Annotated in this window: 58 protein-coding genes (1 of these 58 running past the window's edge); 17 read left to right on the top strand and 41 right to left on the bottom strand. The window is 38.8% G+C overall.

Translation table 11 applies throughout. The features are described 5' to 3' along the window. The 3 genes in view from pdxA to P8610_RS16710 are tightly spaced (at most 30 nt apart) and all read right to left on the bottom strand, a layout consistent with a single transcriptional unit that may run on beyond the window. Positions 1–171: the beginning of a 4-hydroxythreonine-4-phosphate dehydrogenase PdxA gene (gene pdxA, locus P8610_RS16720; RefSeq protein ID WP_394605371.1), read on the bottom strand. 864 nt of this gene lie to the left of the window's left edge; 171 of the gene's 1,035 nt are visible here — the first part of the coding sequence; its start codon is at positions 169–171; its stop codon lies off the left edge, out of view. A gap of 30 nt (positions 172–201) precedes the next feature. Continuing rightward, positions 202–1,509 (bottom strand): four-carbon acid sugar kinase family protein, encoded by a 1,308-nt coding sequence (locus P8610_RS16715; protein ID WP_394605369.1) that lies wholly within the window; start codon positions 1,507–1,509, stop codon positions 202–204. Continuing rightward, positions 1,506–2,276, bottom strand: coding sequence for a DeoR/GlpR family DNA-binding transcription regulator (locus P8610_RS16710; RefSeq protein WP_394605368.1), 771 nt, complete (start codon positions 2,274–2,276; stop codon positions 1,506–1,508). Before P8610_RS16710 ends, P8610_RS16715 begins: the two co-directional genes overlap by 4 nt. Before the next feature lie 487 nt (positions 2,277–2,763). Here P8610_RS16710 and P8610_RS16705 point away from each other — a divergent pair, with 487 nt between their 5' ends. Beyond that, a complete protein-coding gene (locus tag P8610_RS16705) occupies positions 2,764–3,894 on the top strand; it encodes a SpoIIE family protein phosphatase (RefSeq protein WP_394605367.1) in 1,131 nt (376 codons plus the stop codon). Positions 3,895–3,935: 41 nt separating this feature from the next. On the opposite strand, the gene P8610_RS16700 is transcribed toward P8610_RS16705, so the two are convergent. The 12 genes from P8610_RS16700 to P8610_RS16645 form a co-directional block, all read right to left on the bottom strand. After that, positions 3,936–4,790 (bottom strand): CheR family methyltransferase, encoded by an 855-nt coding sequence (locus tag P8610_RS16700; protein WP_394605366.1) that lies wholly within the window; start codon positions 4,788–4,790, stop codon positions 3,936–3,938. A 13-nt stretch (positions 4,791–4,803) separates the two neighbouring features. Continuing rightward, on the bottom strand, positions 4,804–7,560 hold the full coding sequence (locus tag P8610_RS16695; RefSeq protein WP_394605365.1) for a response regulator: 2,757 nt from the start codon (positions 7,558–7,560) through the stop codon (positions 4,804–4,806). Positions 7,561–8,097: 537 nt separating this feature from the next. Continuing rightward, a complete protein-coding gene (gucD, locus tag P8610_RS16690; protein ID WP_394605363.1) occupies positions 8,098–9,561 on the bottom strand; it encodes an alpha-ketoglutaric semialdehyde dehydrogenase GucD in 1,464 nt (487 codons plus the stop codon). 105 nt (positions 9,562–9,666) lie between these two features. After that, a complete protein-coding gene (locus P8610_RS16685; protein ID WP_394605362.1) occupies positions 9,667–10,332 on the bottom strand; it encodes a GntR family transcriptional regulator in 666 nt (221 codons plus the stop codon). A 99-nt stretch (positions 10,333–10,431) separates the two neighbouring features. Next, a complete protein-coding gene (locus P8610_RS16680) occupies positions 10,432–11,706 on the bottom strand; it encodes a TRAP transporter large permease (RefSeq protein WP_394605361.1) in 1,275 nt (424 codons plus the stop codon). 4 nt (positions 11,707–11,710) lie between these two features. Next, complete coding sequence (locus P8610_RS16675; protein WP_394605359.1) at positions 11,711–12,265, bottom strand: TRAP transporter small permease; 555 nt, start codon at positions 12,263–12,265, stop codon at positions 11,711–11,713. Between the two features lie 42 nt (positions 12,266–12,307). After that, positions 12,308–13,315, bottom strand: coding sequence for a TRAP transporter substrate-binding protein (locus P8610_RS16670; protein WP_394605358.1), 1,008 nt, complete (start codon positions 13,313–13,315; stop codon positions 12,308–12,310). A 72-nt stretch (positions 13,316–13,387) separates the two neighbouring features. Further along, positions 13,388–13,906, bottom strand: a complete 519-nt coding sequence (locus P8610_RS16665; protein ID WP_394605356.1) for a gamma carbonic anhydrase family protein — start codon at positions 13,904–13,906, stop codon at positions 13,388–13,390. A 42-nt stretch (positions 13,907–13,948) separates the two neighbouring features. After that, positions 13,949–15,115 carry an iron-containing alcohol dehydrogenase gene (locus tag P8610_RS16660; RefSeq protein WP_394605354.1) on the bottom strand — a complete coding sequence of 389 codons (1,167 nt, stop codon included), beginning with the start codon at positions 15,113–15,115 and terminating at the stop codon, positions 13,949–13,951. A 13-nt stretch (positions 15,116–15,128) separates the two neighbouring features. Next, positions 15,129–15,905 carry an enoyl-CoA hydratase/isomerase family protein gene (locus tag P8610_RS16655; RefSeq protein ID WP_394605352.1) on the bottom strand — a complete coding sequence of 259 codons (777 nt, stop codon included), beginning with the start codon at positions 15,903–15,905 and terminating at the stop codon, positions 15,129–15,131. A 12-nt stretch (positions 15,906–15,917) separates the two neighbouring features. Continuing rightward, the gene (locus tag P8610_RS16650) at positions 15,918–17,129 is read right to left on the bottom strand and encodes a CaiB/BaiF CoA transferase family protein (protein ID WP_394605351.1); all 1,212 of its coding nucleotides are present in this window, start codon (positions 17,127–17,129) and stop codon (positions 15,918–15,920) included. 361 nt (positions 17,130–17,490) lie between these two features. Further along, on the bottom strand, positions 17,491–18,258 hold the full coding sequence (locus P8610_RS16645; protein WP_394605350.1) for a LamB/YcsF family protein: 768 nt from the start codon (positions 18,256–18,258) through the stop codon (positions 17,491–17,493). Positions 18,259–18,346: 88 nt separating this feature from the next. Here P8610_RS16645 and P8610_RS16640 point away from each other — a divergent pair, with 88 nt between their 5' ends. Next, positions 18,347–18,721 carry a hypothetical protein gene (locus P8610_RS16640; protein WP_394605349.1) on the top strand — a complete coding sequence of 125 codons (375 nt, stop codon included), beginning with the start codon at positions 18,347–18,349 and terminating at the stop codon, positions 18,719–18,721. Between the two features lie 115 nt (positions 18,722–18,836). Here P8610_RS16640 and P8610_RS16635 read toward each other — a convergent pair whose 3' ends face one another. Then, complete coding sequence (locus tag P8610_RS16635) at positions 18,837–19,979, bottom strand: glycerate kinase (RefSeq protein WP_394605348.1); 1,143 nt, start codon at positions 19,977–19,979, stop codon at positions 18,837–18,839. 238 nt (positions 19,980–20,217) lie between these two features. Between P8610_RS16635 and pssA the strand changes: the two genes are divergently transcribed. The 3 genes from pssA to P8610_RS16620 all read left to right on the top strand — a co-directional run bounded on the left by pssA (position 20,218) and on the right by P8610_RS16620 (position 21,746). Further along, positions 20,218–20,943, top strand: coding sequence for a CDP-diacylglycerol--serine O-phosphatidyltransferase (pssA, locus tag P8610_RS16630; RefSeq protein ID WP_394605347.1), 726 nt, complete (start codon positions 20,218–20,220; stop codon positions 20,941–20,943). 75 nt (positions 20,944–21,018) lie between these two features. Further along, complete coding sequence (locus P8610_RS16625; protein WP_394605346.1) at positions 21,019–21,294, top strand: hypothetical protein; 276 nt, start codon at positions 21,019–21,021, stop codon at positions 21,292–21,294. Positions 21,295–21,392: 98 nt separating this feature from the next. Then, positions 21,393–21,746, top strand: a complete 354-nt coding sequence (locus P8610_RS16620) for a hypothetical protein (protein ID WP_394605345.1) — start codon at positions 21,393–21,395, stop codon at positions 21,744–21,746. A 152-nt stretch (positions 21,747–21,898) separates the two neighbouring features. On the opposite strand, the gene P8610_RS16615 is transcribed toward P8610_RS16620, so the two are convergent. Next, positions 21,899–22,270, bottom strand: coding sequence for a hypothetical protein (locus tag P8610_RS16615; protein WP_394605344.1), 372 nt, complete (start codon positions 22,268–22,270; stop codon positions 21,899–21,901). A 494-nt stretch (positions 22,271–22,764) separates the two neighbouring features. Between P8610_RS16615 and P8610_RS16610 the strand changes: the two genes are divergently transcribed. Continuing rightward, a complete protein-coding gene (locus tag P8610_RS16610) occupies positions 22,765–24,042 on the top strand; it encodes a tetratricopeptide repeat protein (RefSeq protein ID WP_394605343.1) in 1,278 nt (425 codons plus the stop codon). A 59-nt stretch (positions 24,043–24,101) separates the two neighbouring features. On the opposite strand, the gene P8610_RS16605 is transcribed toward P8610_RS16610, so the two are convergent. Then, the gene (locus tag P8610_RS16605; protein ID WP_394605342.1) at positions 24,102–24,239 is read right to left on the bottom strand and encodes a hypothetical protein; all 138 of its coding nucleotides are present in this window, start codon (positions 24,237–24,239) and stop codon (positions 24,102–24,104) included. Positions 24,240–24,484: 245 nt separating this feature from the next. On the opposite strand from P8610_RS16605, the gene P8610_RS16600 reads away from it, so the two are divergent. From P8610_RS16600 to P8610_RS16590, 3 genes are read left to right on the top strand one after another with little or no spacing between them, the layout of a single operon-like run. After that, the gene (locus P8610_RS16600) at positions 24,485–25,888 is read left to right on the top strand and encodes a spore germination protein (protein ID WP_394605341.1); all 1,404 of its coding nucleotides are present in this window, start codon (positions 24,485–24,487) and stop codon (positions 25,886–25,888) included. Further along, the gene (locus P8610_RS16595; RefSeq protein WP_394605340.1) at positions 25,875–26,936 is read left to right on the top strand and encodes a GerAB/ArcD/ProY family transporter; all 1,062 of its coding nucleotides are present in this window, start codon (positions 25,875–25,877) and stop codon (positions 26,934–26,936) included. The genes P8610_RS16600 and P8610_RS16595 overlap by 14 nt, the downstream gene beginning before the upstream one ends. Continuing rightward, positions 26,933–28,051: a Ger(x)C family spore germination protein gene (locus P8610_RS16590; RefSeq protein ID WP_394605338.1), complete on the top strand. Its 1,119-nt coding sequence runs from the start codon at positions 26,933–26,935 to the stop codon at positions 28,049–28,051. The genes P8610_RS16595 and P8610_RS16590 overlap by 4 nt, the downstream gene beginning before the upstream one ends. Before the next feature lie 109 nt (positions 28,052–28,160). Here P8610_RS16590 and P8610_RS16585 read toward each other — a convergent pair whose 3' ends face one another. The 6 genes from P8610_RS16585 to P8610_RS16560 all read right to left on the bottom strand — a co-directional run bounded on the left by P8610_RS16585 (position 28,161) and on the right by P8610_RS16560 (position 34,579). Continuing rightward, positions 28,161–28,454, bottom strand: coding sequence for a ferredoxin family protein (locus P8610_RS16585; RefSeq protein ID WP_082820778.1), 294 nt, complete (start codon positions 28,452–28,454; stop codon positions 28,161–28,163). Continuing rightward, positions 28,455–29,750 (bottom strand): FAD-dependent oxidoreductase, encoded by a 1,296-nt coding sequence (locus P8610_RS16580; protein ID WP_394605337.1) that lies wholly within the window; start codon positions 29,748–29,750, stop codon positions 28,455–28,457. Next, on the bottom strand, positions 29,743–30,768 hold the full coding sequence (locus tag P8610_RS16575) for an electron transfer flavoprotein subunit alpha/FixB family protein (RefSeq protein WP_394605336.1): 1,026 nt from the start codon (positions 30,766–30,768) through the stop codon (positions 29,743–29,745). Before P8610_RS16575 ends, P8610_RS16580 begins: the two co-directional genes overlap by 8 nt. Beyond that, the gene (locus tag P8610_RS16570) at positions 30,758–31,597 is read right to left on the bottom strand and encodes an electron transfer flavoprotein subunit beta/FixA family protein (RefSeq protein WP_394605335.1); all 840 of its coding nucleotides are present in this window, start codon (positions 31,595–31,597) and stop codon (positions 30,758–30,760) included. Before P8610_RS16570 ends, P8610_RS16575 begins: the two co-directional genes overlap by 11 nt. A 443-nt stretch (positions 31,598–32,040) precedes the next feature. Next, entirely contained in the window at positions 32,041–33,093 is a 1,053-nt protein-coding gene (locus tag P8610_RS16565; protein ID WP_394605334.1) for a hypothetical protein, read from the bottom strand. Between the two features lie 577 nt (positions 33,094–33,670). Continuing rightward, positions 33,671–34,579 carry a tetratricopeptide repeat protein gene (locus P8610_RS16560; protein WP_394605333.1) on the bottom strand — a complete coding sequence of 303 codons (909 nt, stop codon included), beginning with the start codon at positions 34,577–34,579 and terminating at the stop codon, positions 33,671–33,673. A 495-nt stretch (positions 34,580–35,074) separates the two neighbouring features. On the opposite strand from P8610_RS16560, the gene P8610_RS16555 reads away from it, so the two are divergent. Then, complete coding sequence (locus P8610_RS16555; RefSeq protein WP_394605332.1) at positions 35,075–37,048, top strand: M6 family metalloprotease domain-containing protein; 1,974 nt, start codon at positions 35,075–35,077, stop codon at positions 37,046–37,048. A 43-nt stretch (positions 37,049–37,091) separates the two neighbouring features. Here the strand turns inward: P8610_RS16555 and P8610_RS16550 are convergent, their stop codons facing one another. Next, positions 37,092–37,439: a hypothetical protein gene (locus P8610_RS16550; RefSeq protein WP_394605331.1), complete on the bottom strand. Its 348-nt coding sequence runs from the start codon at positions 37,437–37,439 to the stop codon at positions 37,092–37,094. Between the two features lie 343 nt (positions 37,440–37,782). On the opposite strand from P8610_RS16550, the gene P8610_RS16545 reads away from it, so the two are divergent. Together P8610_RS16545 and deoD are read left to right on the top strand one after the other, a co-directional pair. Further along, positions 37,783–38,952 (top strand): MFS transporter, encoded by a 1,170-nt coding sequence (locus tag P8610_RS16545; RefSeq protein WP_394605329.1) that lies wholly within the window; start codon positions 37,783–37,785, stop codon positions 38,950–38,952. Positions 38,953–39,042: 90 nt separating this feature from the next. Then, complete coding sequence (gene deoD / locus P8610_RS16540) at positions 39,043–39,756, top strand: purine-nucleoside phosphorylase (RefSeq protein ID WP_394605328.1); 714 nt, start codon at positions 39,043–39,045, stop codon at positions 39,754–39,756. Positions 39,757–39,811: 55 nt separating this feature from the next. Here deoD and P8610_RS16535 read toward each other — a convergent pair whose 3' ends face one another. The 11 genes from P8610_RS16535 to P8610_RS16485 all read right to left on the bottom strand — a co-directional run bounded on the left by P8610_RS16535 (position 39,812) and on the right by P8610_RS16485 (position 47,991). Beyond that, the gene (locus P8610_RS16535; protein ID WP_394605326.1) at positions 39,812–40,633 is read right to left on the bottom strand and encodes a hypothetical protein; all 822 of its coding nucleotides are present in this window, start codon (positions 40,631–40,633) and stop codon (positions 39,812–39,814) included. After that, positions 40,623–41,186 carry a sigma-70 family RNA polymerase sigma factor gene (locus P8610_RS16530; RefSeq protein ID WP_394605325.1) on the bottom strand — a complete coding sequence of 188 codons (564 nt, stop codon included), beginning with the start codon at positions 41,184–41,186 and terminating at the stop codon, positions 40,623–40,625. The genes P8610_RS16535 and P8610_RS16530 overlap by 11 nt, the downstream gene beginning before the upstream one ends. A gap of 122 nt (positions 41,187–41,308) precedes the next feature. Then, the gene (locus P8610_RS16525) at positions 41,309–42,067 is read right to left on the bottom strand and encodes a TrmB family transcriptional regulator (RefSeq protein ID WP_394605323.1); all 759 of its coding nucleotides are present in this window, start codon (positions 42,065–42,067) and stop codon (positions 41,309–41,311) included. 578 nt (positions 42,068–42,645) lie between these two features. Continuing rightward, a complete protein-coding gene (locus P8610_RS16520) occupies positions 42,646–43,422 on the bottom strand; it encodes a hypothetical protein (protein ID WP_394605321.1) in 777 nt (258 codons plus the stop codon). A 292-nt stretch (positions 43,423–43,714) separates the two neighbouring features. Further along, on the bottom strand, positions 43,715–44,347 hold the full coding sequence (locus P8610_RS16515; RefSeq protein WP_394605319.1) for a hypothetical protein: 633 nt from the start codon (positions 44,345–44,347) through the stop codon (positions 43,715–43,717). After that, on the bottom strand, positions 44,334–44,969 hold the full coding sequence (locus tag P8610_RS16510) for an ABC transporter ATP-binding protein (RefSeq protein WP_394605317.1): 636 nt from the start codon (positions 44,967–44,969) through the stop codon (positions 44,334–44,336). Before P8610_RS16510 ends, P8610_RS16515 begins: the two co-directional genes overlap by 14 nt. A gap of 12 nt (positions 44,970–44,981) precedes the next feature. Further along, positions 44,982–45,710, bottom strand: a complete 729-nt coding sequence (locus P8610_RS16505; protein ID WP_394605316.1) for a DUF2705 family protein — start codon at positions 45,708–45,710, stop codon at positions 44,982–44,984. Between the two features lies 1 nt (position 45,711). After that, a complete protein-coding gene (locus P8610_RS16500; protein ID WP_394605314.1) occupies positions 45,712–46,413 on the bottom strand; it encodes a WxPxxD family membrane protein in 702 nt (233 codons plus the stop codon). Beyond that, entirely contained in the window at positions 46,406–47,164 is a 759-nt protein-coding gene (locus P8610_RS16495; RefSeq protein WP_394605312.1) for a hypothetical protein, read from the bottom strand. The genes P8610_RS16500 and P8610_RS16495 overlap by 8 nt, the downstream gene beginning before the upstream one ends. A 149-nt stretch (positions 47,165–47,313) precedes the next feature. Next, complete coding sequence (locus P8610_RS16490; RefSeq protein ID WP_394605311.1) at positions 47,314–47,739, bottom strand: DUF2712 domain-containing protein; 426 nt, start codon at positions 47,737–47,739, stop codon at positions 47,314–47,316. A gap of 96 nt (positions 47,740–47,835) precedes the next feature. Next, positions 47,836–47,991, bottom strand: coding sequence for a hypothetical protein (locus tag P8610_RS16485; RefSeq protein WP_394605310.1), 156 nt, complete (start codon positions 47,989–47,991; stop codon positions 47,836–47,838). A gap of 190 nt (positions 47,992–48,181) precedes the next feature. On the opposite strand from P8610_RS16485, the gene P8610_RS16480 reads away from it, so the two are divergent. The 3 genes from P8610_RS16480 (at position 48,182) to P8610_RS16470 (ending at position 50,497) form a co-directional block, all read left to right on the top strand. Beyond that, positions 48,182–49,084 carry a helix-turn-helix domain-containing protein gene (locus P8610_RS16480; RefSeq protein WP_394605309.1) on the top strand — a complete coding sequence of 301 codons (903 nt, stop codon included), beginning with the start codon at positions 48,182–48,184 and terminating at the stop codon, positions 49,082–49,084. A gap of 336 nt (positions 49,085–49,420) precedes the next feature. Further along, positions 49,421–49,915, top strand: a complete 495-nt coding sequence (locus P8610_RS16475) for a hypothetical protein (RefSeq protein ID WP_394605308.1) — start codon at positions 49,421–49,423, stop codon at positions 49,913–49,915. A gap of 108 nt (positions 49,916–50,023) precedes the next feature. Beyond that, positions 50,024–50,497, top strand: coding sequence for a hypothetical protein (locus P8610_RS16470; RefSeq protein ID WP_394605307.1), 474 nt, complete (start codon positions 50,024–50,026; stop codon positions 50,495–50,497). Between the two features lie 579 nt (positions 50,498–51,076). On the opposite strand, the gene P8610_RS16465 is transcribed toward P8610_RS16470, so the two are convergent. From P8610_RS16465 to P8610_RS16450, 4 genes are all read right to left on the bottom strand, one after another. After that, on the bottom strand, positions 51,077–52,237 hold the full coding sequence (locus P8610_RS16465; protein ID WP_394605306.1) for an O-antigen ligase family protein: 1,161 nt from the start codon (positions 52,235–52,237) through the stop codon (positions 51,077–51,079). A gap of 161 nt (positions 52,238–52,398) precedes the next feature. Then, a complete protein-coding gene (locus P8610_RS16460) occupies positions 52,399–52,578 on the bottom strand; it encodes a hypothetical protein (protein WP_394605305.1) in 180 nt (59 codons plus the stop codon). A gap of 207 nt (positions 52,579–52,785) precedes the next feature. Further along, complete coding sequence (locus tag P8610_RS16455; RefSeq protein ID WP_394605304.1) at positions 52,786–53,736, bottom strand: hypothetical protein; 951 nt, start codon at positions 53,734–53,736, stop codon at positions 52,786–52,788. An 88-nt stretch (positions 53,737–53,824) separates the two neighbouring features. Further along, positions 53,825–54,013 (bottom strand): hypothetical protein, encoded by a 189-nt coding sequence (locus P8610_RS16450; RefSeq protein ID WP_394605303.1) that lies wholly within the window; start codon positions 54,011–54,013, stop codon positions 53,825–53,827. Between the two features lie 289 nt (positions 54,014–54,302). Between P8610_RS16450 and P8610_RS16445 the strand changes: the two genes are divergently transcribed. Both P8610_RS16445 and P8610_RS16440 read left to right on the top strand, forming a co-directional pair. Beyond that, on the top strand, positions 54,303–55,994 hold the full coding sequence (locus P8610_RS16445; protein WP_394605302.1) for a bifunctional metallophosphatase/5'-nucleotidase: 1,692 nt from the start codon (positions 54,303–54,305) through the stop codon (positions 55,992–55,994). Between the two features lie 278 nt (positions 55,995–56,272). Continuing rightward, a complete protein-coding gene (locus P8610_RS16440; RefSeq protein WP_394605301.1) occupies positions 56,273–56,401 on the top strand; it encodes a hypothetical protein in 129 nt (42 codons plus the stop codon). Positions 56,402–57,008: 607 nt separating this feature from the next. On the opposite strand, the gene P8610_RS16435 is transcribed toward P8610_RS16440, so the two are convergent. After that, on the bottom strand, positions 57,009–57,671 hold a 663-nt coding region (locus tag P8610_RS16435; RefSeq protein ID WP_394605299.1), incomplete at its 5' end, for a hypothetical protein.

The raw sequence follows: 57,671 nt of genomic DNA, 5'->3' as shown, positions 1-57,671 counted from the left end.
TGCTTTTTGGAGTACAGCAGCATCCCCAATAACGAGTGGTTTACATACGTCGTAAATTTCTTTTTTAGCAAGAGATTTCATTGTGATCTCTGGTCCAATACCTGCTGGATCACCCATTGGAATAGCTATAATGGCTCTTTCAGTAGTTGTTGTTTTCGTTGCTGTTGTCATGTTTTTTCCTCCTTAGGAATCTATAAAATTTTATTGGACTTGTTTGCTGGAAGTTTGATTCGCTAAAAGATGTTTTACAATTGTATGAATCGCTTTTTTGTCGCCCACCATACCGCCTTTAGTAGCGAGTGGTATGCCATCAAAGTATCCTCCGATGAACTGACCGTATGCTACAAGAGGAAGCACCTCGTCTTTCAGCTTGATACCTTCAGCTCTTCCTACTGAACACAGAGACGCTGTAACATCGCCTCCACTGGAGAAGCAGCCGCCGATCTCATAGTTGGTAGACTGAATCACAATTCGTGTAATTTTTCCTAACCCATCCGCGATTCTTTTCGCTAATTGATCTTGGCTGACGCCTTGCTCTTCCGCTAAACGTTTCAGATCTAATTGCTTGGATGATGGAGAATTCGTGGTGATAATCAGGATATCTTGCTCATGTATCTCTTCTAAAGCCTCGTTCACCACACGCTCGACCTCTGCTTCCCAGCTGTCTGATAGACTTGCTAATTTTTCCGCATTCACATAGACCGGATTAGCATTCGTTTTATCGATGAGGTATGTCAATTGTTGAGCGCTTAAGGAAGTCACACTGCCAACTGTGACGATAATCTTTTTACTTTGTGTGTGCTGGCTAGAATACGCTTTTGCATAAAGAGCGGTTAGTGGACCAGGATCAACAGGAACAAGTTTGTAGTCCTCAATCAGTGCCATTGCATGAGCTATGTCTTCAATTTCTTCATCTGTCACTGCATCGAGCACCAGAATGCGATTGCCTGCCTTTATACTTTTCTTTAAATCTTGTAAAATAGCATCTTTTCCTTGCAGTACGGTTTCGAGACCGATGTGAGCAACAGCGTGTACACTTTGTTTTCTTATAATAGAAGGAACGTACGATTCAGTCAGTGGAGTAACCGGGTCTTTCGCTACATCTGTGGCTTGAACCGGCACACCGTTTACGAGTAAGTAGCCGCCTGATGTGATGCGGCCTGATTCTGGAAACGATGCTACAACTACCGCAATCGACTGTTCTCCTAGTCCATGTAGAACATTATCAATCTCAATGCCGATGTTTCCTCTTACCGTACTGTCTATTCGCTTGCAGATTACGTCTGCTCCCCAACGCTGAAGATTGTTTAATGCTGTTTTGATTCTCATTTCGGAAACATCTTTTCGTGCATACCTGCTATCTGTGTCGATACAAACTGCATTGTAGCTTCCTGAAGCAGGCTCCTGATCGTAATAGACCATCGTCGCTGCTTCAAATCCCTGTTTTATGAGCTTTACTCCAGTTGCATTGGCACCTGTTAGATCATCCGCAATGACGCCAACTTTCATTTCTGCTCACCACCTTCAACGGTTACTACATCCAAGTATTCATTCAGTTTTTCTTCAGTTTCTTCTGAAATACCGCGATCCGTAATTAACCCGTGTATTTGTGTGAGATCGCATACTTTCGTAAGTGACTTTTGGTCAAACTTGCTGGAGTCAGCTACTAGCCATGTTTTTTCCGACGCTTCAATCATGAGCTTTTTTATGGAAGCCTTTTCAAAAGTTGGTGCTGTAACACCCGCTTTAAAATCAATGGCATGAGCTCCTAGGAAAAATACATCAACATGAATGTTTCTTAACATCAGTTCGGTTAAGGGACCGAATAAAGTACCAACATTATTTTGAAGTTCTCCGCCAGTAACGATCACTTTCACGTCGGTATCAGTAAGCTCGGCTGCGATCTTAATGTCATTCGTAACAACGGTGATCGTCTTTTTATCTTTTAGTAGTTTCGCAATCTCTAGTGTTGTCGTCCCTGAATCTAAAAGAATCGTTGCGTGTTCTTGAATGAACTCCACGGCTTTTTTTGCAATCATCTTCTTGCGGTCATTGAACTTGCCTTCCTTTGTTCGGAATGAAGATTCAACAACTAGTGGTTTGTTTAGAATTGCACCGCCATGCGTTCTAATAATTTGATTGTTCTCTTCGAGGTAAGCAAGATCACGGCGAATCGTCATTGCTGAAACATTTAATTCACTTACCAATTGTTCAATATCTATTTTTCCGTTTGTATTTAACTGTTTAAGAATTTGTTCTCTACGTTCTTTAGGCATCATTTTCATCACCTTTGTTATTTTCGAACACTTTATAATTTATATAATGTTCTAAGTAAACATAAATGTCAATGATTTTTGTTTAAAATGAACATTTATGTTTTTGGATATTAATGGATTATTGATTAATTGGTGTCGTAGTGTGTCGAAAATCGGATGAATTTTTTTATACACGTAATTATTTGGTCTATATACGTAATTAATGAGGTTATCTCCGGATATAATTTGGATTACCTCGTAATTATTTTTTGTGTCTGCTTGAAGTGATCAGAATGAATAAATGTCTTTGACAAAACACACCTCAACTAATATACACAACATATAAATCTAGCATTCAAACCATTTTCCTCTCAACCATATATCGTTTTTTAACTTAAAGTACCTAATAATAGTCTCTGTTAACATTTACTTGTATACTAGATTTAAAGAAATTGAATGATCCTAGAAAAACACACAATAAATGGTACATAAGGGGAAGAATTTTAAAATGTCCATTCTGATCGTTGATGACAATACAGTAAATCTATTTGTAATACAAAAAATATTAAAAAATGCAGGATACGAAGACTGTACCTCTCTTTCATCCGCTCAACAGCTGTTTGATTATCTTGAGCAAAACGAAAGTCAGCTTAATAAAAAATCAGTCGACCTCATTCTTCTTGATATCATGATGCCTGAGATTGACGGGATCGAGGCGTGCCATCGCCTACAGCAGGACGAACGCTTTAAAGATATTCCGATCATCTTCATCACGGCTCTTGAAGACTCTAGCAAACTGGCGGAAGCCCTAGATTGCGGCGGAATGGATTATGTAACAAAGCCGATCAATAAAATTGAACTGCTTGCAAGAATTCGAGTGGCACTTCGTTTAAAATACGAAAAGGATTGGCATGCCGAGCAGGAGCAAAAGATTCAAAATGAGCTCGATCTTGCCATGCAAGTTCAAAAAGGACTGTTAAATCCACCTATAAAAGAGGACAACATCACGATTAATGTGTCTCACCTTCCTTCCTTTAAGCTCGCTGGGGATATGTATTATTGGCACAAGTTTGATGACCACCGTTATGGCATCATTCTTCTCGACATGATGGGCCACGGCATTTCATCCTCTCTTGTTTGTATGTTCATCTCTTCGGTTATGAGGGATACGATTAAAGAACTGAGAGATCCCGAACTCGTTATCAAGGAACTGAACCGTTATATGGCGCTTCTTCACAATCCGAAGAACGATTACAACTACTATTTCACCGGCATCTATCTTTTGATCGATACAGAGAAAAAGACTGTTGAATATGTGAATGCCGGACATCCTGAAGGATATGCACTTGTTGACCACTCACTTCGTCCTATTGAACGGTGCTGCTATGCCGTTGGTTTTTTTGAACAGATCGAGGTTAAAAAGTCAGTAATTCAGTATGAAGACAACATTCAGATCCTGCTCTTTACGGACGGCGTGCTAGAAGCTGGGGATGATGAAGAGTTGATGCTAGAGAAGTTGAAATACGTGGCATCGGAAAAATGGAGCAACATCCGCTCGCCAATCCACCTCGTGATACCAGAAGAACAGCAAACCGAACAAAGCGATGATATGTGTATTATGATGATACAAGCGAACTAAAAAAGCAGGAAGAAGAGGTCTCATACCCCTTCATCCTGCTTTTATTTTTTACGGTAAATCTTCGCTTGTTCTGCAAAATCAGCATATTTATCCGCACAGTCCGCAAACTGTATGGATTCCTTATCGCCGAGGCCAAGGAACCCATTAGGACTAAGACTGTCATAAAACAGTTCATGAACTTGGTTTTGCAGAGCCGCTGTAAAGTAAATCAGTACGTTGCGGCAAAGAATAACATGAAACTCGTTAAAAGAATGATCTGTCACGAGGTTATGCTGAGCAAAGCTGATCTGTTTTAATAACGACGGGTTCAGATAAGCGAAGTGACCGTCCGTCGTGTAATACTCAGAAAAGGCTCGCGTGCCTCCAGCAGCCATATAATTCTTCGTGTACGTTTTCATTTTACTAAGCGGTAGAATACCTGAACGCGCCTTGTTCAGCACAGGTTCGTTCATATCGGTCGCGTATAATTTTGTCTTATGACTAAGTCCTTCTTCTTCCATTAGAATGGCCATTGAATATACTTCTTCTCCAGTTGCGCATCCTGCGTGCCAAATTCGAATTTCGGGGAGCTCCCGCAACTGCGGAACCACCTTTTCCCGAAACGCTCTAAAAAACTCTGGATTGCGGAACATCTCGGTTACGTTAATGGATAAATCATTAAGCAGCTTCGTCATAAAAGATGAATCATGCAGCACTTTTTCCAATACGCCTGTTATTGTTGGGATCTGCTCGATCTGCATGCGATTTTGAACGCGCCGATGGATCGAGGACCGCATATACTGGCGAAAATCAAAACCAGATATGCGGTACAACCCTTCTAGCAACAAATCCATCTCAATCGTTTCCGTAATATTCATTTCCTGACTGTCATCGTTGTTCCAAATGAAATCTTTCATCGAAGGTCTATCCTCACTTTGTCATCCAAACATGCATTACAGAGAAGAGCTGTTCAAGTTTCAATGGCTTGCTGATATAATCAGACGCCCCTGCTTCAAGACACTTTTCACGGTCGTTCTTCATCGCTTTTGCCGTCAACGCGATAATCGGAAGGTCACTATACTCACCCGTTCCGCGTATGCGCTGCATCGTTTCATACCCATCCATCTCAGGCATCATAATGTCCATCAGAATGAGGTCGATCTTTTTGTTAGCATCTAACACATCAAGGCACTCCATCCCGTTGTTCGCGATCAGGATGTTCATCCCTTTTTGTTCAAGAGCCGTTTTTAATGCAAAAATATTTCGGTTATCGTCATCTGTGATGAGCACCGTTTTACCATAAAATACGTTCTCTTCATCAACCGCGATTGATGGTTGCTCTGCTTCAGGTTCAGCAGTCACAATTTTTGCGGTGATTGGTGCTTCTGCAACAACGCTAGTTTGGCTGGATTGCTCGAGTGCTGTTGCCACCTCGGCTGACGCGCCAAGGAACGTTTGAACCGAAACGGTTTCATCCGAAATACTCGGAATCAGAAGTTTAAACGTACTTCCTTTTCCTTCTTCACTTTGAAGTTGAAGTCTGCCTCCTAAAAGTTTCGCAAACTCACTGCTGATCGACAGCCCAAGACCAGTGCCTCCGTATTTGCGAATTGTCGCACCGTCACCTTGCTGGAACGCTTGGAATATCAGTTCATGCTTCTCTTTCGGGATACCGATTCCCGTGTCTTTTATCGCGACTTCTAACCAATAATCAACACCGTTATAAATTACGTCTGTCTGCACTTTTTTCACGCTGACCGAAACTGAACCTTTTTCCGTAAACTTAAACGCATTCGATAACAGATTTTTCACAATCTGCTGGAATCGTTTTTCGTCTGTCTGCAGAATGGTCGGTACGTCTGGTGCCACATTTATCGTGAAATTTAAGCCCTTTTGATCAGCGATATGCGTAAAGTTTCTCTCCAGGTTGGATGGGAGCTCACTTAGATTCACTTCACTCAACATGATCTCCAGTTTTCCTGCTTCCACTTTGGAAAGATCTAAAATGTCGTTGATGAGATTCAACAGATCCTGACCTGATGAATGAATCACTTTTGCAAACTCTAATTCTTCATCTGAAAGTGATTTACTGCTGTTTTCAGCAAGCATCTCCGATAAGATCAGGATGCTGTTCAGTGGTGTTCGCAGCTCATGAGACATGTTTGCCAAGAACTCCGATTTGTACTTCGAGCCGGTTTCCAGCTGTGATGCCTTCTCTTCCAGTTCTTTCTTCGCAATCTCAAGAGCCTTTGATTTTTCTTCAGCGTCTTGCGAACGGGATTCCAGCTGTTCGTTGATCATCTGCAGTTCTTCTGATTGCATCTGCAGCTCTTCAGACTGTGTTTGCAGTTCTTCTGATTGCGCTTGAAGTTCTTCTGTCATCGCTTGAGATTCAGATAACAACCTTGCAATTTCCATACGGTCGACCACTCGGTTAATCGTCAGACCGAACGTTTCTAATACTTTTTCAATAAAAGCAATGTGCTGCTCCGTGTATTCAGTGAGGCTCGCAAGCTCGATCACCGCAACGATTTCGTCTTCATGAACAATTGGCGCGATCAGGATGCTTCTCGGTTTCGTTTCTCCGAGCCCAGAGGAAATCAGCGTGTAGTCTGCATCAATCTTGTTGATCACTTGAACTCGTTTTTCGAGAGCACATTGTCCGATCAGACCTTGACCAAGCTTGAAGCTGGAACGTCCAACATCGCCTGCAGAATCCGCGAAAGCTCCTTTTTTAACGAATCGAATGTTCTCTTCCTTGCCTTCTTTAATATAAAAAGCGCCGTAAGAGGATTCCGTTATCTGAGCGGTCGCGGAAAGGAAGATTTCCGCTAAATTTTCGAGAGATGATACCCCTTGGTTCTTGCTGACAACTTCTGTCACACTTCTTTGCAGCCAATCGCGTTCTTCAAAAGAACTTAGAAGTTCGTTCGTCGCCTCTCCTAAGTCTCTGATCTCATCGTTCGATTTCACATGAATACGACTGCTCAGATTTCCGCCTGTCGTCATCGCGCGAATCGTTGCCACTACCGCACTGATCGTTTTGATGATAGAACCTGAAATCATCCATGCAAGAGCGATCGATGCGACAATAACAAATGCAAGCAAGCTAAAAAGACCGATCTCTAAGTATCGATTTTGGTTGTTCAGATGGTCTGCTCGCTGCTGGGTAATTTCTTTTTCCTTAGCTCGAAAAGAATCAAACTGTTGCAGAACTTGTTCGGTCTTTGATTTTCCAGGATCTTTTTTAAAAAATGCAGTGATTCCCGCCGTATCGTTTCGCTGCTTCATTTTAATCGGCGGATCACCCGCTACTACAATCCATTCCTTAATGTTTTCATTAATAGTAGCGATGTTTTTTTGCTGATTTGGATTATCAGAAAGCAATTCGTTTAAGTCGTTGTAGTCTTTCGCCCATTGAGATCGCGCATCATTAAAAAGCTGGAGATAACTTTCATCTCCTGTAATGATATACGCCCTTTTGTTTGTTTCCATCGTTAAAAGATCTTTTTCAATCTGATTTGTAAGATCCCTTACCGCAAAATCGTGCTGGATGATAAAGTTCCTTTCACCTTTCATCGTGTCCAACTGATTGGTAACCGCAAGAATAGCCGCAATCAAACAAATAATGATGACAATGTAGCCAGTAACAATTTTCTGGCGAATTCCGAATCTAAAATTATTCATCCCCATGTATTCCTGCCTTTTTTACAATATATGTTTTTATGACTAATTATAATGCTTAATGTCGGATTTAGGTAGCTGGAAGACGCTTGGAATGTGCTGGGAAAATAAAAAACGAGATCTCGTTGGGTGAGAGACTAGTTTATTGTGAGGAGTATTGATGCACAAGCTTCTACTTTTTTATGGAGCGTCTTTTTCAGTTGTGTTTACGGTACGCGCACGATTAAGTAATTTACGCGCGGTTGGACCTATTTTGCGCGCAGGACATGCTTAGTTGCGCGCACAAAATAAGCAATTACACGCACTTTTAGACTATTTTCGCGCACCAATATAAAAACGGCTCAAGTTGCGCCAGTAAAACACACCTTGAACCGCTTTAAATCCTAATTTTAAAGACTTTCTCCAATTTTACGAACAGAAATCCCTGAATCCTCGAGTGTTTGCCGAATTTTTTTTGCAAAACTTAACGCATGAGCACCGTCACCATGAATACGAACAAACTGCATGATTTGTTATCTGCTGTTTGAATTTATACGAGCATTAAGCCTTAACAAACACCGTTTTAATAGAAGTATAAAACTCTTTTGCAGCTTCCCCTTGTTCTCTTGAATGAGAACTTGATTGTTTCATCCCACCAAATGGAGCTTGTAGTTCTACACCTGCACTTTCAGCATTTATTCGAACAAGTCCTGCTTCCATTCCATTAATAAACGACAGCATGCTGCCAATATTCGTTGTGAAAATAGAAGCACTCAGACCAAACCTTGAATCGTTTGCCATTTCTAACGCGTGTTCTATATCATCGGCCTTGATCAAGGCTAGAACGGGTCCGAAAATTTCTTCCTGAGCTATTACCATGTCAGGTCGAACATCTTCAAAAACAGCTGGTTCAATAAAATAGCCTTCTGGATCTAAATTCTTTATAGGCTTTCCACCATAAAGAAGAGTTGCGCCCTCATTGATTCCTTTTTCAATATAGGACTGTACGCTCTTAAATTGCTTCTCATTCACGCATGGGCCCATCCAAACATCATCTTTAAGCCCATCACCTACTGTCAACTCACTAATCCTGCTTAACAGCTTCTCTTTAAACACATCGTAAACACGTTCCTCTACGATTACTCTGCTCGTTGCTGTACATTTTTGTCCGGTTGAGCGCAAACCACCGCTTATTGTTGCCTCAACTGCCAAATCTAAATCAGCATCAGCCGCGACAATGACTGGGTTTTTCCCTCCCATTTCGAGCTGATATTTTGCTCCGCGTGCCAAGGCACCTTGACCTACCAATTTTCCGATCTGATCCGATCCCGTAAAAGTAATCCCATCAACGCCTTCGTGGTCAATTATCCTTTGGCCAACGACAGATCCTGGACCTGTAACCAGATTAATAACACCTTTAGGCAAGCCAGCTTTGTGAAAACACTCAACAACCTTTGCTGCAGTGACGCCCGTTTCATCAGCTGGTTTTAAAACTACTGTATTTCCGTACACTAATGCAGGTGCTATCTTCCAAATCGGTATGGCGACTGGAAAGTTCCATGGTGTAATAACGCCGATCACGCCGAGTGGAACTCTCGTCGTAAACATCAGTGCATCTTTATCGGTTGGAGGAATAACGTCCCCCACTTTTCGCATGCCTTCACTTGCATAATAACGAAGAATGGCCACACCTCTTGCTGTTTCTCCTTTAGCTTCAGGTAAGGTTTTACCCATTTCACGGGTCATTGTTTTAGCAATATCCTCAAGATTTTCTTCCAAGATATCAGCTACTTTATAAAGGAAATCTCCTCTGGCTGGTGAGGACATTGTTTTCCACGATTTGCTGGCTTCCTTGGCAGCCGAGACTGCTGAATCAACATCAGAGGGAGACGACTGTTGAACGTAGCCAATAACTTCATGAATGTTTGCTGGATTTATGCTTTGATTCACTTTTTGGTTGGATGACTCTACCCACTCACCATTTATATAGTTTAAGTAATGTTTCGTTTCGGATAATACGGACATGTTCTAGCCTCCTGTTTTTTATTAACTAAAAATTCAGTCTTTTAATTCTGCAATAGTACTAGGAATAGAATAAGGCTTTGAAATTTCCAAAGCCTTATATCGTCATTATTTAGCAGCTACTTTTTCCTTAAAATACTGATTTCCTCTAAATTGGTCATTTAGGGAATGCTTCTCTACCTTTTCAACCGCTTTTTCTTCATCTCTTTCTTTAAGAGCATTTAAGATTTCAACATGCTCTTCTAATGTCTGCAAGTTAATTTTATCTTTTTTAGAGATATTAGCTCTGTACAACAATAATTTAGCTCTAACCTGTTCTAGTAAACCGATGAGATGTTTATTTGGACAAGCATCAATAATGATTTTGTGAAATCTAGCATTTAGCGTTAAAACACTCAGTTGATCCTGCTTTGCTAAAGCCTGTTTGGATTCCTCTATAACCCGATCTGCTTCTTCAATTTGTTTGTCAGATAGCTCGTGAACAGCTAACTTAATGATTTCTTTTTCTAAGATGGTTCTGCAGACACTTAGTTCATCAAAGTGCTTTTGATTTAAGCTGATGACTGTTGTTCCCATCGTACCTGGAATGAGCAATCCTTCTTTTTGCAGCTGTCTTAGCGCTTCTCGTAAAGGTGTTCGGCTAATCTGCAGCTGTTCAGCTAACTTCGTAACAACAATCTTTGAGCCAGGCTGAATTTCGCCTGTTAAAATTGAATTTTTCACTCGATCATATACTTGTTGATAAAGCGGTGGCACTTGTTTAAAAGCGTCCATGTCTTACACTCTCCCTGCCATCTTTAAGTTGTATCCTGGATCCAATATTCTATCATTAATGGTAGGGTACTTTTTCCAAAGAGTCAATATGAAAACGCTTTAGTTTAAGATGTTTGGAATAAGCAAACTGATTCCTGGGATGTACGTGATTAAAGCTAATACAATTAACATGGTTGCTAGGAAATACTTTAAATAAGGTAAAACTTCTGATAAAGGTGTTTTACCTACTGAACATGTAGTCAGAAGAACGGATGCTACAGGCGGCGTTTGTTGTCCGATTCCTAAGTTCATGGCAACAATGATCCCAAAGTGAACCGGATCAATGCCTACCTGATGAATGAGTGGCATCAAGATTGGCACGAGCATAATGATGGCAGCAGAACTATGAAGCAGCATTCCAACAAGAAGCAAAAGAACATTCACCATCGCTAAAACGATTAATTTGTTGTCTGTAATGCTCAAGATCCAATTTGCAATCTCTTGAGGGATTTGCTCACTGCTTAAAAACCAGCCTACTAAAGCTGAAGTAGCAATAATAAACATAACGATTGCTGTTTGTCTTGCAGCACCTAGCATTACTTCAGGCAGATCTCTTAATTTGAGCTTGCGATAGACGACCGTTCCAATAAATAAAGCAGCAAGTACGGCAACAGCAGCCGCCTCTGTTGGTGTGAAAATCCCGCCTAGAATTCCTCCTAGAATCAGAATAGGCATACTTAATGCCCAAACCGCTTCTTTAAAAGAAACCCAGACATTTTGTACAGAAAAACTAGTTTCTACAGCGAAATTGTGTTTTCTGGCAAAGATGTACGAATAAATCATTAATGACACACCTACTAAAAGACCAGGGACAATTCCTGCCATAAAAAGTTTCGTAATGTCGACTTTTGCAATAACACCGTACAGGATAATCGGAATGCTTGGAGGGATTAAAATCGCCATGGTTGCTGCACAGGATACGATAGCTACCGCAAAACCAGATGGATACCCTTTTTTCTTCATTTCAGGAATTAAAATCCCACCTAATGCTGCAGCATCTGCAACAGCTGATCCTGAAATTTCTGCAAAAAACATGGAGGTAACAACCGTAATATGAGCTAAAGCTCCTCTAATAAATCCGATCAGGCTTGCTGCAAAGTTAATTAACCGGCGTGATAAATCACATACGTTCATTAACTCGCCAGCAATCATAAATAGAGGAATAGCAAGTAAAGGGAAACTGTTCGCGCCATCAAAGATCGCTAATGGAATAATATCTAAAGATACTGTACCTGACAGTAATAATAGTATGAGACCTACCACTGCTAAAGCAAAAGCAATAGGCATTCCTAATAACACGAGTCCGATTAATGACCCCATCAACGTAACTGCCATGATTTTATCCCTCCTTTACATTTCTTAATATAACCTTTTCGTTTTCAACATTCGTTAAATATACCTCTTCTAAATCAATATTTTGAGCTGTTAAATCCTGCCCTTTTATTAGTTGAATCACTTCTATTACAAATCCAACAATCATCATAACGCCACTCAATGGCACGACCATATACACAATACCTTTTGAAATAGGGAGAGTTAATGTCATATCCTGCATGGAATTCATCGCAAGAAGGTATCCATAATACGTCATAATAACTGCAAATGTAAGCATAGCGAGACGAAACAGAACTTGAATGATGATCCGCAGACGATACGGAGTTTTTTCAATAAGAGAATCAAATGATATATGACTCTTTTCAATAATTCCCCACCCTGCACCGATAAAAGTCAGCCAAACCAGCGTATAAGAAGCTAACTCGCCCGTCCAAATGGCAGCTTCGTTTAAGACATATCGAGTAAATACCCCGTAGCTCACCGTAAACACCATGAGAGCCATTAAGGCAATTAAGATCGCCTTAACAGTATTTGAAAAGAAAGTTGCTAGGTGATTCATTGTTCATCTCCTCTCTAAAACTTCTTGCGTAATTCTAGAAGTTTATTTGGCGGCCTCTATTACTTTATCTACAAATTCTTTATCCATTTCTTTATAAAACAGTTCAATGATTGGCTCTGTTTGCTTCTTAAAAGCTTCCATATCAGCGGTGTTTACTTTAACGCCTTCTTCTTCAAACTGTTTTATTAACTTCTCATCAATATCTTCACCTTTTTTGCGAATCTCATTTCCTACTTCATCTGCAGCTTTCGTCAATAGTTCTTGATCCTCTTTAGATAATTTGTCATACCATTTTTTACTAGAAACGAGATAAACAGGTGTGTAGACATGGTTTGTCATTGATAAGTATTTTTGTACTTGCTGAAGCTTTACTCCATTTGTTGTAGATAATGGGTTTTCTTGGCCATCTACTACGCCTTGTTGCAGTGCTGTAAATACTTCATTCAGATCCATTGGTGTAGGATTTGCTCCTAATTCTTTAAACATGGCAACTCGGATTGCGCTGTCAGGAACTCTAAGTTTAATTCCTTCTAAGTCCTCTGGTGTGTTAATGGGACGCGTATTATTGGTAATTTGACGATAGCCGTTTTCCCAAAAACCAAGTCCAACTAAACCGTGCTCTGGTAAAAGAGATTTCAAATCTTTGTTCCAGATATCTCCGTTCGCAATAGTTTCAACTTTGGATCGATCATCAAACAAAAACGGAATATCAAACACGCCAAACTCTGGAGCTTTTGTTGTTAACACGGACGAAGGAATAGACATTTCGATACTTCCTGACTTAAGAGCATCTAGAACAGTGGCGTCTTTTCCAAGCTGTCCATTGTCGTAGATCGTTACTTTCATATTGCCGTTTGATCGTTCCTCTACTTTTTCCTTAAAAAGAACAGCTGCATCATAAATCAAAGAGTCTTTACCTGAAGTCGTGGCAACTTTAATTGTGATTTTTTTGTTGTTGCTAGAAGATTCACCCTCCGCACTATTGCAAGCCGCTAACACTATTACCATTAAAACGAGAATAAGAGAAGAAATCCATTTTTTTCTTGCCATTATTTTTTTCCTCCTTCAATATACGATAAGGTAATACACGTACCCTTTTATAAAGCGCTTACAATTTTAGAGTTATTTACTCACTAGATGATTTTTGTAGGAAACTCCTTTATCCGCATAGTGTTTTGCTCCAGCTGTTATCATTTCACTTAATCGATCATCGACATTTCGAATGGTCTTAGCTGGTACTCCAGCAACCATTGTTCCAGGTTCAACAACCTTGCCTTCTGGAACTAATGCTCCTGCAGCAACAATGGCTCCTTCTCCTATTACTGCACCGTTTAAAATAACTGCGCTCATACCAACTAGTGCGTTGTCTTTCACCGTGCATCCGTGTAATATCGCGTGATGTCCTATGGTTACGTTTTCACCTATCATAACTGGATAACCTTCATCCACATGAATAATTGCACCATCTTGAACGTTCGAACTCTTTCCCACTTGAATCAAGTCATTGTCGCCTCTTAGTACAGCATTAAACCAGACCGTTGTCTGTTCTTCTAAAATGACGTCACCTATAATATGAGAACCAGGAGCACAATAGCTGGTAGAATGAACTTTCGGCTCTCTATCTCCTATTTTATAATACACCTTTTTTCCTCCAATTCTTATGACTAGTTTAAGTGTTTAAGTTTAATAACTTAATATTCCTTCATATGAATTCAGGATAATATTTTTCACATCTTCAGAGGTCGTAAGTCTTGGATTAACGTGCACGTTTCCGCTTTTCATAGAATCATCAATTAGCTGCTGTAAAACTTCCATTTTTACACCCAAGTCCTTAATATTATCTGGGATCCCGAACGCCTTGTTCATTTCAATAATGGTTTTAATTGCTTCCTCTCCAGCTTCATAGGCTGATAGATTAGTAGTGTCAACACCAAGCCACATCGCAATATCCCTCATTTTTTCAGGACATGCCGGCAAATTATATTTTAGTACGAAAGGCAGTAAAGTGGCGTTTGCAATGCCATGTGGAATGTTAAAAATGCCTCCGAACGCTTGCGAAATCGCATGTACGTTTCCTAATCGAGATTGTGCAAATGCCGCACCAGCCATAGTTGACGCAATGAGCATATTGTCTCTGCTCTCAATATCTGTGCCTACAAAATAAGCTTTATGGATATTATCTTTAATCAGCTGAATGGCTCTGATCGCAAAGGCTTCACTTAAAGGAGAAGATTTTTTAGACAAATACGATTCAATCGCATGAGTAAGAGCATCCATCCCTGTTGCGGCTGTTACACTTGGCGGTGAGCTTACCGTTAGCAAGGGATCTAATATCGCAAGCTTAGGAAAAAGTAATGGACTCAAGATTGCCGCTTTAAACAGTGTCTTTTTGTTCGTTACGATCGTAGAAGCCGTAACTTCACTTCCCGTTCCAGCATTAGTGGGAATTGCAATAACAGGGGATGGCTCATTTTCAATTTTGCCTACACCTTCATAATCCAGAATGTCTCCTTTATTTCTTGCAACGACTGCAATACCTTTTGCCGTGTCAATACTGCTGCCTCCTCCAACTGCTAACAAAGCGTCACATCCATGTTTATGGAAAAATGACAATCCTTCTCCTATTAACTCTGCACTTGGATTAGGTTCAACTTCATCAAAAATTTCGTATTTGATTTCGGCTTTGTTTAAAGATGTTTCTATTTCATGAAGTAACCCAGCAGATCGAATTCCTTTATCCGTCACTATGAGTACTTTCTGCTGTACGTATGGAGAAATTAAAGTGCCTGTCTTTTGTGCTAAACCTACACCATGCTCTACTTTAGTAGGCATTAAATATGTGTAATCCATCGCTTTCTCTCCTTTATTGATTTTTTACTCTCTTTTCAAGAAAAGCGTTTGTTGCTTCTTTATAATAATCGGTATCAAAAGAACCTAAAATTAAGGCTGCAACATCTTCTGTTTCCTCAAAATATCCATCAATTATTTTGTTAATCACTATCTTTGTTCCTTGCACAGCATATTGAGAATTTTGAGCAATTCGTTCAGCGTATTCATACGTTTTGTCTACAAGCTCTTCCGTTTCCCAAAGCTGATTAACAAGTCCCATTTGGTATGATTCTTCGGCACTTAGAAGTCTTCCAGAGTATAAAATATCTTTCGCATGAGATGTCCCGACAACATCTATCAAGTTCTTGGCACTCTGCAAATAATAAACATGCCCTACTTTTGAAGAGTTAATAGCAAATTTGCCGGTTTGATCTGAGAATCTAAAATCACATGCTGCGGCAATCTCGCATCCTCCGCCAATGCAATAACCTTGGATGAGTGCAATAGTAGGTTTTGATAGATATTTAATTTTTGCTTCAACATCCATCGTAATACGGTTATATCGATCAGCATTCTCTGCGCCTGTTCGATATTTTGGAAACTCACTAATATCTGCACCAGCTGAAAAAGCTGTTTCATCAACACCGCGGAAAATCACAACTTTTACATCTTCCTTTTTCTCACAAATATCAAGCAAGTCACTCGTCAACTGCCACATTTCTAAGTTCATGGCATTTCTTTTGTTAGCCCGATTAAAATAAATTGTACCGATTCCATTGTTTACTTCTAAATAAACAATATCATTCAACATTTATTCACCTCTTCAATTCATATGAAATTCACTAGAAATAGAAACGACTTTTTCCTTTACAAGACTTTCGATTTCAGTTTGGTTTAGCTGAATAGATTCGAGAATTTCCTTTGTATGTTCACCTAAAAGTGGAGAAGGATATTTAATTTCTGAAGGCGTGCTCGAAAACTTAGTTGGTGAAGCAATAACCTTCATCTTTCCAATTTTAGAATGTTCCACTTCCTGAACCATACCTCTATCTAAAAAGTGAGGATCTGTTACCGCCTCAGCAAAATTATTAATCGGACCAGATGGAACACCAGCTTGTTCACACTTTTCTATCCAATATTGAGAACTTTCGTTTGATAATATTTCTTCAATCAATGCTTCTAGTTCCTCAACGTTTTCATGACGTTTTGTGTTTGTTTCGAAGCGGGGATCCTGGATCCAGTTTGATCGTAAAATAACTTCATTACAGAATCTTTCCCAAGTCCTTTGGTTGGCACATCCAATCATGATATAACCATCTTTTGCTTTCATTGCTTGATAAGGTGCGCTTACACGATGCCTCCACCCTGTTGCTTCAGGAATCGTGCCATTGGCAAAGTATGCAGCTGCTTCCCATGTAAACCAAGGAAGTCCTGATTCGGCTAAAGAGACATCTACATGTTGTCCTTCACCTGTTTTTAATTTGTGAACATACGCAGCTAATATGGAGTAGATCGCCGTTAGCCCTGCGCCAATATCATATACCGCAATTCCGGATTTCAATGGACGTTTTCCAGGTTCACCTGTCATGCTCATGATTCCTGTAAGCCCTTGAGCAACCAGATCGAACCCCCCTTTATGAGAATACGGACCTGTCTGGCCATAACCAGAAATGGAACAATAAATAATACCTGGATTAATCTTCTTCAGCGATTCATAATCAATACCAAGAGATTTCACAACCCCCGGCCTATAATTCTCCACGAAAACATCCGCGTCTTGAATTAATTTATAAAATATTTCTTTACCTTTTGTTTCTTTTAAATTCAGAGCAATACTTTTTTTATTTCGATTAATCTGGAAAAAGCAAGTGGACTCATCGTTGATATAAGGTCCCATTTGTCTGCTGTCATCCCCGCCATTAGGCTTTTCAATCTTAATGATTTCAGCACCCAAATCACCAAGAACCATCGTGCAATAAGGACCAGCCATAATCTGCGAGGCATCAATTACTTTTAAACCTTGTAAGGCTCCCAATATTTTAATCTCCTTTCTGAGTGGAATGGGATGTCTTCATGTTTTTGTATCCTGGATCCAGTATCCTGTATTAACCAAATTATAAACACGCCATCGCGACTATGTCAATTAGTTTTCTGAAAATTTTAAATTTAATGTGGCTATTTATTACTTTTACGGTACGTGTTCTTTTTTTGTTACACGTTCGCGCACGATTAGGTGAATTACGCGCGGTTGGACCTATTTTGCGCGCAGGACATGCTTAGTTGCGCGCACAAAATAAACAATTACGCGCACACCGCGGCTATTTTCGCGCAACAACATAAAAAACGGCTCAAGATGCGTCTGTTGAACACACCTTGAACCGCCTTAAATCCAAATATTAAAGACTTTCTCCAATTTTACGAACAGAAATCCCTGAATCCTGGAGCGTTTGCCTGATTTTTTTCGCAAAACTTAGCGCATGAGCACCATCACCATGAATACATACCGTATCCGCTTTAATATCAACGTCAACATCTTGCTGGGTTAACACTTTCCCCTCTTTTGCCATGCGGATCACCTGTGCTACAGCTTCATCATCATCTGTGATCATGCAGTTCGGCAGCTTACGCGAAGTTAGCGTGCAATCTTGCTGATACGTTCTGTCTGCAAAAACTTCAGACGCTGTGCGAAGCCCTGCCCGCTCGCCTGATTTCACAAGCTCACTTCCAGCTAGTCCAAACAATATCAAATCCGGGTTCACCTTATATACACCTTCTGCAATCGCTTCAGACAGATCCTTATTCACTGCTGCCATATTATAAAGAGCGCCATGGGGTTTAACATGCTGAATCGTTCCGCCTTCTGCCTGTACGAATCCCCACAAGGAACCGATCTGATAAACGACCATCTCGTATGCTTCCTGAGGTGAAATGTCGATGTTGCGGCGGCCAAACCCTACAAGATCAGGCAAGCCAGGATGAACACCGATTCCAACGCCATGCTCAAGAGCCAGCTTAACCGTTTTCCTCATGGTTGCAGGATCACCAGCGTGAAATCCGCAAGCAATATTGGCAGACGTTACATATTTCAGGATTTCCTCATCGGTTCCAAGTCGATAAGCGCCAAAACTCTCACCCATGTCGCAATTTATATCAATTACACTCATGAAAAGACCTCCCACTTTTTAAACACTTGTTTAATTTACCCCAACTGTACGACAAGTTTTATATATTGTAAAATGATTAGGAATACTAATGAAGGAGGTGAGAAATTTGGAAAAAGTTCTAAATGAAATCTTAGTAAAATTGCTGAGCATCGATAATAAAGTTTCTGATCTAGATAACATGGTGTCTGATCTAGATAACAAAGTGTCTAACCTAGATAACAAGGTGTCTAACCTAGATAACAAAGTGACAAACCTAGATAACAAAGTGACTAACCTAGATAGTAAGGTCACTGATTTAGATAACAAAGTAACAAACTTAGAAACAGGCCAACAACAGATTGTTACCAAACTCGATACACTTGAAACCGATGTAAAAGAAATAAAAGACACTGTCAATCGAATTGAAGTTAGCCAGAATGATGATGTGATCGCGTTGCTCAAAATGCAAAAACAAAAGCACTAACCTCTTATTTTGTGTGGATTGCTTCAATAAAAAAGTCCTCGATCATGCACTTCAAGAATCACTTCAAAAATCTCAAATCCTATAAAAATGAGGAAAGCCCCTTGAGAACAAGGGGTTACTTTATTTTTAAAGATAACAAACGCGCGATGTTCTCTGCTGTTTTTTCAACATTAACCGATCCATTGGCCAGTGCTTCTTCCAACGAAACCACGCCGTTCACCACACTAAACACGGCATCTATATCATGCTCAAAAACGGCTTCATAATTTGGGCCGATGCTTCCAGCTATTGCAACTACAGGAACATCTAGCACCACAGCTTTAGCTCGTTTCGCCACACCAACAGGAGCTTTTCCATGAACCGTCTGAGAATCAATGCGACCTTCCCCAGTAATGACAAGATCCACATCACGCAAAGCATCTTCAAATCCAATCACATCAAGTACAAGATCAATTCCGCTCTGCAGCTTTCCGTCTAAAAAAGCAACAACGCCAGCGCCAAGTCCGCCTGCTGCACCTGCTCCCGGCTGCTCATCCACCCCAACGCCAAGATTTCGTTCAACCACTTCAGCATATCTTTTCAAACTGTTATCTAATACCCTAACCATTTCAGGTGTGGCTCCTTTTTGCGGTCCAAAAACAGCTGAAGCTCCGAGCGGTCCCGTTAAAGGATTCGTCACATCGCATGCCACATCAACTTTTACCGATTTCAAGCGCTCATCGATTTCAGAAACATCAATGGAAAGCAGCTCACCAAGCGCCTCACCGCCTGGCCGAAGCTCCTCACCATTCACATCCAGAAATTTCACACCTAGTGCTGAAGCCATCCCAGCGCCGCCATCATTTGTCGCAGATCCGCCAAGTCCCAGCACGATTCGCTCCACCTTTTTATCGAGCGCATCTAAAATCAACTCCCCCGTACCGCGAGTTGTCGTCACCAAAGGATTCCGGAGCTCTCTTGGCACAAGGTGCAGACCGGAAGCTGCGGCCATCTCGATCACCGCCGTCTTCCCGTCACCTGTCAGACCATAAAAAGCATTCACTTTTTCTCCGAGCGGACCAGTCGCACGAATTTCCACAATCTCTCCATCCGTTGCGTCAACGACAGATTGAACTGTTCCTTCTCCCCCATCACTAACGGGAACGTGCACATATTCGGCATCACTAAATACTTTTAGAAATCCTGCTTCAACAGCTCTGCAGACCTCAGCCGCTGTCATGCTTTCTTTAAACGAGTCGGGAGCGATGACAATCTTCATTAGGTCCACCTTCTTTACAATGATCTATGTTCCCACTCTTCTTCACATGGTTGCAAATACCTGCCTCCAAGCTTCTCAGAATGTATTTAAATGTGTCTAAAAATAAACTCCAAAACAAATACAGATTTCATCATTTGATAAAAAATATGTTAAACTACTCATTCAACCAAAAAAACATAACTTTTTCCAATAAAATCATCTATTATAGAAGGAAGAGTATTTTTTAAGGACGTGAACAATGAAAAAGCATATACCGAACTTATTAACTTTAGGAAATTTATTTTGCGGCTTTCTGTCTATTGGATACGTAACAAACGGTGATATCAGAAATGCGGCCATCCTGATTTTTATCGCGATGATGCTTGATGCTGTTGACGGAAGAGCAGCGAGGATCTTAGGGGTTTCAGGCAACTTAGGGAAAGAACTGGATTCTCTTGCAGATGTCGTTTCTTTTGGCGTAGCTCCTGCCTTTTTTGTGGCAAATACATACTTCGCACATTTAGGCATGTGGGGATTCCTGTTTGCTGGTCTGTTCCCGTTATTCGGCGCATACCGTCTTGCCCGATTTAATATCACAGATGCGGATGAATCCATGAAATATTTTAAAGGGGTTCCTATTCCGCTAGCTGGGGGAATCGTCGTCTTTTTAGTCTTTTTCGTAAAATGGATTCCGCTTTGGATCTTTGTCCTTCTTTTTTACGGGCTTGGCCTGTTGATGGTCAGCACGATAAGGATTCCAAGCTTCAAGGACATTCCGATGCCACGATACGGGACCATCATCTCACTGTTTCTGTTCTACATGTTTTACCTGCTGGCTAAGAACAAATTTGAAAGCGTGCCGATTTTCTTTTATGTCGCTTTAGCTACTTATTTCTTGTTTATCGGAGTTCGTTTCATTAAAGTAAAAGAAATTAAGATCAGAAGACCGCGCCGACCGCGCCGCAACAAAAGAAGACGGTTTTAAAATGCACTTATTCCATGCCAGATGCTGAAGTCTTTAGCATCTGGTTTTATTATTGAACAAAAAGGATGGATAAACTTGAATTCTCTAACATTCGGATTGTTATTTTTCATTCCAGGAGTCGCTTTTTTTCTATTGATTTTATTTAAATATACAGAACAAGAACACCAAAAGGAGCTCGAAAAATACGCATGGTTTCGTGAAGACAAACGAAAATGGATGTGGGACTCTGACTTTGCTCTATTTACAAAAATAGCGGAAAAGTCTTATATACTCACGAAAATTATTATGCTGCTGCTCTCATTATATATGGTGGCTGCAGGCGTACTTGGTCTGTGCATGTATTTCTTTTAATCCCTATCATCTTTTCCCCTCTCCCTTCATATAATGTCTTAATAAGAAAAACATGTACTTTGTGAAATGGACAAATCATGTTTGAAAGGAGAGAGGTTATGAGCAACTACCCAAATCTTAGGGAATTTTATGAAAGAGTCCCTATTCTGATCGGAGAAAACGATCGAGCTGCTCTTTTAAGAAAAGCAGAGGAGGACGAGGCGCTCGAAAGCTCAACACACTGGCTGATCGCGATGGAAGGCAGTGAAAAACAGCGGGACGTTTATCACTGGAAGGTTCTCATCTACCCTTCCCAAACGAAAAGTGTGCACTGCTATAAATCGCCTTACTACTCATCAAAGCACTTTGCATCCATATACGACGCGATCAACTACTCAAACGAGCTGAGTCAAAAAGCAAAGGAAGATCTGTTAAGCACCATCGAACAGCATGCCTTACAAAGAGAAGCATAACCCGATTCACCCTCGCTTTTCTTTTTACACTGGATTGTGAAATAGTGTACATAGGCCGCGAAATTACATAAGCAACGCAACTATGAAGTGGAGTATCTGCCAGTTCATTTTTATTATGACTTTTTTCCAAAAAGTGCAGACTATAAGAAGTTTCAACTGAAGGTCTTTTTTATTTGGTTCTTGATTAAGATGTTTAGATGAAAAAACAAAAGAAACGGCATTCCGAGTATAAGGAAACTCCCAATGCTATAATCTGGTATATAGAATAGTGGAAAAACGAGACTGCATCCTCCATAAGCAATCAAGCCCAACCAATAAGGAGAAATCCTTGATTTTTCTGAGATATTTTCAAGTAGTGATGTAATTACAATTCCGATGAATGCAAAAATGACAAATTGATACGCAACATAGATCAGGAATGTTGGCAGCAATTCCCCATTAGGGTAAAAAGAATTCCAGAAGTTAAAAGCTCCCATTATAATAGAAGTAGCAATTGCAGCTATTAAAATACTCACCATTTTCATTAATATTTCGAGTCCTCCAGATGTATGTACTTACATAAATTGTAACAAAAAAAAGACTCATAGGTACTCTCTACTGAGTCTTTTTATATTAATAAGCAAGTATGACGATAAATTATGTATTTATGACTGTAACCTCTGATTTATGAACCAAAATGACTCGTGGCACGTATCGTTCATGTACCTTCCTAATCTCAAGAAAGTCTGATGAATACACGTGTAGTACTTTGTGTAATTCATCTTGATATGTAACGAGATCTCCTCTTTCAATAGTCATGTTCTCACCCTAGTTGTTAGTTTCTATAGTTAATTATACCTAACAAATGCGGTTGTGAAATTGGGAAACATGAAGTGATTTAGGGCTTAAACAGCAATATTTTAATACTAGTTTCCTCTTACAGTTAAAGTTCATGTATATTTAAATAAGAAATTGATTGACCTGAATTAATCCCCAACAAATGTAAATGCTATCATGTTAAAAAAAGGGGGTAACTGACATGAACCTAGGAGAAAAGATTCGTTATTTCCGAAGAGTCAAAAACTTATCCCAGCAAGAACTGGCTATCGGGATTTGTTCGGTTCCTTATCTAAGTAAAATTGAAAATGGAGTCACCGAACCCTCAGGGGAAATACAGCAGCATCTTGCTGCACGTTTAGATATTGAATTGAACCACTTAAATGAAAATGAAATCATTCATCACTACGTAGATTTATTTTCTTTTATTTATAAAAGAGATTACAAGTCTGCTAAGGAAAAGTTTCATTCTTTAACAGATTCACCTGCACGGTCTGTAGATGAAGACATATTGCAAAAGATTTTTAAAAGCATCTATATCATGATGACAACAGAAGAAATGCCTGGTGTACATACATTACTAGATGAAGTATCTTATATAGAAAACGTGATAAAGGGACAAAAAGGTTTTTATTATTTTCTTGCCAAAGGGCAACTAAGTTATCTTACAAAAGAGTTTGAAGATGCCAATAACTATCTTTTAAAAGCGGAGAAACTTCTAGAAGAAAATCGTCATCAAGAGTGGGAAAAAGGATATTTGTTTTATATGATTGGCCTTACAGCAAATATGCTATATAGGAATATTAACGCATTGGAATACACTTCACGTGCCCTAGACATTTTTGAGAGAACTTATTATTTTAAAAGATGTGCCGATTGCAGAATAATTCTTGCCATCGTTCATCTTCGAACCAAAAACTTTGAGGAATCAACAAAACACTTGCTGCTTGCTGAAACCATCGCAAATACTTTTGATGATGAAGTGCTAAGAGGAATCATCTATCACAACTTAGGCGGTATAGCCACACATAAAGGTGAAAAAGAAAAAGCGATTTCGCTCTACTCTCAAAGTCTTAAAGCGAAAGAAGAAGAACCTCTTTTTGCTAAAATAATGACCATCTTTGCACTGATAAAAGAATATCAAAAAAGCAATTATCGAGAAAAAGGCTTGGAACTCATAGAAACTTGGCTTGGACAGCTTCATGAAAATCCGCTTTACCGAGAATATGAACTTCATTTTCTTTATCACAAACACCTATTCACAAATGGTGATCATACCGAAGCCAGCATCAGGTTTATGGTAAAAGAGCTGATTCCTTACTTTGAACAAAGAAACGAATGGATACACCTAGCCGAATATTACCCCGTACTCGGAAAGTACTTTGAGAAAAATCAAAAGTATAAACAAGCGAGTATGTATTATTCGATGGCCTATGACGCGCTAAGAAAAATGCATGAAGTCGGTGTTACGTACGTTTAAGTAAAAAAAGAAAACCCAGTATGGTCGTCCTTGCTGGGTTTTGCTATTAATGACAATACCTACTTCTTTTTTTTTAAAATCACAGAGATTTCCTCTGCTGAAATCGGCATGCTGAAATAGTATCCTTGCGCTTCGTTACAATGCTTTTGCTGCAGTAATTGAAGCTGTTCTGCAACGCCCCCCGCGATTACCTTCAAGTCCAGATTATGCGCCTCTTTTTTATGGTAGACGTTTTTTTTACTGTAATTGTTCTTTAATCTGTAACACGTTCGCTCCAAAATACCCCGTTACGCTCAAAATGCTCCAGTATCGCTCAAACCTAACAAAAAGGTAATTCATAAGAGCGTATTTCCCCTTATGTATCACCTCTTCATGGAATATTCACCTTCATTCACGTCTATACTGCATACTATCGACTTTAAAGAAAGAAGATGGATGCCATATGGCCGAATCTCATAATGAATTCCTTAGTTCTGATCTAACCCATAATTTAAAAATAATAGAAGAGAAAATGAAACAGACGGCGGATTTAAAACGAAGAAAGTTAACGTTCCATGGTGAAGCTATTATTCTTCTGTATCTTGATACGATGACGGACAAAGAATCGATCGAACTCCATATTATCAGTCCGATCAACAAGCAAGAATCTCAAAGTATCGAGAATTCATTAGGTACTAAACAATTTTCTATTATGACAACGTACAAAGATATTGCCGGCTCATTAGCAGAAGGTAATACCATTTTACTAACGGAAAATTGCAACATTGCCTATTCCATTGCGACCTTATCGGATGAAAAACGCGCGATCAATGAATCATTGAACGAAAAAGTAACGATGGGCGCACATGATAGTTTTGTGGAAAGCGCCGCTACAAATATATCGTTGCTTCGAAAAAGGCTCAGAACACCTGAGTTCAAAGTGGAGTATCAAACTTACGGAACAAAAACAAATGTTGAAGTTGCGATCTGTTATCTTGAGTCAAAAGTGGATCAGACTGTCCTTCATTCAATTAAAAGCAGATTGGAAAAAATTAAGAATGATGATCTCATTAACTCTCGGCAGATACAAGAGGCTCTTGAAGATTATCCGTATTCTCCTTTCCCTCAATCCTTAAGAACGGAAAGACCGGATCGGGCAGTCTTTAATCTCTTAAATGGGAATACCGTGATTTTTCTTGAGCATGAACCTTCTGCGTTAATTACACCTATATCTTTTTATTCTTTTTTAAGAAGTCCTGAAGATTATAACTCCCGCTGGTTCGTTAACTTTTTTTATTATTCGTTGCGATTACTGGCTTTTATCTTGTCGGTCACACTCCCGGCTTTTTATATCGCAGTTAATGCGTATCATTCTGCGATCTTGCCGGTGAGCACTTTTTATACACTCAAACTTTCCGTATTAAATGTCCCGTTTCATCCCTTTGTTGAAGCGATCATGATGCAGATTGTTTTGGAATTGCTGAAGGAAGCATCGGTCAGACTCCCATCAGCCGTTGCACAAACGATTGGTACAGTAGGCGCTATTGTAATCGGTTCGGCAATTGTTCAAACGAATTTTATTTCCAACACCATGGTTGTAGTAATTGCGATTACAGCCGTTTCATCCTTTGTCATTCCAATTGCGGAAATGAGCACAAGCGTGCGGTTAATGAGTTTTCCATTAATTTTTCTGGCAGCTATTTTCGGTTTTATTGGGATTGCATTCGGATTGATGGTATATACGACACACCTAGTTAAGTTGACTTCTGCTGGAAAAGCTTATGTGGAGGCACCTCTAATATTTCAATCATTTCTAAACAAGCAGCCTAAAAATGGAAAGGGTCAGGATACGAATGCTCACGAATAAGAATTTATTTTTCTTAATCATACAAGCCCAGATCGGTATCGGTATCCTCGGTCTGCCTTTTATCCTATATAACCATGTGCAGCAAGACGGCTGGATGTCTCTTCTAATCGCTGGAGTTTTGGCACAAGGAATTATCATCATACTTGTCGCATTAAGCAGAACGTCACCAAAGGAAACGTTTTATGAACTTAACCTTAGACTGCTGGGAAATGTTTTAGGAAAAATCGTTAACATAAGTTATGTGCTGTATTTTATTTCGTTTTCCCTGCTGCTCATGATACTTGTTACAGATGTTATCAACACCTGGATCCTTCATCAGACACCGCGATGGGCGATCATATTAATGCTTTTGATCGCAACTTCTTATATTGCGAAGGAACAAATACTGACTATTTCAAGATCGTTTCTCTTTTTTTCATTTTGGTTTATTGTCCTAATCTTTTTACTTATTCTGGTCTACCCTCAAGATATTCACTTTGGAAGATTGCAGCCTGTAGGTTCAAATAGTTTTACAGAAATAATAAAAGCGAGTCCTGATGCATTTGTTTCACTCATTGGTTTCGAGCTCATTTTATTCATCATGCCGCTGATAAAAAATCCTAAGAAAAGCTTAATGGTTCTCACGTTCGCCAATTTGTTTACCCTTATGCTGTATATCTTCTTATTTATCACTTGTGTCATTTCTTTTAGCGGGGTTCAATTCAGCCTCATTCAAGAGCCGTTATTATATCTTTTTCGAGGTTTATCATTTGACTTTGTTGAGAGAATCGATATCATCTTTCTTTCCTTTTGGATTGTGCCTATAGCTACTACACTTGTTATTCAGCTTTTTAATGCCAGCCAAGGAGTCCAGAATTTATTTTCAATCCAGAGGAAAAAATCAGTGTATTTTCTATCAGGTCTTTTATTATGTTTAGGTTTGTTGCCTATTACCTTTACTGTAAAAGAATCACTGTCTAGCATTATGATCTATTTAAATATCATCTTCGTCTTTATCGTCCCAGCCTTACTGCTCATTATTGCAAAACTAAAGGGGATTAAAGGATGAAGAATTTTACTAGAAAAATAATCTTGTTGTTTTTCATTTTTCCCCTACTGACTGGCTGCTGGGACCAGAAATTAATTGTGGACCAAGAAGTGATGAACGGTATAAGTTTTGATTTAGAGGATAACAAAATTAAGTCTACAATTATTGTGCTAAACATCATACCAAAGGGAACAGGTTACTTTGACTTTCAAAATCAGATTTCTTCTGCTGCCGGTCATTCTCTAGAAGATACTTATCGGGAATTAAGAACGTATTATACGGGTCCTTTAACGGCTTCAAAATCGCGAATTGTCTTGTTTGGAGAAAGTTTTGCAAAGAAAAATCTTAACTCCTATCTCGATTTTTTCTACCGCGTTCCAGATCCTTATCTAGGGAGTAAAGTAGCGATCGTAAAGGATGTAGAAGCCAGTGAGCTCTTTACATTAAAAGAGATAGGGACAAATCCTATCGCATTTGGATTATATGAAATCATTGATGCTGCTGAGAGTAACTCTACCGTACCTAAGGGAACCCTTAATACATTGTTTACTTATTTTAATGAAGAAGGAAAAGACTTTATCCTCCCTATCTTAGAGAAAAAAGGGGAAAACATCTTAGTTTCGGGAGCAGGTTTAATCAGTGATAATGCCTATTCTGGAGAGATGATTTCTTTAAAAGAATGTTCCTTGCTTTTATTGATCATGGATCAATACGGGGACCGTGTCGACCTGGAAACCTACCTGAATGATAAAAAGAAATTAAACAATCAAGTCGGTTATCGAATTTTGAAGGCAAAGCGAAAGTTTGACTTAAGAAAAGATGCTTTAGGAAAACCCATGGTAGATATTCATTTGGACCTTAAAGTTATGGTTCATCAATATCCAAGGACCGAAAAAATAAGCTCAAAGCAAATCAAAGAGTTAGAAAAAACCATTTCGCGGGATTTAACGGAAAAATCCCAATCGATCATGAAACAGACACAAAAAGCCAACAGTGATGTATTAGGAATTGGGCGAGAACTAAAAGAATCAGATTCAGCAGCATGGAAAGCTCTTGATTGGAGGGAAACGTACCCTTCTATAAAGATAAATACGAAGGTTGAAGTGGCGATTGAGAAGACAGGGATACTTAAATAGCGACTTAAATAATGACTTAAATAAAAACATAAAAAAGCACCTCTCTGCGTGCTTTTTTAATGTAGATTTTAAACACTTGTTTAAAAGTATACCTCTATCCCAACCAACTTTACCCTAACCGAAACACAATCCCATGTCCGCCTTTTGGGTATTCCCACTTAATGTTCTGATGCGGACACCCGATTCGGCAGCTTCCGCATTCGTGGCAGCCTTCGTACCCCACATGCATCCGAATTTCTTCCCACTTATACACCTCTGCCGGGCAAAAGATCGTACAGATTTTATCCGGACAGTGGTTCAAACATACATCCGCATCCATGACGGTAAGATGTGATTTCGTGTCTGCGTTAAAACGAACGAGATACTGTTTTTCTTCGATAGTCTGACACTTTCTTTCGCTCATTTACTTCATCACCTTCCACGCCCGGTATGCGTCACGAGCTAGTTTGAGTTTCTCTCCTGCTGTTCCAACATCACGCCAAATCTTCTTTTGTTTCTCCCATTTAGAAGTACCGTCCACCGTAAACATCTGGCTCATCGCCTTATTCGCCATCGGGATGTACTTTTCAAAGTACTGAGGGAACTTATCAAAGTGGTGCGTAGAATCTTTGTACTTCTTCATGTCCTGACCGACAAAACTGCTCATCAACCTTGTTTTATAGTGATTAAGCGTCGCTTCAGAATAGTCGTCGCTTTCTTTTGCCAATAAAACCGCTTCAGCCGCAAACTGACCAGACTTCATCGCAAGGTTCGAGCCCTCGCGGTGGATCGCGTTCACGAGCTGAGCCGCATCACCAACAACGAGCACCCCGTTCCCCGCCACTTTTGGCATCGATTTATAGCCGCCTTCCGGAATCATGTGCGCCAAATACTCGACCGGCTCACCGCCAGCAATATAAGGACGAATCATCGGATGATTTTTCACATACTCTAAAAGCTCATACGGTTTAATCTTATGCTTAATCAGCCCAGATAGAAGTGAACCAACACCAAGGCTGAGTGTATCTTTATTCGTATAAAGGAATCCAGTGCCAAGAATTCCTTTTGTCGCGTCACCAAAAAGTTCAATTGTTGTACCTTGGTTTTCTTCTAAATTAAAGCGGTCCTCAATCGTCTTTTTATCGAGCTTGATGATTTCCATCGTTGCGAGCGCCACTTCATCCGGCCGAAACTCTTTATGAAATCCAAGCGATTTGGCTAACAACGAGTTTACCCCGTCTGCCAGCACCACAACATCTGCATAAAGATCGCCATCTGGCCGGTCTGTCCTCACACCGACTACTTTTCCGTCCTCAACGATACACTCTAAAACAACGGTTTCGTTAACTAGCAGTGCACCCTGTTCAACCGCTTTCCCAGCAAACCATTGATCAAACTTGGCGCGCAGCACCGTAAAGTTGTTGTACGGCTCTTGGCCCCATTCCATTCCTTTGTAGCCCACCGTTACCGCTGACTCCTTATCCATCATCATGAACCGCTGTTCCACGATCGGTCGCTCGAGTGGTGCCTCTTTCCAAAACTCAGGGATTACGTCCTCCATCATTTTGCGATAAAGTACGCCGCCCATTACGTTTTTCGAGCCTGGATACTCGCCGCGTTCAATTAATAATACGTTTACCCCAGCTTTCGCAAGTTCATAGGCACAGGAAATCCCGGCAGGACCTGCCCCGACAACGATCACATCAAATTTTTCAGACATGGTCCACCACCTCCTGGTTAAACGCTTGTTTAAACTGTTGGATCAAAAGCGGTACAATTTCAAATGCATCGCCTACGATTCCATAATGACTGGATTGGAAGATAGCCGCCTCTGGATCATTATTGATCGCGATGATCAGACTAGAATTCTGCATTCCAACAATGTGCTGGATCGCTCCAGAAATCCCAATTGCAAAATAAATTTTTGGCGTCACCGTCACACCGGTCTGACCCACTTGATGATGGTGCTCAACCCAGCCTGCTTCAACGACATCACGGCTCGCACCAACCGCTCCACCCAGAGTTTCAGCGAGATCACGAACGAGTTGAAACCCCTTCTCACTGCCCAGTCCTTTTCCGCCAGCAACGATAATATCTGCTTCATCAATACGAACTTTTTTCGTTGTATGCTGCACGATCTCAAGCACTTTTGTTCGGATGTCATCTTCTTTTAAAGAAGTTTTCTCTTCTACTAATCTACCGGTTCGACCAGGCTCTGGCGTAAGTGCCTTCATCACTTTTGGCCGAACTGTCGCCATTTGCGGACGATATTTTTTACATAAAATTGTTGCCATGATGTTACCGCCAAATGCTGGTCGGCTCGCTAGCAGCAATCCTGTGTCTTCTTCAATATCTAAAATGGTAGAGTCCGCGGTGAGGCCAGTCGGTAAGTCTGTTGCGACAGCGCTCGCTAGGTCCTTCCCTGTTGATGTCGCACCGTACAGAATCACTTCTGGCTTGTATTTTTCACAGCACTCCAGCAATGCCTTCATGTACGATTCGGTTCGGTAGTTTTTAAAAATGGCGTTGTCGTACACATAGACGGTGTCGGCACCATACTCAAACACCGTGTCTGCCAGATGGGTCACGTTTTCTCCAATTAAAACACCCGCAAGTTCTGTGCCCCGTTTGTCTGCAAGCTCTTTTCCCGCTCCTAATAATTCAAGCGAAACGGGTACAACCTCACCGTCTTTTACCTCAATAAAAACCCAAATACCAGAGTAATCCTCAAAGCTCAACGCCAGACCCTCCCTTCACTGCAAAAAGTTCTTTTTTCTCTAATAAAATATTAAGCAACTGCTCCGTTTGCTTTGTCGCATCCCCTTCTAACATCTCACCGCCACTCGGTTTTGTTGGTGCCCATACTTTTGAAACGATGGTCGGTGAACCTTTGAGCCCGAGCTGTGTTCTCTCCACATCCTCTAGATCGGCGACCGCCCAAATAACTGGCTGATAACGAGCCGCTTTCAGCATGTTTGTCATCGATGAATATGGCACTTCGTTGATCTCTTTTTCAACAGACATCAAACACGGCATCGTCGACTGAATGACTTCATATCCATCTTCCAGCTTTCGGTGAACAACCGCATAACCTTCTTCCACGTTGATCTCTTTTACCTTGTTGACGGAAGTAAGCGGAGGCATGTCTAATCGGCGTGCAATTCCCGGTCCAACTTGTCCGGTGTCACCGTCGATCGTCATCTTTCCGCAGATAATAAGATCCACTGGTTTGATCTTAGAGATTTTCTCAATCGCTTTTGTGAGCGCATAACTCGTTGCGAGTGTATCCGCCCCAGCAAACGCACGGTCTGAAATCATGTAGCCTTCGTCTGCCCCAATCTCGATACATTTCTTGATTGCTTTTACCGCTGGCGGCGGACCCATCGTCAAAACCGAAACCGTCCCGCCGTATCTCTTTTTCAAACGCACCGCCTCTTCCACCGCATGCGCGTCATATGGATTTAAAATAGCAGGCGCACTCGCACGGTCCATCGTATTCGTCTTCGGGTTCATCTTGATGATCTTCGTATCCGGCACCTGCTTGATGCAAGCCACAATATGAAGCATTCGACCCCTCCTCTAATCACAGGCATTTCTCACATAGAAGCCACTAGTATGATGATTACTACTACTATATGGGGGGCTTATCCGATACATGACGGTTTTCTTTTTACACAAAAAAAGAGACCCTGTAAAAGAGTAACAGGTTCTCTTTTGGAGGAGAAAATTGTAATTCGCAATCCTTTTAGCAGGTGTAATAGCACTATAATAGGATATGTAATTGACATTAAAAAACGACCAGATTTTTGTCTGGTCGTTTACTTATAGCCTTCTTCCGCAATCGCACACGTTCGTGGAAAAGAAGTTAACTTTTACTACAAATAATTTTCTCACTTATTATCAAAATTAAAGGGTAAAGCCAATTTTTGTTGCAACTTATAATAAAATCTTTTGGGTTGCTCTTTGATTTTTGAACCTATTCTCTTTACAATACCGCTCGTTTTTTAAGCTTAGTTAGCATCTGATTCAATCCATTGTATAAGTTTGATTACGGTCGTAGAGTTATCAGTGTATTGTTCCATTTCCTCACTGTTTAATGCATCGCTCAACGTGTGTACATCAGTTAAAACTTGTGGATTTGCCTGTTTTAATTCATCAAGATACATCTGCTGGTCAACAGGTTCCATTGCAATAAATTCTTTATATAGAATATCTTGAAATGAAATATCTTTATGCGATTTAGCTGTTTCCGATTCTTGCTCATCTGGAATAAAATCTTCTTTTTCTGCATCTTTTAATTCTATTTCAGAAGCTACCAAGTCTTTCAATAAGTACGATCGTGCCTCATCCAAAGTAATTTTATTCTCTTTAGTCATATAATCTCCATAATACTTATTAAAAAAATAATCATCTTCTACAGGTATAAGATTTATTTCAGCTATAAAATACTGGCTGCTGTCGTCCCAATTATTCCTATGAAACTTTAATTCTACTAGTTCTTTATCTTTGGAGAAGAAAAGGGATCCCCCGCCTCCTTTGTATACTTCTCCTTTAAATTGGTTAAATATTTTAGGGTCTATCCAACGTGCTGCAGCACGTAGACCATATATAAATTGGCTCTCTAGGTAGATGGCTCTTAATTTATCCGGGTTTTTCTTTAAAAAGTAGGTTTTAACTTTAATTATATCTGTATTAAACCTGTCTAATTCTCCGCCTTCTCCTTCTATATATACCCATTCATGACCATCAGATTCCTCTAGCTCATATTCTCCGTCGCTATGAGTAAAAGCATCCACTTTTGGAAAAAGAGGTGACCATTTTGGTTCTAGATCTGCATAGTCAGAATTTAGGTGTACTCCTAATATTTCTGGGATACCAGTCTTTGAATTTAATGAAAATACATAATTACCAGAACTACTTTCTTCTTTACTGCTTGTCTTTGTTTGTGAGTTTTTTAACTTTTTCTCTTTCATGGTTTCAACAGACGATAACGTCTTATCTTCACATGCTGCAACCACACAAAAAAGAAGAACAATAAAAAAAGCTTTTATAAAATCTTTCATTTCCAGACCCCTTTTTTAAGTTTAATGTCTTTAGTTTTAATAAAAAATAATGAGATTCAACGTATTTCAAAAAAATTCCTAATTGTTTATAGATTGGAAAAAGCTAAATCATTTAAAATAATGGTGTTTAGACGACTTTTAGAATTAAAAACCCTACTTTATATCGGTCTCATATTGAAAAATGTTAGAAAAAAAGAAGACCTCAATAATTTGAGATCTTAAAATGAAACAAAATTTTATCTGTTACTAAATTTATTCCTCATTCGTGATTGATTTCTCCTCAATCCTGCTCGTTTGTGGAATAAGGCTTATTATATATTCGATTTTACCGCCTTTTAATCCTTTTTCGCTAAAAATGACAGGGCAATTCGCATACCAATTCGCAGCGTGACAATAGTTATTGTCCTCTTGCTAAAACGTGTGCTAATTGGAGTGCTTATTAAGGTTAGAAAAGTAGTGTTTTTTTATCAAAACCCTTATATACCAAGAAAAAAACGTTCGTTGCGTTTTATAGTGCTAATTGCTATGGATTTGGCTTGTTTTTCAGAACCCGTTAATAAAAGAGTCTCTACTCTTACTAGTTTTTATATTCCGGATGCTGGTGACGTTCACAGCCAAAAAGATAACAGCCGCTTTCTGCTGAAGGTTCAAGAAGCAGCTCAAGAAGGTTGCCTGCTCTCACATCTTCAAACATATTTTCATACGATTTTATTTCGTTAGTAAGTTTTAGCATGTTTTCCTGTTTATCTTGTTCTGACCAATCTGCATCCAATTCTTCTCTTTCTGCTTCATGTAATTCGTCTTTTTTTTCCTGTATAACCTCATTAATAATCTCATGCGCTCTCGTTTCTTGGTTCGTCTTTATAAGAGAATGAATGTATCTTCCAATCCAATCAGGCTGCTTATAATAATCCTCCCACCCTTTTTCGAACCATAAAATCGCTTCTGGATGAAGATCCAATTCAGTGTATAGTTCAGCTATATCGACTTCACCAATAAAATCCTCGTCACTCTCGTCAAAAGTAGTGATTAAGCGTTTTGCTTCAGCCAATTGACCACATTCAATCAAACACTTCACCTGATTATATAATGTATAGTCAGATTTCCCTGCTGCTTGTCCAAAGTGATTTGCTGCCCGGACTGTGTCGCCAAGGTAATAGTAAGCAACACCCATATTATGAAAAGCGGCTTTCGTTGGCTGGATAGAGATAGAGAGTTGTAACATTTTTAATGCTTCTTCATATCGTTCATTTCTCAACAAAAGTTCACCACATAAGCTATACGGGAAATGTGAAGTTGGTTTATGTTCAACTGCTTCGGTAACGAGACTCAAAGCCCGCTGAAGATCATCTTCTTCGTGCCAAAGAACCCACGCAAGGTTTGTCAGCGATTGAACATCTCTTTTTTCTAAGACAGCTTTTTGAAACAGTTTGATAGCTCCATCTATATTGTTATCTTCAAGCTCATTAATTGCTTCTTTGTTCATATATATCCTGAACATCTACCTTCCGTTATTAAAACCCATATTTGATTACCTAATCTAGTCTTGCGAAGTGCGTCTTGAATACACACAATTTAAGTAACCCATTACATAAGCATCTATGTCTCTATTATAATTATTTCAATCCCCTCGTGGAAGGTGGCCAATGAGATAAGTTTTACGGTACGTGTTCTTTTAATTGTTACACGTTCGCGCACCATCTTACTGTTTACGCGCAGGAACTCCCTGTTTGCGCGCGCAACTTAGAGTTTTACGCGCGCCAAACATCAATTTACGCGTACCATTTTCATCCCCAACCAAAAACAAGAACTTCTAGCCCTATTCTCACACGCTATTTTCCCTACTTTCCGTTCCTCCCACCTCTAACATGGGATATCCTTCCTGTTTTGTCGACAAACGAGCTCTACAACATGCAATTCCCAGTCATTTCATGTTATTTATAAAATTGTCAGACAATTTAAATAGGGAGTTGTTGCGTTAATGTTGAGTAAAAAGTCCTTTGCCTCCTTTTCCCTCAGTTTTCTTCTATTGACCGTCTCGACCACCGCGTATGCGGACAAGCCTGGATTGCCAGCTTTCCCGGAACCGGTAGACAAAGAATCCTGGACGCTGCCACGAGACATGACGTGGAACGATTATCGACCAGTTCCAGGAATCGATTGGCGAAATGCTGATGTTCAGCCAGAACGCGTCATTAAAGGTGCACTTATTATCGTAGATTTCCCAGACCGTGAATTTATCCTCAGTCAGCCTGAAGGCTCAGAAATTGCAGGCAATCCCATCAACACCGGGAATATCCCCCGAGAGCAGATGGGACAATTTTGGCTAGACTTCTTAAACAAACCTCAAGCACTTAACAACTACAGAACAATCGATGAATATTGGCGGGAGAATTCCTATGGAAAGTGGGGAGTTGAGCTCGATGCTTTTGGAACGTACCGCATGGATTACAATGAATTTCAATATGGACTGAACGAATTTAATCAGATGCAGAACATGCCAGCAGGTTTTACAGGTAAAACCCTCCGATCGGAAGCTATTCAAAAAGCTCAAGCTGATATCGATGCATCTGGCGAAGAATACGATTTCCGTTTTATCGTGCATGCTGGTTATGACGAATCGGGTGTGTGGCAGGAGTTAGGTGAAATGATGTTCCAAACGCCAGAGTCTGTAACAAAGCCGTTTGGACCCCCATATGCAGGGATGCCGAATTCAGCCGTAACCCGCTATGTCCCTTGGACTTCCTGGTATGCGGCTAAAAGTATTTGGTCTAGCGCGAGCAACGGAACTTCCATTCAAGGGGAAAACGATGGGATGGGAACGTTCGCTCATGAGTTCGGGCACATAATGAAACTCGGTGACAACTACAACAATCCTTATGCAAACCCTGTTTCTCGTACCTATTCAGGTCCGTGGGAGTTAATGAGCCGAGGCAGCTTCAACGGCCCAGGCGGACCGCACACGAGATGGATGGTGCCATCTCCACTTGGCGCATCAGCTCCATCACATCACATGCTGCGTAACAAAATCAAACAAGGCTTTCTTGATGAAGACCAGTATTTGAGTTTGAACCGTGACGAGCTTGCGGAAACCGGACCTGTTTTTGCAGATATCCTAGCGCGTGAAGTTCCAACAGGTGAAGAATTTGGCCGCACAGGACTGCACGGTATCCAAATTGCAATGGAAGACCTGACACCTGCAAACTCGCTAAAAGATGACTGGCGTGCGGACATGCAACGCGGTGCAAAATGGTACAACAACTATACGATTGAAGTTGTCGATCGTGTGGGCTACGATTCCTTTGCCCCTGATGCTGGCGTATTGCTCGCAAAAACAAAAAACACCGAATCACCACCAAACATCTGGGTGATCGACTCTCATAAAGAAGATATCAATCAAGTGGATTTCAAGCGACCAGACGGAACAGAAGCGATGATGTCTAAAGGAGATTTTCAGCAGCTCGCCGACTCCCTCTTTAAAGCAGGAACAGCGGATGGTGTTGTGAGCGAATATAAAGACGAGCACAACCGCCTTCACTTTTATGTGTTGAAGAAAAAAGTAGATGATCAAGGCGCTCTTAGTTACCGAGTGGCTGTGAGGCATATGGATGGAGCTGGTCCTTATACACGCGGCGTTCAGGCAGTGAGAGGATCAGAGGAATTTGCCGTACCTGGCCGTGTAGCTGTTTACAACTTCAACGTAACCAATACAGGTGAAGCAACGGATCTTTTCAGACTTAACGCAACAACAGAAGCTGGCTGGGATCTTCAGTTAGAAAACAATGTGATTGAAGTGGAAGCTGGAGAAACCGTACAGATTCCTGTTTACGTGAAGATTCCAGATGCGAAGAACGGTCCAAAACCAACTATGCTGACATTTACGACTACTTCTGAAACAGATAACAGTAAAATCTCAACCGTGGTTCACAAGGTTGGTCCTGGTAAAGGTAAATAAAATTTGAAAGGAGGAGTGATCGCAATGATCTCTCCTCCTTTTTTTAAAACGCATATAGAAACAACCCATAATATAGCGGACCAATCATAATGATCGCCGTTAACCCGAACACAACAGGTCGAGCCGCTCTTGGAATCTCGTTCGCATCTTCATTAAACTTCTTCAAGCCGTAAGCAAGATCCCACAGAAGTCCACCGAAGAAAACAAACTTCCATACGAGCGGCGTAAGCAGTTCATTACTTGTTACATAACCAAACAACCCGATCCACGTAATGATTGAAATCACAAAGTCCAGTTTTGCGGAGTGCGTTTTGTAGCCACCTTTTATGAGGTAACCAATCGCAAAAGCACCGAGAATTCCTAAGTAAATCGTCCATAAAACATCTGTCATAATCCCCATGTCCCCTTTTTCTGTCTATGGATTCATTATAAATCTTAGGAATACTTGGGGGAAGGTGAAATGTCTGGTATTTCTACGGTACGTGTTCTTTTATCTGTTACACGTTCGCCGATAAAACATTGATTTCCACCGGTAAAGTTACTATTTTCACCTTTAGAAAGCTTCTTTTCACCGATAGAATAGGGTTTTACACCGATGAAGTTCAAGTTTAAACCTATAACGTTTCAGCATGTGCCGATTCACACCATAATCATATAAATTTATGATTGCTATCACCTCTTAAATAAGTTACCATTAAAGGGGTAACTTTTATTTAAAAAGAAGGTAGATAGATGTGAATAAACGTGTTTACATGTTAACGATCGTTTCATTTGTTGTCGGTATGGTCGAGTTAATTATAGGCGGGATTCTAGATCTTATCGCCGAGGATCTTGGCGTAAGTCTCGGGAAAGCTGGATTTCTTATCACGATCTTCTCGCTCGTTTTTGCCATCGCAGCACCTATTTTGCTGGCGATGACGGCACACATAGAGAGAAAGAGATTAACCCTCATCGCGTTAATCGTATTTTTACTAGGAAATGCACTCGTGATCGTGAGTCCGACGTACACGATGTTATTAATTGCTCGGATTTTATCAGCGGCGAGCGGATCTTTACTCGTTGTCCTATGCGTAACGATGGCGTCTAATATCGTTGAAGGAAAATACAGAGCTCGCGCAATCGGTGTCGTGTTTATGGGGATCAGTGCTTCTCTTGTACTCGGAATCCCAGTCGGGTTAATGCTAGGAAACGCATTCGGCTGGCGCGCACCATTCATTTTAATCACAGCATTAACCGTGTTATCCATACTCGGCGTGCATTTCTTTATGGGACGACAGGATTCAAAGCCCGCAATTCCAATCAAGCAGCAGCTGCAAACATTAAAAAACAGACGCATCTTATTTGCACAGATTACGTCGTTCCTGTTCTTAGCCGGTCACCTAACATTATACGGCTACTTGACGCCATTTTTAAAAATGACGCTTGGACTTAACGGGACATGGGTCAGCATCGTGTACTTGATATTCGGTATTGCAGCCGTATTTGGCGGCGGTATCGGTGGCATGCTCGCTGACCGATTCGGCACCAAGCCTACAATTTTAGGCGTTACAATAATCTTTGGCATCTCAATCTTTATGATTCCTTATACAACTTTTGCTTTTCCACTATTTTTAGTGGTGATGATCATTTGGAGCATGCTCAGCTGGGCGATCACGCCTGCGATGCAGAGTTACTTGATCGAGTCGTCTCCTGAAACATCTGACATACAACAAAGTCTGAACAATTCCGCGCTTCACTTCGGGATTGCTTTCGGGTCCATGATTGGCGGAATCGTGATTGAGAGCGCGTCTGTCGAGACGAACGCAACTGTCGGCGGATTGTTGGTTATACTGGCTTTAGGGACAGCTGTCATTTCAATGACCAAAAGAAAGAGTTCCAAAGTCAGCGCACATACAATTAGCTAGGTTGCGAAAACTATGGCATGATAATAGTAGAGAAAATTATTTTTGTAGGAGGTGAAACCATTACAAATAACAGGTTGTAATGGTGAACAAATGAGTATCCATATTGGTGCAAAACAAGGTGAAATCGCAGAAAGCATCCTATTACCGGGAGATCCGCTTCGTGCGAAATATATCGCGGAAACATTTTTAGAAGACGTAAGATGCTACAACGAAGTTCGCGGTATGCTTGGATTCACAGGAACATACAAAGGAAAGCGCGTGTCTGTTCAAGGGACAGGCATGGGAATCCCATCAATCGGGATCTATGCAAACGAATTGATTCGTGAATATGGCGTAAAGAACTTGATTCGCGTTGGTACTTGCGGCGCAATTCAACAAGACGTAAAAGTACGTGACGTAATCCTAGCGATGACGGCTTCAACTGATTCACGCATGAACCACTTAGCATTCCCTGGCATCGATTTCGCGCCATGCGCAAACTTCGATCTTTTGAGAAAAGCGTATGAAGCTGGAACTGCAAAAGGCTTGAAGATTAAAGCGGGTAACGTGTTAACGGCTGACCTGTTCTACCGTGACAGCATGGATATCGTGAAAAAACTTGCTGAAAACGGCGTGTTGGCGGTTGAAATGGAAACAACAGCTCTTTACTCCATCGCAGCGAAATATGGTGTGAACGCACTATCGATCCTAACAGTTAGTGACCACATCTTTACAGGTGAAGAAACATCAGCTGAAGAGCGCCAAACGACATTTAACGATATGATTGAAATGGCGTTGGAAGTTGTGAGTTCGGAGGATAAATAAGCAAACAAAAAAGAGGCCTCTTTGGGGTCTCTTTTAATTTTTTTGGTAGCCGTGGTTACCTGTATAAAAACCATTCTAATTCTTTCACCTTTTTCCCATCCAACTGATGAGATATACCATACCTTTCTCCTTTCCCATCCTTATTTATCGCAACATCAATATCGTGTAATAACTGTTTCATATATTCAAACGCTTTTAACGTTTCTTCACTTGTAGGCTCCCATTCCTTCATATATTCAATTTTCTCTTTTGCGTTTCCATACGAATCAATACGTGCTGTACGGACATATTGATGGTGCCCAATAAGTGAAATAAGCGTTTGTAAGTTTTGAAAATCTTTTTCAAGATCTTCACCTTCTACGCGAATATATGGTCCTAACATATCTCGGAGCATTTGTGATTTTAAATAAATATCATAACCTTCATCCAAACCAGCTCCTGGATATTTGCTAGGGACTGGTTGTTCTAATCTTTCAAGTGTTTGAGGAACCCATTCTCTCACATTCGTTGCGAAATCGGGTTTTTCCAGATTCCCAACTGAAGAAAAATCTCTCCACTCTTTCTTCTTATTTTCATCAATATCATCAATCTTATTGGTATTCTCTTTTTGATCGATATACTCCGCTCTTCTTGTATTACTATTATCATAATGATCCAGTTGGTCAGACACAAACATAGAGAGACCAAACAATAAGGATGTCATAAGTACCGTACTAAGAGTAAATCGCCAAGTTCGAGATAGACTAAATTTCAACAAAGGTGGTTCCTCCCCTTTAATCTTACGTAGTACATTTCTTTGACGTTTTTCATTAAAATCTAAATCTTTCAATAACGTACTATTCATTTTTTCTTTGAGGTCTCTTAGTTTATCTTCCATATTGCTCACCTCTCTCCAACTTCTTTTTCAACTGTTGTTTACCTCTTAACAGCCTTGATTTGACGGTATTTTGATTGATACCTAGAAGGTCAGAAATTTGCTCAATTTTCATTTCTTCATAATAGTAAAAGATAATAACTTCTCTTAACTTAATGGGTAGAGATACTACTTTGCTCGAGATATGTTTTGCTTCTTCATAGAAAAGAATTTCCTCTTCAGGTGATTTATCATAGCTTGGTTTAGAATGAAAACCGGTAAAATTGTAAAGGATAAGATTTTTAAAGCTCCAGCTCTTCATAACATCCTTACATTGATTAATCGTAATTTTATACAACCAAGTTTTATAAGAAGACTCTTGCCTAAATAGATGCAGATTTTTATAACACTTAATGAAAACTTCTTGTACAATATCTTCTGCTAGTTGTTCCTGTTTTACATACGTAAAGGCCACCCTCACTAAACTTTGCCCATACTCATTCATAAGCCAAATAATCATTTCTTCCTTGCTATGTATGCAGGGTTTTGACCTAAATTCACTTTCAGCATGTTCCATTGTGTTCACCCCTATTCCTATAATAGACGATAGCAAGTTGTGAATAGGTCCCTATTTTTAAAAACCACTTTTAGGACATAAAAAAGACGCCGTATTTGACGTCTTTTTTAAATTTATAATTGTTAATACCTCAACTTCATCAATACACTCTTAATTTCTTCATCATTCATCATTAGATCTGAATGCTTTTCGGTGATTTTGGCTAACGCGACATCATGATAAAAGAATTCAATGAATACTTTTATAAACGGACGTGATTTGGTCTTCAATGCCTGCCAGCTTTGCCCTTCCATCCCTGCAAAAATAACTTCAGTCTCATCGACCACAACTAATCGAAAACGTTCTAACGAGTGGTGCTCCTGTGCTGGAATTAACGTATGTACATGGGATAGCGTAGACTCTAGCTCACCTACCACAAGGACCTCCACATCTACACCTTGTTTTTCTTTTTCTTGCAGAATCGGTAGGACCTCTTGAATATCGTCCTGCCAGCCAGAAACACGAATTGATTTTTCAGCCGTTTGCAGAAGCTGCTTCGTCTGCGCGCGGATTGACGAATCCACTTTAAGACTCCAAACGTGTTCATCATAAAATTTTCTTTTCGACGTATTATTTTTCAGCTGCTGTACATTTTCTTGAAACTCAGTCGTCAGCTTTTCAATTACAATGGACAGCGGAAGTGCCGTATACAGTTTCTTCTTTTCAGACACCGAATCAAGGACCATCCCTTTTTCAATCATTCGTGAGAGGACCTCATATATCTTTGATTTAGGAACACCTGAATATTTAACAATGTTCGTCGCGTCCATCGGTTCCTCACTCGATGCGAGGACCTCGAACACCTGACTTTCATATTGTGAAAAACCGAATTTTTGTAACATGGTTCCTCCTAAACGGCCTCTAAACGACCTAGCATACTACATGTATCTTAAAACAATTATGACCCTTTCGCTAGTCCTTGAAACATTTCTAAGGTGGCTGTTTTAGGGTCGTGTATTACACGTTCGTCGTTTTTTTCACCTGTAGGGGTAACGTGGTGGATTCCAATCCCTTAACGTCCAAAGGTTCCTATGGGCTCTCAATGTAAGTAAAGCCAGCAGCACGTAAAAAGGATTACATACGGGAGGATTATGTTAAGTAAGCTTATCACCTTAGAATTACGGAAGGAGGAGAATAAAAGAATATATGCAAAGAGAAAAGAAATCATTGAAAGAGGATTTTTAGTGCAAAAGACATGAATGATATGCTTAGAAAAAGTTTAGAGGGGTTAAAAAAGTTTCCGCACACGCGATACTTACTGCTATGAATATATAAAAGCTGGCATACTGGACATCGCAATGGCCAAGTAATTGTAATACAGGTATAGAACGAACCAAAACGAACCAACCCCATTTCAAAAATTTGAGATGGGGTTGGTCTACGTCCTGAGGCACTCCCTAAAAAGTGCCTTTTAAAGATATTATCTGCCTGACTTATACGGTAAGCTTAAGGTTAATGTTTGAGTACTCACTTTAGTATTACCTAAATAGACAGGTAGCTCTACTTTAACATTTATGAATTTGCTTGACTTCTTATTCGCTGTGGATAGAACACCTATTTCTGTCCTTGCAGTGTAATAATGGTTTCGTTTATACATTGTTGTATTTGGAAATGTAAAGGTTGTCAGAGTGGGATACTTTTCTCCGCCCAAATATAATGTTTTCTTTGAACGAGGATCAATATTGTAAGAAGCAGTTGGTTCAACAGCAACACCAATGGGACCGTATCCAACACCTAAAGTGGCTTTTGTGTTCTTGTATCTTTGATCGAAGTTACCCCACCATTGTTGCGTATAAAAATAATCTCGATCCATCTTTTTATTGATTAATTGTCCAGATGTAGACATCTTAATTTCAACTGGATCTTTGTAATTTCCTATACTCATAGATTCGTCGTCTTTCCAAGTTCCCTTAAAACGTCCATATTGAAATGCATTAACCCAAGAATCATTAATTTTAATTGTTACATCTACAGCATTTTTGTGGCCTAGTAAATCATACCCATTTATTGTAATCCATCCGCTCTTAAAGTATGTATGATCCCAGCCTTTGCCTTCGTAATTCTTTAAAGTCTTCTGAACCACAAAATATTTTGTAACTTCCTTGCCAGTAGCTGCCTCTACACTTTTTGGATGAGAGGAAAAATTAATAATTGAAATCATAAGTGCAAAAGTAATAATAAATTTTAAAAAATTCATACGAACATTCTCCTTTGTCAATTTAAATAATGCGTCTGCCATTACCAATTATACTATACATTTACTATTTTTTCCCATAAAAGACTTTTAATTTTTTTACCCCTTTTCTAAAAATAAAAAGGTGAAGTAGATGTCGATATGGAGTATTACGATTCTCCTCGCTAAATGGGAAATAAAAAAGATGACCCCGGAACAATCCCAAGGCCATCTACTAACACCAGATGCTTAAAAGGTAATTTTTTATATACTGTCTAATATATTGGTTACAGTTCAATCTCTGTTGGGGCTTTTATCATAAATTAGGTTTTAATAATATAACAACACTATCATACTCTTCCATTAAAGACTTATGAACTTCCAATAAATTCCCTGTTTTAAGTTCTATGTCATAACTCAATTTCTTTTCGAATGTCAAAGAATTCAATGTGTTTTTTCCGTATCCTGGTAAAACTTGAACAAATGGTCTATTATTAATTTTCTCATTACCTTTTATTTGATAGCTAATGTTGTATCTACCCACTGGAATTTGTTTACCCACTATATACTTTCCGGAATGATTGATACGATATTCTTTATTTTTATTTAATGTTAATGGTTCATATTTGGCAGGTAACAACCTTACCTTTCCACTCCCTTCAATAAGGGCATGTTCATTTTTCTCTAAACGTTGACCGACAATCTTGTCACCTTTAGAAAGTTTCAGTGGCATAAATGATACTTCATCAGACAATGAGATAACATCATAAAACCCAGCGTTTAAATCCTTACCCACCATATAATCCCCGTTAGTTAGCGTAACTTCTTTTGCAGAATTAAGAAATGTAGGATTATTATTTTTAATGATTTTTATAAGATATTTCGAACCTAGAAAACCTACGAACAATATAATTAAGCCAATAAAAACAAACTTTTTAAAATTGCTCATCGATTAATAATCCGTCTGTCATTTTGAGGGTATGATCACATAATAAGGAGAGATCGTCTTTATGATGACTTGCAATGATTACTGTTGCACCACGTTCTTTCTCTTCAGATAGCACCTGGTGAACTAAACTTACTCCCTTTTCATCAATTGCATTTGTCGGTTCGTCTAATAAAAGAATATCTGGTTTTTCAAAAATGGCTTGTGCTAGATTTAACCTTTGCTTCATTCCTAAAGAATACTTTTTCACTTTAAGAGTCGAATGTGGTTCAAGTCCTACTCTTTTAATGGAATCCTCAATATCGTCATTTGTAGCAATCTTTTTAATCTTGGCTAACATTTTAAGATTGGTAGTTGCATCGAACTGCGGAAGAAGCTGCATATTTTCAATAATGATTCCTACACTAGGCGGAACTGATATGTCGTTATGAAGTTCTTTATTGTTTATTAAAACTTTACCATCAGTAGGAATGAGAAGCCCTGCCAAGGAACGAAGAAGCATGGTCTTACCTGAACCATTCTTTCCATATATACCGTATATCTTCCCACGTTCAAACTGATAAGAAATATTTTTCAACACGTATGTTTGTTTAATTTTTTTACTGAGATCTTGAACTTCAATCATGTTATCCCCACCTTAGAATATATCTATTTTTTTTATCCTGCTGATTGAGAATCCTACTATAGACGCAATGATGATCATAAGTACCGTAATACCTATCGGGTAAGAAATGATCGGAGTTTGAAACTCTGATATTGAAGTTAAACCATTTCTAAATCCCATTGCATAATTTGGCAGAAATAAATAATAGATGAAGCCTCCGCCAATAAGATAGATTTGTTTAGTTAGAAGTAAAGAAACCACAATATAGACATTTACAACCATTTGCGCAACTTGTGGAGATATAAAAAGTTCCATAACTAACTGTAAAGCAAATAAAGCTGATAAAGTTAAAAAATACATAGCTAGAAGTTTGATAACCTCTATTCCTTCTAGATTGATGGTTGAATCTGTTAATAGAAATCTGAATATAAGAACCTGGATAACTACAAATATTAACGTGACGATCATCATGGATACGAACCGATTAAACAACCACCTTGTTCTGCCATAGTTTCGAATAATGATTACTTTTCCATATGTTTTAAGAACATCACTGCAATACCCCGTAAAGTAAAAACTCATTGCAACAATTGGTAAAAACCAATACACGAGAAATTTATTTTCTAATGCGTATGAAGATGTAATGGGAACACCGTCCAGAAATGGAAGGGACGAATATAGGGTATCAAAATGATTTAGTAATACAGCTTGTATAATCATAATGATCACAACAAGTAAGAACAAAGCTCTATTTTTTAACATTCTATAAGATATCCTTTTTAAGAAATAAAGGTGAGCCAACAAGATAGAAGGTAACGCCTAAAGCGAATAGTCGGATATATGATAAAAAAACATCAGTCAGTGTTTTTTTATTTTCTAATAAAGATTGGAAGATATCCAAATCCTTAAAAGGATCCCAAATATCTGCTGGAACAATTAACAAACCCAAAGAATAGATAACACCTACTAATAAGTATGTTACAAATATAGCTAATCCAAAAGAGTTACTAAGATCATAGAAAATTCTATATAAGATGCCTATCCAGAAAAAGTAGAAAACAAGTCCTATCATTTGAACGAAACTTATGAAAAAATAACGAACTTCTTTTAAAAGTTCTACATCCATAAAAAGGAATGTTAAAAGGTTGTTAATTAGCATGTGGCCTATCGTGAACAGTAATGCTGTCAAAAACACTTTACCTACAAACTTAAAGTAATGTCTTTCTCTAGAGATCCTAACGAGTGTGTACGGTTTCTCAGTGGGCAAGAAGAAATTTAAAAAGAACAAAAATGGTATTGTATAAAATAGCGCATAAGCTTTAAAAGAGTTATACCCAAAAGCACTATTATTCATATAAATTAAAGATTCTAAAGTCGAGAAACCCATATACCGGCTATTATTTATAAACCATAGCACAATGAATAAGAACAAAATTGCTAGTGATACAATGGATCTTTTACCCATCATTAAATTTCACCTCATAGAAGTAAATGAGTGTAGGTATTGAAATGAAAACGATTAAGGCAGTAGCTAGGACCGGTAGCAGCGTATCAAATCCATACTCTGCAAATGGTTGGAATAAGTACATCAAAGAATCATCTCTAATGACTAAAAAGAACCAAACAAAGAAAGCGGCAGAATAGGAATATTTGCGATCCTGGAAAAACAAACTGAATGATGCCCCAAGCAGCCCTGCAAATCCGGAAAGTAAACACGCTGTCAAAGTAAATAACATAATAGCAAAATAAGGATGCTCGATACTTAATGTAAAGAGTAAATTATCTGGTAATGAATATTCTTTTGTATTTTTACCACCCATAAAAAAGATAGAGACTAAAATAAAATTCAGTAAAAGGGATAAAAACATGGCAGAGAATGAAACAAGAAACGACGTAGCCAATTTATATGAAAAATATTTCTTTTTTCCGTATTTACTAATAAATATATTTTGACTTCCTGTCTGATAATCTTGAATAACGTTATCAGAACCTAGTAGCAATAGAAAAAGGGGTAGAAACCATAATAACAAGGCTTGTGTCATATGCCCCCTGCTAGAGCCTGATAAAAAGAAAGAAAATGGTGGATAAAGCTCATGACCTGATTGAAACTTTACAAGTAATAATTGAACAACCTCAATACAGGGAATTAGTAAAATAATAAGAAAGATAGATCGACTTAATTTTGTATGAAGAATACGATATAATTCATTAGCCATTTCAATTCACCCAGCTCATATGTTATTTAATAAAAAGATTCATGTGTAAGAGAGCTAAAAGACTATACATAAAAATTTAAATGATGTTGACTTCACTTTAATTGTTTAAAAACAGTGGCAATACATGGATTGCCACTGTCCTTTATCATTTAGTTAGTCTCTTCATCCCAATAACCAGAAGCCGTGTATCCACTTGTTGTATAGTTATTATTTTCTACAGCCAATCTGACATTACTTTGGCTTGCAGTACTAAAGGCAGTATAGTATTTTGCGCCAGAACCTTGAGCAACATCATGAGTATCGGAAACTCGTGTACCACTCTTATCTAACCAATATGTAGCAACTGTTCCTTTTCCTTCACTTGAATAAGTGTAGTTAACTTTCCATTTATTACTTGTATCAGTTGTTTGGCGATATCTTGCCTCAGAATAAGAATTTCCGTGTTCTGGCTTCAAACTAAAGCTGTATGTGATATTATCATTACTCGCTAATGCAACATTTCCTGCTGTAAGTAACGATAGCCCCATAACACCTGCTAATCCTACTCTGTAATACTTCTTAATCGTTTTCTTCATTTCATTTCCTCCCATTTTCTTAAAATTTTATATTTAAAGATTGTAATTGGATAACTTAAACAAGCTGTTCTAATTACCAATCTCAAATATCAATAATCAATGCTCAAACGGTAAATCATCTTCGTCGCCATCTGGCGTTACAACGCTAATCGCTGCATGTTGGTTAGATTTTGCTTTTGTTAGATCTAAGCTGTATATACCGCCGGAAACGAAACAAATGCCTAGTACTAGATAAATAAGAACCTTTTTCACTGGTTTTCTCCCCTTCAAGTAACGAACTAATTACTATTATCCTGCTTGAATTTATACTACAATATATGGAAAAATAGTGTTTTCTCGGAATAAGAGGTTTTTAGAAACAACCTAACTAGAAATTTAATTTTTTCGAGTTATAAGACAAAAATTATAACTTTTGTTATATTTTTCTATAAAGAGGTGGGAAATGCTTAACTTAAATATGGATCGATTAGGGGAAGAAATATATAATCTGCGCAAGCATTATAAGATGTCACAGAAAGAATTAGCGCGAGGCATATGTTCGCAGGCAGCTATCAGCAAAATAGAATCTGGAGAATGTTTCCCCAGTATTGATACGTTATATCTAATTTCCATAAAACTTAGAGTTGAAGTAACTTACTTTATTTCACTATTAATTCAAGAACGAAATGGGTACGTGGCAACAACTATTGAAATGATAGATAAATTAAGCACAAATAAACAATATGATGAAATTTTTGAAATTACTAATTTTGAACGATCTAATAATCTAAAACTATATGGTTACCAATATGAGCAGTTTATCAGTTGGAACTATTACCTTTCTTCGTATTATTTAGGATTCATGGATTATTTAGATGTAATAGAAAACTTAAAGCAATTGCTATCATCTAAAAACCTACTCGATCAGGATAATTACCAAGACTTAAAGATACAGAATTCAATCGCTGCTATTTATGCAGAGAATAAAGAGTACGCTAATAGTTACAAATGCTACGAGGAAATATTAAGTAAAACAATATACATTGATTCATTTCAAAAGTTTAGAATTAAGGTCATGTATAACCTTTCTAAGGTGTATACGTTAGATCAAAAATATAGAGAAGCACTAAATGTAATAGATGATGCTATTGATTTTTGCCGTAAGCTCGAAAGTTTTTATATACTTGGACAGCTTTATTATCAGAAAGGGGTTTGCCAGGAAAACCTAGATATAAACGAGAATGAAATATCAGCTAATTATAAAAATGCAATATTTATATTTGAACTTACTAATCAGAGAAACTACATTAAACATATCCTAGAGAAAAAAAACGAATTCATAAATTTGAACGATTTGAAGTTGTAAGTATGGGCTAACAAAATAAAGATAGGGGTACCGTTTTTAAGGCTACCCTATCCTGTTTACTTAAATTTTGTATGCAATTTAAAAAGGTTTCTGAGAACATTAGTCCCTTCATGACAATTCGACTAGAATTATTTTTAACTTCATAAATTCCAAAATCCTCTTTCGTTTTTCCAATTTGTTCTTCAACCTCAAAATCTTCATATTGATCAGGATTGATATTTCCTCTCCAAATAATAATTAGTTTTGTTGCTATGAGTTACCTCTTCTATTATGTGTTCATTCATTTTGTCATAGGACAATTTTGCCCATGAATACAGTGATTGAGGGAGGTGGCTGATGAATTTAATGAAAAAATATGTATTAGCTAGTATTCTCATGTTCATTCTGATTCTGTCAGGATGTGGTGGTGACCCGGTTCAGGATGACCTGCTAAACTATGTGAACGAACAGATGCCAAAACTCGCTGATGATGAGACTGAGATTGTAGGAAAATATGCGGATGTGACTGGCATGAACTACACGGATGATTACACCCTGTACGATGCGCTAAAGTTAGAGATTATTCCTGAGTACAACGCGTTTATTAGTGACCTAGAAGCCGTAGAAATTGAAACTGATGAGCTGCGAAAAATTCACGAAGACTATATTGAGGCAGCGAACATTCAAGCGAGTGCGTTTCTGCAGATCGTGACGGCCATTGAAAACCAGGACAGCGCAATCATTAACGAGGCGAACGAGAAACTGAACACTGCGCGTAAAATGATGCGTGATTACAAGAGTGATGTGGAAAAGTTAGCGAAGGAACATGATGTGAAGTTGGAAAAAAAGTAAAAACGGACCCCTTCGCTTTGTGAAGGGGTTCAAATGATTAGAGCTGTATACATACCCCCAGCTTTGACATAAACTTAACCTATCAATCTTTGAAACGGAGATCTTTACATGGACACGTTCATTCTGTATTACAAAATATACAATAAAACTGTTGTATCAAAAGACTACATATCATGGGCTTTCCACATGCTTGAAAACAACCATTCATCATATTCCATTAATGTGCTGTCCTCTCTAAGTGAAGCTGTCAATATATTTGAGGTGGAGGATTATTTTAGAAGAGCTGCTAAGGAAATACAATTACAACAACCTTCTTATCAGGTGTGCTCCATCCACTACCTGCAGCATCTGGCTACACAAATTCTCTTGGATGAAACGCATGCGATAGACCTTGCCTATGAAATTTACGAAGTCATGCGAGAACTGGATGATACGCCCAACTATAAAACTTGGTATGAAATCAGTGAACTAATTGATGATTATCGGTATGGTGATAATCCTACTAACCTTACAATGCCAGCTTTGATAATATCTATACAAAGGGCTTCCAAACAACTTCTGCAGTATAAAGAAGAGGCATGACAGGTTTCGCCAGCCTCTTCTAATTTAAACATTCATCCTATTCCTTTTTTCAGGCGTGTTCTTTTTTATTATTTTGTTAGTTACGAGAATCAAAACCATACAAAACCCCGGCCACTACCCCGCCGAGGTTCTACAACAATCGCTCTATGAAATTTAACCAGCCGAAGATCGATAACCATAGTGGAATGCATAAAAGAAGTGCCCAGAACAAGCCTACAAAGAAATCTCCTTCTCTTTCCATATCCCGCTCTCCTAACTATTACTAGATTTTTAAATTCTAATAGTCAGTCTTAACAAGATTGCTAGAGATCATACTGGCTTATCTTAAGCAGAAGTACAATAAAATTAAAAAAATCCAAACTGGAATAGATAATAAAAGACCCCACAAACAGCCTTTTGCAAATGAAGGCTTCCTGTCCATGAATTACACCTCTGTGCTAAAACGTGTTAATCATAAGGTTCGCCTTAACAGCATGTCTTATATCCATCGGGTGTATACTTCACCAATTAAGCATTTGTTATATATATTCTACCCGAATCAATAAAATACCCTTCTCAATCGGAGAAGGGTATTCATTATTACAAGTATTCTTTGTTTTTGGTAGTCTTGACAGAAACATCCCAGCTCCACTTTCTCGTATAACTTAAAATACGCGGATGTACAAGTGAAAGTCGGGGCGTGTATTTCTCCCAGGAAGCTAGTAAGATGATTGCAATCAGTGCTACCTGCGGCGAAAACATCCTATAGAGGTGAATAGAAATTACGATAAGCAGCGCCACTCCACCAAGGGATCCATATTCCACAAACATACCAATTATCATATTGTGCGCATGCGGGATGTTATGGTTATATAGAGACAGATAGTGCTTATAAAAACCAATCGGTGTCACCCCAAACAAGTCGTTTTCCTGCCATAAGTGAATCGCACGCTCCCAAATCACTTTTCGTATATCAGCAGATTCAAACAGTCTCGCTTTCCTTGGCATCCATTCTAGAATCAAATGAATGTTAATCGCCATCATGAAGACAAGAAACATCGCATATAAGCGATTCCATCTAAAGATAAAAAGTGTAAAGATAATTAACAGAATTCCAAAACCTGCTTTCGATCCAGTTAAGTAGATCGCGTGCACCAGCATACCGGCGACAACAGCTTGCAGCGCTAACTTCCTGTATGATGCCCCTCTCATACTCTTCAAACATTCTCCAAGTAGAAAAGACAGTCCGAACAATAACAACGCCACAGAGAAGTTTGGGTTATACGCGGCTCCCATCAGTCTTTCATAACCTTGCTGAAACTCCGTTTGTCCTATAAGTGCTGTACCTGTGAGGTAGCTTACCAACATATTCTTCATCAAGAAATCCTGAAATGGATACAGTGCATAAAAGTAAACTCCGCCACAGATTGTGAGCCATTTAAGAGAGGAAAACGTCTTTTGTGCGCCAATGATTTTTATTTTTAAATACAAACCCGTATAAGAAAGGAGTAGAGCAGATATTAAAAAGTATGAATACTCCTGGTTCAATAAAGCAGCACCAATAGATGAAATAAATAAACATCCTAGTAGGAAAAGCCCAGGCGTTATCGAAACTCGTTTCCCTTCCTTCCATACAAGATGAAGATGACGACAGCCAGCAAACAGCAATAACGCAATACCGATGGGAGGTAGTACAAAACAAAGAAAGATGCTGATATCGAAAAAATACTTATTGAAAAAATGGTACGTAGATTTAGTCATATTCAACCTCTTCATCGTATAAGTTCATTTCAAAATTGCATTAACTCATCATACTTGAAAAAGTAATAAATTATCCCATTTTTACAGAAACCAAACGATTTCTTAACTTTAGCTAAAACAAAAACCCCTTTCACGCGCTAGAGCGTAACAAGGGGTTAACTTTACTCTTGGTTTGTTCGATCCTCTACCTTCTTCCTAAAGGCTGCTACTTTTTTCTTTAATATACGGTACTCGCGAAAGGTTGTTGCTTTTTCAAGATCAGCTTTAAGCTCATAATATTCCAGCGTTTCTTCCTCATTCAGTTTGTCATTGGGAAGTGGAAAAGGAATTAGTTCACCCACTATAGCTTCCTCCTCGGTATCTATAATCACAAAGGTATTACATACTTTATTCATTTTAATTTGCATGTTGCAACGTTAATTACTTCAGTTAAAATTTCAGGTTCTAAGCTATACTAAACGGTCTCTGTCTCATCTGATTGAATCCATTAAACGCTTGTTTTACTCTCAGCATCCACAGTGTAAATGATTTCAACATTAATATTATTACTAAAGTTTGTACCCCATCTTAATCTTTCCTGAAGAGGTGTAACCCAGGGTCTGATTCTTTAAGTAATCAAGAGCAATATGTTGATCGGATGATGTAGACCTTTGAATAAAGCGGTACATATCTTCCCAGGTCGTTCGTTTAAAAGTTCCCAATCCTTGAACTAGATGCTTTCCGAATTCTCGTTCAATATTCCGCTCTTTTTCTTCTCTCACGAGGTTGAATAAATAAAATTCTTTCTTTTTTTGTTTCGCCATCCAAAGGCCTAGCAGCCAGAAACGAAGCAATTCATATTTTTTGTCTTTTTTAGCGATTGTGTAGAACCCTGCATTAAACACTTGTGTAAAGAACCAATTGTCTGCTTGCGTATATAATTTCTCTACCTCAGCACTATAGGGTGTTGTGTTATTACCAGATCCGGTTTTACATTCAACGAGTATTATCGCATTCTCGGTCTCGATGAGCAGATCTGGTTCACTTCCTCTAGAAACCTTTTCACCAAATGTGCTGCGCGCTTTTAATAGCAGCGAATATGTATTTTGAGATTCCTCATCATAGCACCAGTAATGAATCTTAGGATGGCGTGGATTCTCAACACCTATAGAACGTAAATAACTCTCTAGTAGATTATGAGTCTCTAAGTAACGAAACATATTCCACGTTACAGCGTCCTCAGAGTTACTTCGAGCCAAACGGTTTTCCCGCTTCTTTTTAAAAATCTTTTGTAAAAGCTGTATGTCGTTAGGATCTTTTGAAAGTAAGTTACTGGTGTAGTCTGTGTATTCAAAGGTTGTGGAAGATAGATAAATGTTATGAGTGGGGCATAGGAACTCATTGATTGGTTTAAAGGTTTTCTTTTGTCGAGGAACCCGGTGATCGCAATCCTTTACTGGACACTCAACCCACTCCGCAGAATGAGTAACTCTCTCTTTTAAGGTCAAACGGTTGTACATACACTACCTCCATCTTACTTTCTTGTGTAACAAGTCTTCCAAAAAAATAGTTAAACAGAAACTCAATATTGCAGGATATCTTGTTATATTATGAGGTCTCGTTTTTAATTCTTTTTCTATAATAGATGTGAATGATGATAGCGAATAGAAAACCTAAGACGTACACAATGTCTTTTAAAAGACTATTAAAGGAGAAAATCATTGAAAAAATGGAGAAAACAAATAGAATTCCGCTAAGAATTAAAAATACATTTGTTCTTTTTTCTACAAATTTCATTTCCACCACCTCTTAATGGTATTATATGGAATTAATCTGTTTTTCGTCAATGTAAATAAACTTTCATTTAAAGGTAATAAGTAATGATAGGCAATAATTAAATATCGTAAAAATTCATGTGAATCAAAATAAGAGAAAGCTTTCATCCACTTCTCTCTATTGTTAATTTTTTGTTATCGTTTCATTAAACTTTTAAATTCAAACTACATTCGACACATTTCGACTTCCTTTGTTATTATTACATGCTAAATTAATATAGTATGACAAATTTTGAAAGGAACGTGATGAAATGACAATTAAGCAATCGTTTAAAAGATTACTAGTTAGCTCCCTAGCAGTTGGGTTAATTTCTTCTCAAGTTACGATACCTGCCTTAGCAGACTCAAATGCTAAGCAAGAGAGAAATCATCATAAAAACAACCGACCTTTTAACCTATCACTTATGCATACAAATGATTCACACGCACGTTTAGATAACGTTGCGAAAAAAGTAACCGCTGTCAAAGAAGTGCGTGCAGCTAAACCTGACACCTTATTATTAGACGCTGGGGACGTGTTCTCTGGAACTCTTTACTTTAATGAATTTAAAGGACAAGCCGATCTAGAGTTTATGAATCTCATGGACTATGATCTTATGACGTTTGGAAATCACGAATTTGACCTTGGTGCAAGCCCTGAAGGTCATCAAGCGCTAGCTGATTTTGTTAAGAATGCTAATTTCCCATTCGTTAGTTCCAATGTAAACTTTTCTAAAGATGACAAATTAAGAAGCTTATATAAAGGCTACGATCGTAAACCGAAAGACGGTAAGATCTATTCATCTGTTATAAAAAAAGTAAACGGTGAGTATGTAGGATTTATCGGACTAACGACAGAAGAAACGGCTGACATTTCAAGTCCAGAAAATATTGTTTTCCAAAACTATATTAAAGCTGCGACAAAAGAAGTTAAGTTACTACAACTTCTTGGTGTAAATAAAATCGTTGCCATCACACACCTTGGATATGACGACAACCCAGCGTACGATAACGATCTAGAACTAGCAAAATATGTAGACGGAATTGACGTAATTGTTGGTGGCCATAGCCATACTCAACTCAACGAGCCTGTTGTAGTTACTGAAGATGAGGCAGGTAAAAGGAAAGATCCTACGGTTATCGTTCAAGCGTATCAATACAGTGAGTACTTAGGAACTTTAGATGTAAAGTTTAACAAAAAAGGTAAAGTGATCGGACAACCAGCTAGTCAATTAATTAAAATTGCTGATAAAGCAGCTGATCCAGAAGCTGCTCAAATGTTGACAAAGTATTCTAGTAAAGTAGCCGAAATCAAAAACACACCAACTGGTGGTACTGCTGTTAATGAACTAGCTGCTCCACGTACCAATGATGTAGGAATTAGTGTGAGAAATAGCGAACTTCCACTTGGAAACCTTATTACAGATGGCATGCTTGATAAAGCAAAGGATTTTAACCCTAATGTAGTTATGGCTTTCCAAAATGGTGGCGGAATCCGTGCTACGATTGATCAAGGCGCGATCACGTATGGTGATGTGTTAACGACGCTTCCATTTGGTAACACACTTGCAACGATGAAGTTAACAGGTGCAGAAATTAAACAAGCTCTAGAGCACAGTGTTAAAGATGCTCCTAAAGAACACGGCGGATTCCTACACGTATCTGGAATGAAATTTACGTATGACAGCGAAAAAGCTGCTGGCAGCCGCGTTGTAACGATGGACGTAAAGAACGCTGATGGTACATTTACTGCAATCAATCCTGCTCAAGAGTATGTAATTGCCACCAACGCATTTACGGCTAAAGGCGGAGATGGATTCACGGTATTTAAGACGGCATATGAACAAGGTCGTGTAACTGACTTAGGTGCGTCTGACTGGGAGAACCTTCGTGATTATGTAGCTGAACTGGTAAATGTTGACCCAAAGATTGAAGATCGAATTGTTGATGTATCAAGACCATAATTAATTCGGTAATACTAAGATAACCTCGTGAGTGCTCCTCCGAGGTTATTTTTTTATATATAGACTTTGTAAAATATGAAACCACCTATCTCAAATCTGAGTATAATTTATATAATCAATAAATAAATTAGTTTAACTGTGGCAACAAAGGATCTTAACAACTTACTTGGTTCTTGTTTGTGAACAGCCGGAGCAGCAAAAGTGCACAGCAGACAATAAGGACATCATCTTTAAAACGACCGAGACTGTTAGTTAATTTAATAGTAAAGGTGGAACTAATGGACATTATTTCTGGATTTTCACACGCACTTATAGTCATTATTTATCTTGGTATTTTAAGAAAAGGCACGAAAGAAGTAAATATGAAAAATTTAATAATAGAGAAAAAAGCGTTATTGATAAGTTAAATAATTATTGTTTTTTCTTCTCTTATTTTAATATCTCCTATAAGTGATGGTATTCATAATAGTTTTGCTATGGGAGGTTTAACTATCGCATCCTTATTAATATTGTTTACTATTTGGTTGGGGATTGTAAAAAAAGTAAACATGAAAACATACGAAAAATCTGTCAGATTACTAGATAAATTTTTATTAAATCTGGTTTAAATTCTCTATTAAGAATTTGGAGAAATGTTTTTACGAAGATACAATTAAATTATTATTTTAATTAATTTTATCCAGCCGAAAATGGAGATCCATAGAGGAATGCTAAATAACACTCCCCAGAATAAGCCGATAATTAGGTTGCCTCCCTCTTTCATATAATTCGCTCCTGACTATTAATCAATTAATAATCAGTTTTAACAACAAAATTAGTTAAAATACATAAAAAAAAGTCTAGGTATCCCCTAGACCTCAAAACGTTATGGTAACGATAGAAAACTAATATTACAGAAGACTCGTGTTTATATGGCGTTCTTAAAAGCATCTTCAATAATTAGTTATGCAAACTAACATTTAATTACTTATCTACGTATATGGTATATTCATCTAACCTTATTGTGAAATTTTCTTAGTATCCCTCTTCTTCTTCGTGTTCTTCGTGTTCTTCGTGTTCTTCGTGTTCTTCGTGTTCTTCGTGTTCTTCGTGATCTCCCTCGTCTTCATCTTCTTCGTGATCTTCTTCATCTTCCTCGTCTTCCTCTTCTTCTTCGCGTTCTTCGTCTTCCTCGTCCTCTTCATCTTCTTCGTCTTCTTCGTCTTCTTCGCGATCTCCCTCGTCTTCCTCATCTTCTTCGCGTTCATCGTCTTCCTCTTCTTCTTCTTCTTCGTCTTCTTCGTCCTCTTCTTCTTCTTCTTTGTCCTCTTCGTCTTCTTCGTCTTCCTCTTCTTCGTCCTCTTCGTCCTCTTCGTCTTCTTCGTCATCTTCGTCTTCTTCGTCCTCTTCGTCTTCTTCGTCTTCTTCGTCTTCTTCGTCCTCTTCGTCTTCTTCGTCCTCTTCTTCTTCTTCTTCTTCTTCGTCCTCTTCGTCTTCTTCGTCTTCTTCGTCCTCTTCGTCTTCTTCGTCTTCTTCGTCTTCTTCGTCCTCTTCGTCTTCTTCGTCCTCTTCGTCTTCTTCGTCTTCTTCGTCCTCTTCGTCTTCTTCGTCTTCTTCGTCTTCTTCGTCTTCTTCGTCTTCTTCGTCTTCTTCGTCCTCTTCGTCTTCTTCGTCCTCTTCGTCTTCTTCGTCTTCTTC

Origin of the sequence: Fictibacillus sp. UD (assembly GCF_043558025.1) — a bacterium.
GTDB lineage: Bacteria > Bacillota > Bacilli > Bacillales > Fictibacillaceae > Fictibacillus.
Note: the sequence above shows the minus strand (reverse complement) of the source record. Positions and strands in the feature narration are given on the sequence as shown.

Coding starts and splice junctions, on each gene's coding strand:
- P8610_RS16715 (WP_394605369.1), bottom strand. CDS start 1,509: ATGAAAGTTGGCGTCATTGCGGATGATCTAACAGGTGCCAATGCAACT.
- P8610_RS16710 (WP_394605368.1), bottom strand. CDS start 2,276: ATGCCTAAAGAACGTAGAGAACAAATTCTTAAACAGTTAAATACAAAC.
- P8610_RS16705 (WP_394605367.1), top strand. CDS start 2,764: ATGTCCATTCTGATCGTTGATGACAATACAGTAAATCTATTTGTAATA.
- P8610_RS16700 (WP_394605366.1), bottom strand. CDS start 4,790: ATGAAAGATTTCATTTGGAACAACGATGACAGTCAGGAAATGAATATT.
- P8610_RS16695 (WP_394605365.1), bottom strand. CDS start 7,560: ATGAATAATTTTAGATTCGGAATTCGCCAGAAAATTGTTACTGGCTAC.
- gucD (WP_394605363.1), bottom strand. CDS start 9,561: ATGTCCGTATTATCCGAAACGAAACATTACTTAAACTATATAAATGGT.
- P8610_RS16685 (WP_394605362.1), bottom strand. CDS start 10,332: ATGGACGCTTTTAAACAAGTGCCACCGCTTTATCAACAAGTATATGAT.
- P8610_RS16680 (WP_394605361.1), bottom strand. CDS start 11,706: ATGGCAGTTACGTTGATGGGGTCATTAATCGGACTCGTGTTATTAGGA.
- P8610_RS16675 (WP_394605359.1), bottom strand. CDS start 12,265: ATGAATCACCTAGCAACTTTCTTTTCAAATACTGTTAAGGCGATCTTA.
- P8610_RS16670 (WP_394605358.1), bottom strand. CDS start 13,315: ATGGCAAGAAAAAAATGGATTTCTTCTCTTATTCTCGTTTTAATGGTA.
- P8610_RS16660 (WP_394605354.1), bottom strand. CDS start 15,115: ATGGATTACACATATTTAATGCCTACTAAAGTAGAGCATGGTGTAGGT.
- P8610_RS16655 (WP_394605352.1), bottom strand. CDS start 15,905: ATGTTGAATGATATTGTTTATTTAGAAGTAAACAATGGAATCGGTACA.
- P8610_RS16645 (WP_394605350.1), bottom strand. CDS start 18,258: ATGAGTGTAATTGATATAAATTGCGACATGGGTGAGAGTTTTGGCGCT.
- P8610_RS16640 (WP_394605349.1), top strand. CDS start 18,347: ATGAAGGAGGTGAGAAATTTGGAAAAAGTTCTAAATGAAATCTTAGTA.
- P8610_RS16635 (WP_394605348.1), bottom strand. CDS start 19,979: ATGAAGATTGTCATCGCTCCCGACTCGTTTAAAGAAAGCATGACAGCG.
- pssA (WP_394605347.1), top strand. CDS start 20,218: ATGAAAAAGCATATACCGAACTTATTAACTTTAGGAAATTTATTTTGC.
- P8610_RS16620 (WP_394605345.1), top strand. CDS start 21,393: ATGAGCAACTACCCAAATCTTAGGGAATTTTATGAAAGAGTCCCTATT.
- P8610_RS16615 (WP_394605344.1), bottom strand. CDS start 22,270: ATGAAAATGGTGAGTATTTTAATAGCTGCAATTGCTACTTCTATTATA.
- P8610_RS16610 (WP_394605343.1), top strand. CDS start 22,765: ATGAACCTAGGAGAAAAGATTCGTTATTTCCGAAGAGTCAAAAACTTA.
- P8610_RS16600 (WP_394605341.1), top strand. CDS start 24,485: ATGGCCGAATCTCATAATGAATTCCTTAGTTCTGATCTAACCCATAAT.
- P8610_RS16595 (WP_394605340.1), top strand. CDS start 25,875: ATGCTCACGAATAAGAATTTATTTTTCTTAATCATACAAGCCCAGATC.
- P8610_RS16590 (WP_394605338.1), top strand. CDS start 26,933: ATGAAGAATTTTACTAGAAAAATAATCTTGTTGTTTTTCATTTTTCCC.
- P8610_RS16585 (WP_082820778.1), bottom strand. CDS start 28,454: ATGAGCGAAAGAAAGTGTCAGACTATCGAAGAAAAACAGTATCTCGTT.
- P8610_RS16580 (WP_394605337.1), bottom strand. CDS start 29,750: ATGTCTGAAAAATTTGATGTGATCGTTGTCGGGGCAGGTCCTGCCGGG.
- P8610_RS16570 (WP_394605335.1), bottom strand. CDS start 31,597: ATGCTTCATATTGTGGCTTGCATCAAGCAGGTGCCGGATACGAAGATC.
- P8610_RS16565 (WP_394605334.1), bottom strand. CDS start 33,093: ATGAAAGATTTTATAAAAGCTTTTTTTATTGTTCTTCTTTTTTGTGTG.
- P8610_RS16560 (WP_394605333.1), bottom strand. CDS start 34,579: ATGAACAAAGAAGCAATTAATGAGCTTGAAGATAACAATATAGATGGA.
- P8610_RS16555 (WP_394605332.1), top strand. CDS start 35,075: ATGTTGAGTAAAAAGTCCTTTGCCTCCTTTTCCCTCAGTTTTCTTCTA.
- P8610_RS16550 (WP_394605331.1), bottom strand. CDS start 37,439: ATGACAGATGTTTTATGGACGATTTACTTAGGAATTCTCGGTGCTTTT.
- deoD (WP_394605328.1), top strand. CDS start 39,043: ATGAGTATCCATATTGGTGCAAAACAAGGTGAAATCGCAGAAAGCATC.
- P8610_RS16535 (WP_394605326.1), bottom strand. CDS start 40,633: ATGGAAGATAAACTAAGAGACCTCAAAGAAAAAATGAATAGTACGTTA.
- P8610_RS16530 (WP_394605325.1), bottom strand. CDS start 41,186: ATGGAACATGCTGAAAGTGAATTTAGGTCAAAACCCTGCATACATAGC.
- P8610_RS16525 (WP_394605323.1), bottom strand. CDS start 42,067: ATGTTACAAAAATTCGGTTTTTCACAATATGAAAGTCAGGTGTTCGAG.
- P8610_RS16520 (WP_394605321.1), bottom strand. CDS start 43,422: ATGAATTTTTTAAAATTTATTATTACTTTTGCACTTATGATTTCAATT.
- P8610_RS16515 (WP_394605319.1), bottom strand. CDS start 44,347: ATGAGCAATTTTAAAAAGTTTGTTTTTATTGGCTTAATTATATTGTTC.
- P8610_RS16510 (WP_394605317.1), bottom strand. CDS start 44,969: ATGATTGAAGTTCAAGATCTCAGTAAAAAAATTAAACAAACATACGTG.
- P8610_RS16505 (WP_394605316.1), bottom strand. CDS start 45,710: ATGTTAAAAAATAGAGCTTTGTTCTTACTTGTTGTGATCATTATGATT.
- P8610_RS16500 (WP_394605314.1), bottom strand. CDS start 46,413: ATGGGTAAAAGATCCATTGTATCACTAGCAATTTTGTTCTTATTCATT.
- P8610_RS16495 (WP_394605312.1), bottom strand. CDS start 47,164: ATGGCTAATGAATTATATCGTATTCTTCATACAAAATTAAGTCGATCT.
- P8610_RS16490 (WP_394605311.1), bottom strand. CDS start 47,739: ATGAAGAAAACGATTAAGAAGTATTACAGAGTAGGATTAGCAGGTGTT.
- P8610_RS16480 (WP_394605309.1), top strand. CDS start 48,182: ATGCTTAACTTAAATATGGATCGATTAGGGGAAGAAATATATAATCTG.
- P8610_RS16475 (WP_394605308.1), top strand. CDS start 49,421: ATGAATTTAATGAAAAAATATGTATTAGCTAGTATTCTCATGTTCATT.
- P8610_RS16470 (WP_394605307.1), top strand. CDS start 50,024: ATGGACACGTTCATTCTGTATTACAAAATATACAATAAAACTGTTGTA.
- P8610_RS16465 (WP_394605306.1), bottom strand. CDS start 52,237: ATGACTAAATCTACGTACCATTTTTTCAATAAGTATTTTTTCGATATC.
- P8610_RS16455 (WP_394605304.1), bottom strand. CDS start 53,736: ATGTACAACCGTTTGACCTTAAAAGAGAGAGTTACTCATTCTGCGGAG.
- P8610_RS16450 (WP_394605303.1), bottom strand. CDS start 54,013: ATGAAATTTGTAGAAAAAAGAACAAATGTATTTTTAATTCTTAGCGGA.
- P8610_RS16445 (WP_394605302.1), top strand. CDS start 54,303: ATGACAATTAAGCAATCGTTTAAAAGATTACTAGTTAGCTCCCTAGCA.
- P8610_RS16440 (WP_394605301.1), top strand. CDS start 56,273: ATGGACATTATTTCTGGATTTTCACACGCACTTATAGTCATTATTTAT.